This window comes from Pseudomonas sp. PS01270, assembly GCF_029959775.1.
Taxonomy (GTDB): Bacteria; Pseudomonadota; Gammaproteobacteria; order Pseudomonadales; family Pseudomonadaceae; genus Aquipseudomonas; species Aquipseudomonas atacamensis.
Genome location: NZ_JASCPT010000030.1, coordinates 1 through 48,238 on the forward strand (window position 1 = coordinate 1; position 48,238 = coordinate 48,238).

Here is a 48,238-nt window from a genome sequence, read left to right on the forward strand (position 1 = left end):
CCCACAGGTATTGTGTCGCTCACAAATTTTGCATCCGACAAAGACCCTGTGGGAGCGGGCTTGCCCGCGATGGGGCCCGTCCCGACCACCTCAAAACCTCGGTTTGACCGCCCGCCAATCCGCCTTGTACCGCTGCATCTGCCGCACATCATCCCTCTGGCGAATCCCGCACGTCAGGTACTGATCATGCAGCTTGGCCAGTTGCTCATGATCCAGCTCCAACCCCAACCCCGGAGCGCGAGTGATCTTCACGCAGCCATCGACAATCGGCAGCTTGCCGCCCTTGATCACTTCCTCGTCCGGCTCCTGCCACGGGTAGTGGGTGTCGCAGGCGTAATCCAGATTCGGCACCGCCGCCGCGACGTGCGCCATGGCCATCAGGCTGATGCCCAGGTGCGAGTTGGAATGCATCGACACGCCGAGGCCAAACACATCGCACATTTTCGCCAGCGTCTGCGTATCCCGCAGGCCACCCCAATAATGGTGGTCGGCGAGGACGATTTGCACGCTGTTCTGCGCAACGCTGCGGCGGAACTCGTCGAAATCGGTAACGACCATATTGGTCGCCAAGGGCAGACCGGTGCGCTTGTGCAGTTCAGCCATGCCATCAAGCCCCGGGGTCGGGTCTTCGTAATACTGCAGATCATCGCCGAGCAGTTCGGCCATGCGAATCGCCGTCTCCAGCGACCAGTTGCCGTTCGGATCGATGCGCAGCGGAAAACCCGGAAAGGCTTTCTTCAGTGCCTTGATGCATGCCACCTCATGCTCCGGCGGCAAGGTGCCGGCCTTGAGCTTGATGCTCTTGAATCCGTACGCTTCGATCATCCGCGCTGCCTGCGCGACGATCTGTTGCTCGCTCAGCGCCTCGCCCCAGTTGTCCGGTTTGTAGGGGGAGTCGATATGCTCGGCGTACTTGAAAAACAGGTAAGCGCTGAACGGCACTTCATCGCGGATCGCCCCGCCGAGCAGGTCCACCAGCGGCACGTTCAGGTAGCGCGCCTGCAAATCAAGAAACGCTACTTCGAATGCCGAGTAGGCATTGCTCACCGCTTTGCTGGCGTGGGAACCGGGGGCCAGTTCGGCGCCAGCGACGCTGGCGGGTTTATTCGCCGCCACGGTGGCCTGCACGATCGCGCGCAACTGATTGAGGTTGAACGGATCAAGGCCGATCAATTGGCTCTGCAATTGTTGCTGGATCGCCAGCGCCGGGGCATCGCCGTAGCTTTCGCCGAGGCCGATGTAGCCGTTGTCACTCTCGATTTCGATGATCGAGCGCAGGGCAAAAGGTTCGTGGATGCCACTGGCGTTGAGCAGTGGCGGATCGCGGAAGGCAATCGGGGTGACGCTGACACGGGTGATTTTCAAGATAACGCTCCTGACAGATCAACAATCGATTCAGTGGCTCGCAGCCGGACGAGCCGGCACCACAGCGGCGGCTTCGTCACTTGGCTTTGCCGGGGTTTTACATTTGGCGCCAGGCGCCGTGCGGGCGAAGAAGATCACCACGGCGGCGATCAGCGATGTCGCCGCCAGGCCATACAGGCCGCCCTCGATGGAGCCGGTGGTTTGTTCAAGGATGCCGAACGCGGTCGGCGCGACGAAGCCGCCAAGGTTGCCGATGGAGTTGATCAGCGCGATCACCGCCGCAGCGATACGCGCGTCCAGATAGCTTTGCGGAATCGGCCAGAACAGCGCCGACGCCGCTTTGAAACCGATGGCGGCGAAGCAGATCGCGACAAAGGCAAACACCGGCCCGCCAGTGGTCGACATGAACATCCCGATGGCGGCGATCACCAGGGTCAGCGCGACCCAGGCCTGCTGGAATTTCCACTTGCCGGCCAGCGCCGCGAAGCCGTACATGGCGACAATCGAAATAATCCACGGAATCGAATTGAGCAGCCCGACCTGGAAATCACCGAGGTTGCCCATCTTCTTGATCATGCTCGGCAACCAGAACGTCGCGCCGTAAATGGTCAGGGCAATGGAAAAATAGATGAAGCAGAACAGCGCGATCTGTCGGTCAGCCAACAGCTTGAACATCGACGGCTTGGCGACTTGTACCGCTTCACGAGCGCGCTGCTCCTCGGCAATCGCCGCGACCAGTGCGTCTCGCTCTTCCTCGCTCAGCCACTTGGCTTGGCTCGGGTGCGATTGCAGCCAGAACCAGACGAATGCGCACAACACCACCGAAGCCGCGCCTTCGATCAGAAACATCCACTGCCAACCGTGCATGCCCAATCCGCTGATATGCAACAGCGCACCGGACACCGGGCCGGAAATCACCGAGGCAATCGCTGAGCCGCTGAGAAACACCGCCATGGTTTTGCCGCGCTCGGACGCTGGCAGCCATTGGGTGAAGTAATAAATGATCCCCGGGAAAAACCCGGCCTCGGCCGCACCGAGAATAAAGCGCAGCACGTAGAAACTGGTTTCGCCCTGAACAAACGCCATGGCCATGGCCGCAGCGCCCCAGGTAAACATGATCCGCGTCAGCCAGACCCGCGCGCCGTAGCGCTGCAACAGCATGTTTGACGGCACTTCGAACAGTGCGTAACCGATAAAAAACAGTCCGGCGCCAAGTCCATAAGCTGCTGCGCCAATACCCAGATCAGTTTCCAGATGACTGCGCACGAAACCGATATTGACCCGGTCGATGTAGTTGACGATGAACATCACCACGAATAGCGGCAGTACGTGGCGTTTGACCTTGGCGGCGGCGCGGGCGAGCACCGTGATGTCCGGCGGACTCTGCAAAGTTTTCAAGGGGCGACTCCCGATCTTGTTTTTTTAGGGATGACTTGAAGCGATGAGCCGATCATGGACGTCGCGCATTGATCCCGTCTAATCTAAACAGGCATTCGATTGATACCCGGATTAGATCAATGTTCGAGCTCACCCAACTGCGCTGTTTCACCACGGTCGCCACCGAACTCAACTTTCGCCGCGCCGCCGAGCGCCTGAACATGACCCAGCCGCCACTGAGTCGGCAGATTCAGCTGCTGGAGCATCACCTTGGCGTCGAATTGTTTACCCGCAGCACCCGAAGCGTTGCGCTGACGGCGGCGGGCCGGGCGTTTTTCGTTGAGGCGCAGAATCTGCTGGAGCGCGCCCAGCAAGCAGCGATCACCGCACGCCGGTTTGCCGAGGGCGACATTGGCTCGGTGAACATCGCGTTCGTCGGCAGCGCGGTATATGAATTTCTGCCCAAGGTGATCGCCGAAGCGCGACTTAAACAGCCTCAGGTGAAAATCGATCTGGCAGAGATGAATACCTATCAGCAGCACGAGGCCTTGCGCGCCCGCCGTATCGACCTGGGCATTGCCCGCGCGCCATTGCAGGAACCGGGCTATGCCACCGAATGCCTGGTGCGCGAACCGTTTGTGCTGGCGGTGCCGAACGGGCATCGGTTGGCCAATGCAGCTGAGGTGTCAGTGGCTGATCTGGATAAACAACCGTTTCTGATGTACTCCCATGAAGCCTATCCGCCGTTCAACGAACTGTTGACCGGCACGCTGCGCTCAGCGCGGGTGGCACCCGATTACGTGCAATGGCTGGGCTCGTCGCTGACGATTCTGGCGCTGGTCAACGCTGGCATGGGTCTGGCGCTGGTACCACGTTGCGCGACCAGCGTGGTGTTCAGGAATGTGGTGTTTCGCGAGATCGATCTGGGCGAAGGGGTGCAAAGCGAACTGCATCTGATCTGGCGTGAGAACAATGACAACCCGGCGTTCGCGATGTTGCTGGAGGCGATTCGCCGGGCGGTGGTGCAGGGTTGGGGCTGAAGAAGTTTATCGTCTAGACCGTGGTTTCAGAGGCGGCGGCGCACTGGGGCCTTTGATCAAGGGCACGTCCAGCATTTTTCCGTCCGGCCCGACAAAGAGTCGCTCTAAATGCTTTGGCATGGGTTGTGGTGCTCTGGCAGTTGGCATGTTGATCCCTCTGATACTGGGCTGAACTCGACCCATTTGACTTTCGCGGAATCTATCAACAAAAACTCCGCGCCAATAGATGCAGGTTGGCCATCATCCGTGAGCCAACGCGGATATTTCATGACGAACTGACCATTGGATGATTCCCGTGGCCACTCGACCGGCCAGCCAAACACGCGCCTTTCATCGTTCAAATGCAGAGTTATGAATCGCTCATGTTGGGCGAAAGCGCAAAACCATTCACTGGGGAAAGAAGATTGTTTCGTGACGTTTCGCTTACGTAACCAGCCGTGCAATTTGTCACTCGTAGCCAGGTAACAGGCAAACAAACCCAGCATCAGCGAAAACACAAATGCCCAGAGCGTTTGCGCCCGATCATCCCAGTTTCCTAATGAAAAACCCTTCGAGCCAATCCACAAACATAGGTTGCCCACCGCCAACACCGCGCCCTGAATCACAAATGTGAATATCAGCGCCTGCACGATCTGGCCGAACGTATCCGGTCGCTTGAATGCCGTAAGTGAATAGAAGATCCAGGTCGATAGAAAACCTGGGATGAGATACTGCAACAGCGGAATGATGTCCTTGACCAGATCATCCATGATCCGAGACTCCTTTCAGTCATGCCGATCCCGTCACGGGCCGACATTCAAAGCCTAGTCAAGGATCCTGCTGCGCCTCGCGGGCAACTGTCACAGCTCATTGCGAGCGTTTGATTGGAGTCTCCATCCAATGAAAAAAGGCAGACACCGAACTTCGGTGTCTGCCTTTTTTGAGATCCGGGCGCCCGGTTACAGGCAATCACGCACCGATTGGCGCAGCGATCCGGACTTGGCCCAAGGCGGCCCTTGGTAGAGGGACACCTTGCTGCCGTCCTTGTATTTGACGATATCGAGAATCTCATCCGCCGTGATAATGCTCGGCGCGGTAATCCGGTAGCCGTTGGAAATCGACGTCTGCGAAGTCTTGGCCACGTCCTTCTGCCACAACGGTAACAAACACGCGGCATATTCCTTGGGAGGCTTGTCACTGGTCTTGCTGAGGTTTGGCTCGCCCGGCACCAGCGATGCTGGTAACGAGCAACCCGTCAACAGGGCCAGTGCCAAAGTGCCGATCCATACGCGCATGCTGTTTACCTGTTCCGAAAAAACGTGAATGTACCGTTTAACGGCGTGCACATCCATCGTGGCACCCCGCCGTTACTGGGGTTTGGACAATTTTTTACATCGGTTCAGCCGGGCGTCAGATGGCCTGGCCCCATGTGGAAAAATGCGACTACTCTTTTCTACCGAGAATGTTCTGGAGGTGATCATGCGGCTCAATGAATACGAACACGAACTTCAACGGGATTTGCAAAGCGTGGCGTCGGACCTGAGGTGGTCGGCGGTCGACCTCAAGCGCATTGCCGAACAATTGCGCAAATCAGGTAACGAGGCAGACGCCCAGACTGTGTTGCGGTCTTGCGAAATCCTGCAAAACGACGAAGAGAGATTGCAGATCTATGCCAAGGAGGTAAAAGCCCGGACCATCAGCCGAATCAAGGTGCACTGACTCCTGATCCAAACAAGAAGCCCCGGTCGAAACCGGGGCTCTTTCGTTATAACGCGTCAACTCACGTTCTGGCTTTGCACCCGCTTGGCGCGTTGCTTGTAACCAGGAAGCGCCGCCGCATAGGCCATCGCCTCCTCTCTGCTGGTGAATGACGCCAACCGGTCGCCCTGAGTGCAAACCCGCCATGGGCCGTTGTTGACGCTGAGCACGTCATAACCGTTCATGTGCAGCTTGTTCAGCATTGGAATGCTCATGAGCACCTCCATTTCGTCAACGGTGTTTTCGGTGTACGGGCTTACCTTACACCCGCTCCCCGCTGCGGTGTAAACCGGATTCGCCCTGGCACATGTCAATTCACTGGCACTTTTTGCTACGCAAATGGCTCCGAATCAAGAGGGAACCTTTAAAACCGCTGGCGGCTCGAATATTGCAGATTGATTACAGATTTATGACACGCATCAACAGGGCAATCATGAAAGTACGCGCCACCGTCATTTGCGAACAGGATCGCCATATCCTCCTGGTACGCAAATCCCGCCATCACTGGTCATTGCCCGGCGGCAAGGTCGAACCCGGGGAAACCCGTGCGGCGGCAGCCATGCGCGAGTTGCAGGAGGAAACCGGGCTCAATGCTGAGGACGTCCTGTACCTGATGGATTTTCAGGCGGGCAGTACGCGGCATCATGTGTACGAGGCTTCGGTGGTCAACCTCGACGACGTGCGCCCGCAGAACGAAATCGTCGATTGCATCTGGTACCCGCTCGATGCCGTGCACAATCTTGAAACCAATGACGCGACGAGGCGCATCGTGCAGGCCTTTCAGCGCCGTTTATGAAAATCAGCCTGCGAACGCCCGGCGACCGGCGCTGATTTCCGTGCGCAACTCACCGATGAAATTGGAAATATCGCGAATCGTCACCAGATGCTCGGGAGAAACGCCGTCAAGCAACAACTCGACACGCCCACTGCCCGGCTCATACACCTTGATCCGCAACAGACCTTGTCCGGTCGGTGTGCAATCACACTTGAACGTGGGGAAGCCTGACTCGACGATCCGGCAAATATCGGCAATGGCAAGCATGGACGGGCGCCTCGCAGGCGGAGAATCGATCCATCGAGCATAGACCCACGGTGTGTTTATTGCCCGCCGGGAATGCCAAGCCGATCACAACTCACTCATGCCATTCAATGCGCGTCGTGATCCCAGATCCAGTTCCACATTCCGGGCAGATTCACCGGCTCAGCGCTTTGCTGAACCGTACGCGCCAACGCAGCTTTTTCCAGTGCGGCCTGATTGTCGTAGAACGGCTTGTCCGCCAGTCTGACCCCGGTCGCCGCCGCGCTATCGAGCAGAATCTGCAGATATTCGCGAGTGTGGCGCGCGGTGTAGCGATTGAGGTCATGGAACGTCACCACGACCGGGATCACGCCATCCACAGTCGGCAATTGACCCACGGCGATGCGCTCGCGCACTTCCGATAACTGTCGCAGCATATTCGCCCGACGCCGAGGGCTGGCGTTGAAGCCCCAGATCTTGCCGTCGTTGGCACTCATGTCCGTGAGCAAGACATGCAAGCCGTGTTTTTGATAGGCCGCAAATGTGCGCTTGTCGTAGTTCCAGAACGGTGGGCGCAACAGCTTGGGCTGCGCCCCGGTGATAGCGGCGATGTCAGCACTGCCATCGGTCAGCGACTGCTCCAGTTCTTGCGGGTCGAGCGAGCGATGGTTGGTGTGCCAATGAGTCGCGGTGTGGAAAGCGAGAATATGCCCCTCGGCGTGTTCACGACGCATCAGGCTGCGACCGATCTCGCTGTTGCCTGCCCTGGGTGCTCGGGTCTGCACGAAAAACACGGCTTTGATGTCTGCCTGCAGCGGATTGCTTTTGAGGCTGTCGAGCACCGTCGCCGTGGGATTCCACAACCCTGAAGCGCTGGGGCCATCGTCGAACGTCAGGAGAAAACGTACGGGGGCCTGGGCCATCAGGCGCGTTTCGGTTTGCGTGGTCATGTCGATCGGCGCGGCGATGCAACCGGCCAGACCGAGCGCGATGAGCGCAACACAAAGAAATTTGCATCCGGATGTCATGTCTTGCCCTGAGGCCGAGGCCGTCGTGTTGTCGAATGGCAAAACTCCCTCGCCTTTGTCCATCCCTGCGCGGCTATCCGCGAGCGCAGGTTGGATAAGGTACACAGGGTTTGGTTCCGGTGCTGCGTTCAGTGCGTCATCGGCCGGCACATCGGCTGGTCCGACTAGACTCAAATTTCCTCAAGGAGATTTCATCCATGTGCGGAAGACTCACGCAGTACCGGGGGATTCACGATTTCGTTGCGGTGCTGAGCATCCCCGATGCGTTGATCAATCACGTCGGCGATGCGCCACTGGATCGCTACAACGCAGCGCCCACCACTGCGCTGGCGGTTCTGCATCAGCACGAACAGGCCATTCATGCCGACAATCTGCGCTGGGGCTGGCGGCCGCATTGGGCCAGGGATCGTGCCCCACCTATCAACGCTCGGGTGGAGAAAGTCGCCCACGGCGCGTTCTTCCGGGCGATCTGGCGGCAGCGGCTGATCGTGCCGGTCGACAATTGGTTTGAGTGGGTTGATAGCGGGGAAAAATCCCGACAGCCCTGGTTGATTCGTCGGGCGGATCAGGCTCCGGTCTTCTGCGCCGGTATCGGCCAGTTTTCGGCACCGGGGGTTGCGCCGAGGGAGGACGACGGGTTCGTCATCATCACCGCTGACAGCCTGGGCGGCCTGCTCGATATTCACGATCGCCGCCCAGTGGTCTTCGATTCGGCGCGAGCTCGGGAATGGCTTGATCCGGCTACGCCAGTGGAGCGCGCCGAGCAGATGCTGCTGTTTGAAGGCGAGCCCAGTGAGGCCTTCGAATGGTACAAAGTCGGCAAAGCGGTCGGCAATACGCGTAATCAGGGTGCGCAATTGATAGAACGAGTCGACTAAATAATCCGTCCATCCTTGCGTTAATCAACCAACGCCGCCACTGAGTCCCCTGCGTTACAAAAAGTGTTTCAAGCGCGATACAACACCCGTAAAACAGCCGTTTGAGCGAATCAACCGCCTGTCAGACATTTCGACAGTCATACATACATTTTCCCGCGCTGCGGATAGCATGCGCGCCGCCTTTCCGATTGGTATACCAGTTGACCATAGAGTCAAAGAAATCAGGAATCCATCAACAACTTTCAAGCCTTGCAGAGAAATAAGTGAGCGACGATTTTGCAATCAAACAGGTCAGCGGCCTGAAGTGTGTCCATCTGTCCAAGACAGAACGCCTGGAACTCGACTGTTTTATCGGCCATTACATCAAGACCCGAAACCTGCACAGCGTGCCCGATATCGAACGCACCCTGCGCAGCACCCTCGAGGGTTATCCCGGCCATCCGCCGGTGATGGTCAATGAGCTCAATGCGTGGATTGATCGAACGTTGGGGTATCGCGCGACCTACCCGGACTTCACGCAGCTGGCAGACCTCTGAAACGCGAAGAGCCCCGCTGCTGCGGGGCTCTTCGTATGGGTTGTTCAAGGTTTCAGCGGACGCTCCTGATCGCGGTCCGACAGCTCGCGGCTGTCATCGTGCTTCCAGGTTTTTTCCTGCCTCTTTTGCCGCTCGATTTCTTCTTCTGTTGGCTCATCATCTTCCGCACGCGTTTGCTCAGTTGCCATGTGCACCTCCCCTCAGAACAGTTGATGATCGTTAAAGGGTAGAACACTTTTGCGCGCCCAGATTCACCAAGGAATTTTGTCCCGCGCGGCGTACCATAGCGCCATCCACCCTTACGTCAGGAAGACGCCATGCTGTACCGAATCGCCGCCGACGGGCTGGTGCTGTTTCACTTGTGTTTCATCTTGTTCGTGCTGTTCGGCGGGCTGCTGGTGCTGCGCTGGCCACGTTTGATGTGGCTGCACTTGCCGGCGGCCGCATGGGGCGTGGCGGTCGAGGTATTGCACCTGACCTGTCCGTTGACCTACTGGGAAAACCTCATGCGCCACGCGGCCGGGCAGACCGAATACGCCGGCGGCTTCATTGAGCATTACATCTGGCCGATCATCTATCCGGCCGGTCTGACGCCGCAGATTCAACTGGCCCTCGGCAGCGTGGTGCTGGCGGTCAACCTGTTGGTGTACGCACGACTGCTGCGCTCATGGAAACTGCGCCGGGCCCGGCGCATTCCGTTTTAACGCGAGGCCGGTTTTAACGTTTCCAGCCACTGCGGATCGAAGCGTGGCTGGTCAGAATCAAGTCCCTGCGCCTGCATCCGCGCCTTGTGCTGTTCGACTTCGTCACGCAGTTGTCCGTGATCGCTGGAGTTGCCGTCCAGCTCATGCATTTGCAGCAATCCGAGGTGATAGAAACGCAACACCTTCATCGCCGTCGGATCGTTGTTCTGCACCGCCGCTGTCACCTGATGCATGACATTGGTAATGCTCATCAGATTGCGCTTGAGGCGCCAGCTGTACACCGCCGGGGCCATCCAGGTCTGATGCCAGAAACGCCCGCGCAACAGCGCCGCCGTCAGCAGAAACGCCACGAATACGCCGCCGACATTGAAACGCAGGTTATCCCCGTCGGGTTCACCGAACACTGCCACCGCAACCGACGAAAACAGCATGGCCAGCAGCAGAAACAGCACGGCGATGATGATCGTGCTGCGGCGGGTCTGCTGACGAAAGGTAGCGGGGTCCATCGGCTGAATCTCGAACATCGAAAATGACTTCCTTGAGTGGCAAAACGCGCAACGGAAAAAACTCGCCAGCGCATTATCGCATCGCACCGGGTTTTAGCTATGCTGGGGCTCCTTTTCATCTTTTCAAAGTCCAACGGGACATGGCGGTATAACGCAGATCGTGCCATCTTCATTCATGGATACACACTATTCGGATGCCATCCGCTGCGTTGTGGATGACATCGTTTTAAGGATCACTGCATGACCCAACGACACGTAATCAATGCCTCGGTCAGTCCGAAAGGCAGTCTGGAAACCCTTTCTCAACGTGAAGTCCAGCAACTGAGCGAAGCCGGATCCGGCAGCACCTATACCCTCTTCCGCCAGTGCGCCCTGGCCATCCTCAACACCGGCGCGCATGTCGACAATGCCAAGACCATCCTCGAAGCCTACAAGGACTTCGAAATCCGCATTCACCAACAGGATCGCGGTGTACGCCTGGAGCTGCTGAACGCTCCGGCTGACGCGTTCGTCGACGGCGAGATGATCGCCAGCACCCGCGAAATGCTCTTCAGCGCCCTGCGCGATATTGTCTACACCGAGAACGAACTCGACAGCCAGCGCATCGACCTGAGCAATTCCCAAGGCATCAGCGACTACGTGTTCCATCTGCTGCGCAACGCGCGCACCCTGCGCCCGGGCGTCGAGCCGAAAATCGTGGTGTGCTGGGGCGGTCACTCGATCAACACCGAAGAATACAAATACACCAAGAAAGTCGGCCACGAACTGGGCTTGCGCAGCCTCGACATCTGCACCGGTTGCGGCCCTGGCGTGATGAAAGGTCCGATGAAAGGCGCGACCATTGCCCATGCCAAACAGCGCATTCACGGCGGTCGCTACCTCGGCCTGACCGAGCCAGGCATCATCGCCGCCGAAGCGCCGAACCCGATCGTCAATGAGCTGGTGATCCTGCCGGACATCGAAAAACGTCTGGAAGCCTTCGTCCGTGTCGGCCACGGCATCATCATTTTCCCGGGCGGCGCCGGTACGGCCGAAGAGTTCCTGTACCTGCTCGGCATCCTCATGCACCCGGACAACGCAGGCCTGCCCTTCCCGGTCATCCTCACCGGGCCGAAGCATGCCGCGCCGTATCTGGAACAGCTGGATGCGTTCGTCATCGCGACCCTCGGCGAAGCAGCGAAGCAGCATTACGAGATCATCATCGATGACCCGGCCGAAGTGGCGCGGCAGATGACTCAAGGCCTGAAAGCGGTGAAGCAGTTCCGCCGCGAGCGTAACGATGCGTTCCATTTCAATTGGCTGTTGAAAATCGATGAAGGCTTCCAGCGCCCGTTCGATCCGACCCACGAAAACATGGCCAACCTGAAACTGCACCGCGACCAGCCGCCGCACGAACTGGCCGCCAACCTGCGCCGGGCGTTTTCCGGGATCGTCGCCGGTAACGTCAAGGACAAGGGCATTCGCCTGATCGAAGAGCACGGGCCGTATCAGATCCGTGGCGATGCGGCGATCATGCAGCCGCTTGATGCGCTGCTCAAGGCCTTCGTCGCTCAGCACCGGATGAAACTTCCGGGTGGCGCGGCGTATGTGCCTTGCTACCGGGTCGTCGCATAATCTCAAGCCGTCACAAAAGCCCATTGTGGGAGCTGGCTTGCCAGCGATAGCGGTCTTTCATTCAACAGAGACGTTGAATCAGATGACGCTTTTCGCGAGCAAGCTCGCTCCCACAGTATTGTGGTGTGCCGCAAATTGCATCCACAACTCAATCCCCTTGTGGGAGCGAGCCTGCTCGCGAAGAAGCCCGAAAGAACACATCAATCTTTCGGGCTATCTACCAACCGCCGAGCCAACGCTTTAGCCTGCGCAGCGACGTCCGTCACCGCCGTACTTTCCCACCACATCCCGCGCAACGGCGGCCCCATGGCGAACAACCGAGCGCTCACCTGCCCCTCGGCATCCACCACTGCGCCGTCCTTTGCGGTGATCCCCAGCGCCAGCGGCCCCGGTTGCACCAGTCCCCGCGCCAGCAATTGCTGCGGCAAGGGCCGAGCAACGCGCCGCCAGTCGTATTCAATGCCGCTGGAATTGATCAGCGCCGCACCGCTCACTGTAGATGTTTCAGTCTCACCCCGCGGACGGATGCGGATGGTCACAGCATCGCCAGCGCCGGGCTCAATCCCCTTGAACGACGCGGCGTGAATGCGCAAGCGCCCTTCCTTGTGCAGCCGTTCGATCAACTCGGCACTCAGTGGCGGCGAACGATGGTGATGACTCTCCCACCATGGCCGTACATGCCGTACGAATTGTCGACGCTGCACGTCAGTCGCCTGACTCCACAACCGCGCGATATGCGCGCGAACCGTATCCAGCGGCGCCTGCCAGTCGATGCCTTTGGCGACTGCGTCGCGACAATGTCGGCGCAATTCGCGCACCAACTCGCGTGGCGTGCGGATGCTGTGATCTGCTGCCAGAAAATCCATCCAGATCGGCGGTTGACGGCGTACGTGCGGCAGCAGGCCATGCCGGGAGAACACCTCGATCGGCCCGCGATGGCCGGCCTGCTCCAGCGACACCACGGCATCGACCATGGTCAGACCGGAGCCGATGATCAGCACGGTGGACTGCGGGTCGAGTTCGCGCATGGCCGCCACATCCCAGGGATCGAGCGCTGCGGCGTTAAGGCCACTGGATTGCGTCTGCGGCGTGCGGGCGGCGGGAAACATGCCGGTGGCCAGCACTGCCAGCGATCCACGCAGAGTCTGGCCATCGCTCAAGGTGAGCTGCACTGAACCAGCATTAACTTGAAGGTCGACGGCTTCAGCACAAATATGTTCAACGGTCGAACCTTGCAGAGCCCCCACTGCCCTGGCTTCGGCCAGACGCTGTTGCACATAGACCCCGAACAGGCCACGCGGCGGAAACAGCTCACTGACCGGCACGTCCTGCTCGGCAGATTCCGGCCAGCCGCCGCCGGCAATATGCGCGGTCAACCACTGCGTCAGATCATCAGGATTATCCGGGTCGACGCTCATCCGCGCCGCGTTGCCGTTCAGCGTATGTCCCAACTCGACTGCGCTGTAAGCCTCACCACGTCCCAGTTCAGCGCGAGGCTCGATGATGAGAATCTTTCGTTGCCCCGGCAGGCGGAGCAATTGCACTGTCAGCATCGTGCCGCTGAGGCCGCCGCCGATGATCAGGATGTCCGCAGGCTGCTCCATTCAGATCACCACATTACGCACGAACCGCGCAGCCACATCGCCATCGTTGCGGTAGGCATGCGGTTGATTGCTGGCGAACATGAAAAACTCTCCTTTATTGATGTGCTGCGCCTGATCGCCGAGCATCAGTGTCAGGCATCCTTCAAATACGTAGATCTGCTCGCTCCAGCCATCGGCGTCCGGTTGCGACGGGTAGACCTCGCCCGGTTGCAGGCACCACTCCCATTGCTCGACTTCGCGGCTCGCGGTGGCTTTGGACAGTAGCACGGCTCTGCTGCCGGGAATCGTGCCCGCCCAGGCAACCTCATTGATCCGGCTCGGATCGCGCGCATCGTGCGCCTGGATCAGATCGCTGAACGCAACGTCGAGCGCTTCGGCGACGCGATCAAGCGTGGTCAGGCTGACATTCTTTTCGCCTGCCTCGATTGCCACCAGCATCCGTCGGCTCACCCCGGATTTTTCCGCCAGTGCGGTCTGGCTCATATCCGCAGCATGGCGCAGGCGTCGAACGTTCTGGCTGACGTGTTGCAGCACGGAGGCTCGCTGAGTCAAATCTTTGTGCACTATATTGCTCACTCGGTGGGGTTGGGCAGTATACTGCGCAACGTTGGCGGCATTGTGCGGCCTCCCTTTTAATGTGCGCAAGGTCATGATGTCGCCAAACAATTCTGCGTCCCCAATCCGCTTCTCCCGCTTCAGCAAAGCCGAGTGCGTGCTGGTGCTGATTACCATGATCTGGGGCGGCACGTTTCTGATTGTGCAACATGCCATGACGGTCAGCGGCCCGATGTTTTTCGTCGGGCTGCGCTTCGCCGCAGCGGCGGCGATCGTGGCGATGTTTTCCTGGCGGCACTTGCGCGAGTTGACCTTGTTCGAAGTGAAGGCCGGGTCATTCATCGGCGTGGCGATCATGCTTGGTTATGGCCTGCAGACGGTCGGGTTGCAAAGCATTCCGAGCAGTCAGTCGGCGTTCATTACCGCGCTGTATGTACCGTTTGTGCCGCTGCTGCAATGGCTGGTACTGGGACGGCGTCCGGGGTTGATGCCAAGTATCGGCATCATGCTGGCGTTTACCGGATTGATGTTGTTGTCAGGCCCCTCGGGGGCAGCGCTGAATTTCAGTCCCGGAGAAATTGCGACATTGATCAGCGCCGTTGCGATTGCTGCTGAAATCATTTTGATCAGCACTTTCGCCGGGCAGGTGGATGTGCGGCGGGTGACGGTGGTGCAACTGGCGGTGACGGCGGTGTTGTCGTTCTTGCTGGTAGTCCCGACCGGTGAAGTGATACCGGAGTTTTCCTGGTTATTGCTGGCGACCGCTTTGGGCCTGGGCGCGGCGAGTGCGGCGATTCAGGTAGCGATGAACTGGGCACAAAAAAGTGTTTCGCCGACTCGGGCGACGTTGATCTATGCCGGTGAACCGGTGTGGGCCGGGATTGTCGGGCGGATTGCCGGGGAGCGCTTGCCAGCAATTGCGCTGGTTGGGGCCGGGTTGATTGTTGCGGCGGTGATTATCAGTGAGCTGAAGACCAAAGGAAGGTCCACCGAGGCAGAAGCTCAGTTGGAGCGGGAAACGCAGGGGTGACCGGCAATCTCTTCTGGCTGCTCGCGAAAGCACCGCACCATCGTTACCTCTGAAACAACGCCAAACACACAATTCCCAACTACTTTGTAGGATTCTGAGACATCCTCGCGTTTGGTGATCAGGGAGCTGGCACGTATGATGCTTCACAAACTTCCGCAGATTAGAAGCCTATGTCCCTGATAGTTCTACTGCTTCTGCCGTTCATTGGCAGCTGTCTGGCAGCGGTGCTGCCGCACAATGCGCGTAATGCCGAATCCCTGCTGGCGGGCCTGGTCGCTTTGATCGGTACCGTTCAGGTCGCGATGCTGTACCCGCAAATCGCCTACGGCGGCGTGATCCGCGAAGAATTCATGTGGTTGCCGAGTCTGGGGCTGAACTTCGTTCTGCGTATGGACGGCTTCGCCTGGCTGTTCTCGATGCTGGTGCTGGGCATCGGCACACTTGTCTCTTTATATGCCCGTTACTACATGTCGCCGGACGACCCGGTGCCACGCTTCTTCGCGTTTTTTCTGGCATTCATGGGCGCCATGCTTGGCCTGGTGATCTCCGGCAATCTGATTCAGATCGTGTTTTTCTGGGAACTGACCAGCCTCTTCTCGTTCCTGCTGATCGGCTACTGGCACCACCGCGCCGATGCGCGGCGCGGTGCCTATATGGCGCTGATGGTCACCGGTGCCGGCGGGTTATGCCTGCTGGCGGGGGTCATGATTCTCGGCCATGTCGTCGGCAGCTATGACCTGGACAAGGTCCTGGCCGCCGGCGATCTGATTCGCGCACATGCCCTCTACCCTGTTCTTTTGCCACTCATCCTGATCGGCGCGCTGAGCAAAAGCGCGCAATTCCCGTTTCACTTCTGGCTGCCCCACGCGATGGCGGCACCGACGCCCGTCTCGGCCTATCTGCACTCGGCGACCATGGTCAAGGCCGGGGTTTTCCTTTTGGCACGTCTGTGGCCGTCGCTGTCCGGCAGTGAGGAATGGTTCTACATCGTCAGCGGAGCGGGCGCCTGCACTCTGTTGCTTGGCGCGTACTGCGCCATGTTCCAGAACGATCTCAAAGGTTTGCTGGCCTACTCGACCATCAGCCATCTGGGTCTGATCACTTTGCTCCTGGGCCTGAACAGTTCACTGGCCGCGGTGGCGGCGGTGTTTCACATTCTCAATCACGCGACGTTCAAAGCTTCGCTGTTCATGGCCGCCGGCATCATCGACCACGAAAGCGGCACCCGTGATATCCGCAAGCTCAGCGGTCTGATCAAACTGATACCCTATACGGCAACACTGGCCATGGTCGCCAGTGCCTCAATGGCCGGCGTGCCGCTGCTCAACGGTTTCCTGTCGAAAGAGATGTTTTTCGCCGAAACCGTGTTCATCAACGCCACGGCGTGGGTCGAAACCAGTCTGCCGATCGTCGCGACCATCGCCGGCATGTTCAGCGTCGCCTACTCCCTGCGATTCACCGTCGACGTGTTCTTCGGCCCCACCGCCACTGACCTGCCACACACGCCGCACGAGCCGCCACGCTGGATGCGCGCACCCGTCGAGTTGTTGGTATTCACCTGTCTGCTGGTGGGGATTTTCCCGGCGCAGATCGTCGGGCCACTGCTCGCCGCTGCAGCGCTGCCCGTAGTTGGCGGGGAGTTGCCGGAATACAGCCTGGCCATCTGGCACGGCTTGAACGCGCCGATGATCATGAGCCTGATCGCCATGTCCGGCGGCATCATCCTCTATCTGCTGCTGCGCAAGCAGTTCAAGCTGGGCCGTTTCAAGTACCCGCCGCTGGTGGGCCGCTTCAACGGCAAGCGTTTGTTCGAGCGCAGTCTGGTCGTAATGATGCGTATCGCCCGGCGCGTCGAGCGGCGACTGGGCACCAAGCGCTTGCAGATGCAGTTGTTCCTGATGGTTTCGGCCGCCGTGCTCGCCGGTCTGATTCCGATGCTGCACAGCACGCTGACGTGGGGTGACCGGCCGAAAATCCCAGGATCCATTGTCTTCGTGACCCTGTGGCTGCTGGCGATCGCCTGTGCGCTTGGCGCCGCATGGCAGGCCAAATATCACCGTCTCGCCGCCCTGACCATGGTCAGCGTCTGTGGCCTGATGACCTGCGTGACCTTTGTCTGGTTCTCGGCGCCGGATCTGGCGCTGACACAACTGGCGGTCGAAGTGGTGACCACGGTGTTGATCCTGCTTGGCCTGCGCTGGTTGCCGCGACGCATCGAAGAAGTCTCACCACTGCCTAGCGGCCTGCGCAAGGCGCGTATTCGTCGTCTGCGCGACTTGCTGCTGTCGATTGCCGTCGGTGCGGGAATGGCGCTGTTGTCCTACGCCATGCTCACCCGGCAGACGCCGAACCATATTTCCTCTTTCTACCTCAGTCGCGCCCTGCCCGAAGGCGGCGGCAGCAACGTGGTCAACGTGATGCTAGTGGACTTCCGTGGTTTCGATACCCTCGGCGAAATCACCGTGCTGGCCGCCGTGGCGCTCACCGTGTTCGCCCTGCTGCGGCGCTTCCGCCCACCGAAGGAAAGCCTGCAATTGCCGGCCCAGCAACGCCTGCTCGCGCCCGACGTGGTCACCGATCTGGTCAATCCGCGTTCGGCCAGCGACACCGCGCTCGGCTTCATGATGGTGCCGGCGGTGCTAGTGCGCCTGCTGCTGCCTGTCGCGCTGGTGGTGTCGTTTTACCTGTTCATGCGCGGGCACAATCAGCCGGGCGGCGGTTTTGTCGCCGGGCTGGTGATGTCGGTGGCCTTCATCCTGCAATACATGGTTGCCGGCACGCAGTGGGTCGAAGCACAAATGAGCCTGCGGCCATTGCGCTGGATGGGCACCGGGCTGCTGTTCGCCACTGCCACCGGTCTCGGTGCGCTGCTCGCCGGTTATCCGTTCCTGACCACTCACACCTGGCACATCAGCGTGCCGTTGCTCGGTGATATCCATATTGCCAGTGCGCTGTTCTTCGACGTCGGCGTGTACGCCGTGGTAGTCGGGTCGACGCTGCTGATCCTCACCGCCCTCGCCCACCAATCGGTGCGCGGCCACAAGACGGCCTCGCTGCCCAAGTCCGTCGCCAGCAAAGGAGCCGTCTGATGGAAGAAGTCATCGCAATCGCCATCGGCATTCTTGCCGCGTCCGGGGTCTGGCTGATTCTGCGCCCGCGTACCTTTCAGGTCGTAATGGGCCTGTGCCTGTTGTCGTACGCGGTCAATCTTTTCATTTTCAGCATGGGCAGCCTGTTCATCGGCAAGGAACCGGTGATCAAGGACGGCGTGACCCAGGACTTGCTGCATTACACCGACCCGCTGCCCCAGGCGCTGGTACTGACGGCGATCGTCATCAGCTTCGCCATGACCGCACTGTTCCTCGTCGTATTGCTCGCCTCGCGCGGCTTGACCGGCACCGACCACGTCGACGGCCGGGAGCCTAAAGAATGATGGCGATGACTCACCTGATCGCCGCACCGATCCTGCTGCCGCTGCTGACGGCTGCGATCATGCTGATGCTTGGCGAAAAGCATCGGCCGCTGAAGGCGAAAATCAACCTGTTCTCCAGCCTCCTCGGCCTGTTCATTTCAGTGATGCTGCTGCAATGGACGCAGACCACCGGCGTACCCGGCTCCATCGGTGTATACCTGCCGGGCAACTGGCAGGCACCGTTCGGCATCGTTCTGGTGGTTGATCGCCTGTCGGCACTGATGCTGGTGCTGACCGGCATTATCGGCGTCAGCGCGTTGCTATTTGCCATGGCCCGCTGGGACGGCGCCGGCTCAAGCTTTCACGCTCTGTTCCAGATCCAGCTGATGGGCCTGTACGGCGCGTTCCTGACCGCGGATCTGTTCAACCTGTTCGTGTTCTTCGAAGTGTTGCTCGCCGCGTCCTACGGCTTATTGCTGCACGGCTCAGGCCGAGCGCGGGTGTCGTCGGGGTTGCATTACATTTCGATCAACCTGCTGGCATCGTCACTGTTTTTGATCGGCGCTGCGTTGATCTACGGGGTGACCGGCACGCTGAACATGGCCGATCTGGCGATGAAGATCCCGCTGGTGCCGGAAGCCGACCGTGGCTTGCTGCACGCTGGGGCAGGGATTCTAGCGGTAGCGTTTCTGGCCAAGGCTGGCATGTGGCCGCTGAATTTCTGGCTGGTGCCGGCCTATTCCTCAGCCAGCGCGCCGGTGGCGGCGATGTTTGCGATCATGACCAAGGTCGGCGTCTACACCCTGCTGCGCTTGTGGACCCTGTTGTTTTCCGGTCAGGCCGGCGCCTCGGCATTCTTCGGCGGCGACTGGCTCATCTACGGCGGCATGGCGACCATGGCTTGCGCAGGGCTGGCGATTCTCGCCGCGCAACGCCTGGAGCGTATGGCCAGCCTGAGCATTCTGGTGTCGGCAGGCATCCTGCTCTCGGCGATCGGCTTCGCCCAGCCGAACCTGATTGGGGCTGCGCTGTTCTATCTGGTCAGCTCGACCCTGGCGCTGAGCGCATTGTTCATGCTCGCCGAACTGATCGAGCGCTCGCGCTCGGCCAACGAAATTCCGCTGGAAGACGAAAGCGAACTGCTGCCGCGTCCACAGGAATCGCTGCAACCGCCCAAGGGCATCAACCTCGACGACGAGCAGAAAGCCGTGGTCGGCCAAGTCATCCCGTGGACCATGGCCTTTCTTGGTTTGAGCTTTATCGCCTGCGCGCTGTTGATCATCGGCATGCCACCGCTGTCCGGGTTCATCGGCAAGCTCAGCCTGATCGGGGCATTGCTCAACCCGTTGGGACTTGGCACTGCGGCGCCGCTGTCTCCCGGCGCATGGGGATTGCTGGCGCTGTTGATCCTGACCGGCCTGGCCTCCCTCATGGCCTTCTCGCGCCTCGGCATTCAGCGCTTCTGGACGCCGGAGGAGCGCCCGTCACCATTGCTGCGCAAACTCGAATGCGCGCCGATTTTTCTGCTGCTCGGGCTGAGCATTGCCCTTACGTTCAAGGCTGAACCGCTGCTGCGCTACACCCAGGCCACCGCCGATGCGCTGAACAATCCGCAGCAATATGTGTTCGCAGTTCTAGGCACTCGGGCGGTGCCGAGCCCGCAAGCCAGAGCCGACATGCTCGAGGTGCAGCCATGAATCGACTGTTCCCGGCTCCGTGGTTATCGCTGGCCCTGTGGATTCTGTGGCTGACCCTGAACCTGTCCGTCAGCCCGGGCAATCTGCTGCTCGGTGCCGCGCTGGGTTTCGCTGCGCCGCTGATGATGCGCAAATTGCGGCCGAAACGTGCGCGCATCCGCAATCCCATCGCCATCCTGCGTCTGTTCTTCCTGGTCGGCCGCGACGTGATCATGTCCAACCTGATCGTCGCCTGGGGCGTAGTCAACGCCGGACGCCGTCCGCCCAACTCATGCTTTATCAAGGTGCCTCTGGACTTGCGCGATGCCCATGGTCTGGCGGCACTGGCGATGATCTGCACCGTGGTGCCCGGTACCGTATGGTCGGAACTGGCGCTGGATCGCAGTGTGCTGTTGCTGCACGTCTGGGATCTGCACGACGAAGCGCAGTTCATCGAGCACTTCAAAAGCACTTACGAGCGACCGTTGATGGAGATTTTCGAATGAGCCCATTGCTGTCGAATGCGATTCTGCTGACGTTGTTTTTGTACTGCTTGGCAATGGCACTGACCCTGGTGCGCCTGTTCAAAGGCCCGTCAGCTCAGGATCGGGTACTGGCGCTGGATTACCTGTATATCGTCGCGATGCTGATGATGCTGACCCTGGGCATTCGTTACGCCAGTGATACCTACTTCGAAGCGGCGCTGCTGATCGCGCTGTTCGGCTTCGTCGGCTCGTTTGCCCTGGCGAAATTCCTGCTGCGTGGCGAGGTGATCGAATGAATGCCGAATTGTCTTTGTGGGTCGAGATTCCGGTGGCGGTGCTGCTGGTGCTCAGCGGCGTGTTTACCCTGCTGGGCGCAACAGGATTGCTGCGCATGAAGGATTACTTCCAGCGCATGCACCCGCCAGCGCTGGCCTCGACACTCGGTGCCTGGTGTGTGGCACTGGCGTCGATCATCTGCTTTTCGGCATTGAAATCCGCACCAGTGGTGCATGCCTGGTTGATTCCGGTCCTGTTGGCGATCACCGTGCCGGTGACCACCCTGCTGCTGGCGCGGGCGGCGTTGTTCCGCAAGCGGATGGCCGGGGATGATGTGCCGGCTGAGGTGAGCAGTCGTCAGACTGAAAGTGGTAACTGATGATCATGTGGCGCCGGTGATGGCGCCATCGCAACAGTAGAAATGCGCCCTCCCTTGTGGGAGCGAGCCTGCTTGCGAAGAGGCCAGTCGGGTCGTCGCCAATTCCGGATCAGCTCAAACCCAGGCCACTGCCAACAACCCTGCCCCCAACAGCGCACACAACGGCGAATACACCCAGGTATCCAGCCGCGCAAATCGCGAATCCTTCACTTCCTTGAAGAACCCGACCAGATTCGAATCACCGATCGCCCGAGCAAACATCAGCAACGCGATCGCGCTGATCACCCATTGCAGTGCCTTGTGCTGCACCGCCGGCACGCCCCAACCGACCCGCATACAAACCAGCGCCGCAATTATCAGCAGCGCAGCGGCGACTGCCAGCGTCAGCCAGCCTGAGGGCTTGAAGGCCGGGCGTACCGTGGCGACGAAGCCCGACACCGGCACCTGCGGCACCACCACCGCAGCCGCCCATTGCCCACCCAACGCCCAATACACATGCATCAGGCCGATTGCCGCGAACACAGTCACCAGCCATTGAGCCAACACAAAGGTCATGGTTGAAATCCTTCAAAGGGATTTGAACAAACCATCGTAGTCGGATTTTTTGGCCGTGCACGACCGGTCGGCGGTGCACTGCGTTGACCGCGTTATTTCAGATCAGCCGTCACCTTGTCGGCCACATCCTTGGGCAGCCACGCCTGCCACACATCCGGATGCGTCTTCATGAACGCGACCGCCGCCTCACGAGGCGCGGTGTGCTTGTCACTCATATCCGCCAATGCCTTGTTCAGCGGCTCGATGGGAAAATCGACCTTGCTGAAGAACTCGGCAATTTGCGGGTTCTGCTTTTGAAACGGCGTAGACACGCCAATCGACAGTTTCGATGCCAGCGAGCGGGTTGGTTTCGGATTGGGATTATCGGCGTCTGTCAGCGTCTTCCACGCCTCGGCATCGAACGGCGGCTCTTCCAGTTGCACCAGTTTGAATTTGCCAAGCAGTGGCGTCGGCGACCAGTAATAGAACAACACCGGTTTGCCGCGACGAATCGAAGAGCTGATCTCGGCATCCAGCGCAGCGCCGGAACCGCTGCGGAAGTTGGTGTAGTCGTCCTGCAAGCCATACGCCGTGAGCTTCTGCTTGTTGACCACTTCCGAGGTCCAGCCGATCGGGCTGTTGAGGAAACGCCCTTTGCCCGGGCTTTCCGGGTCCTTGAACACGTCCTTGTATTTCTTCAGATCAGTGACACTGCGCAGATCCGGCGCCAACGGTTTGATGCCTTTGGCCGGGTCGCCCTTGATCACGTATTCCGGCACCCACCAGCCTTCAGTGGCGCCCTTTACCGTATCGCCCAGACCGACGACCTTGCCCTCGGCTTCGGCCTTGACCCAGACCGGACTGCGCCCGGCCCACTCCTCGCCAATCACCTGGATGTCATTGTTGGCCAGCGCGGTCTCAAGAGTAATAGTGGTACCCGGCAAGGTATCGGTCGGCAAGCCGTATCCTTTCTCGACGATCACCCGCAGCACCTCGGTGATCAGGCTGCCGCTTTCCCAGTTCAGGTCAGCAAAGTGGATCGGCGCCTGTGCCGCCTGCAGCGATTGCGCTGACGTCAGCAAACCAAAGGTGGCCACGCTGGCGGCCAGTAACCGTCGAAATCCGTTCATGCATCACACCTCGTGCTGTTCACAGCAATGGCAGTTGGCCTGACAGAAACGCAAGCCTCTGAATGACTCAGTCAACTGACTTTAGCCGAGGTTCCTGCTTTTTCCGGGATCTACCGTGCGCGAGGTTACGTTTCAGACTTTTCCTGCAGGCTTTGCAGCTCACGTCTGACCATGCTGGCGTATGCCGCCGGTTGCAATGCGTAGAGCTGCGACGCCACCCAACTCAGCCAGGCACCTTGCAGTTCGGCCTTGCGGGCGAACAGGCGCTGCGCGTCTTCGCGTGCGCTGTCGAGATTTTGCGAATGGAAGTGCGCGCGGCTCACTCGCTGGCCTTGAAGGAAATCAGTTCACCTTTGCGCCATTTGGCAGCCTTGGCGGTGACAGCTTTCAAGGTTTTGGTCAGGCCTTCCTGCAATTGTTCATTGGCGGCGAACACCGTGACGACGCTATGACCTTCCTTGAACAGAATCGCGTGACCGTCGGCCGTACTGACAAATGCGTAGTCGCCCAAGCCGTAAACCGTGAGTTTGATGTCGCGAAAACGAATGTCCATCTTGCCGCCTTCACGGCTGGGCAGAACCGATGCAATGAAATGGTCGCCAACCTTGAGTTTGAGCCCCGGTTTGTCATCGACTACCAATGCACTTTCGGTATCGATTTCGGCGATGTAAATGCCTTCGGCGTTTTGCTCGGTGATGTAAACAAAACGTGATTGGAATTGCTTGACCAGCTTTGCACGCAAATCACCCAGCACGAACAAAGCATGCATATCGAGGTTACTGACTGCCAAAGAAACATCCCCACATTTGAAAAACCGTGCAGCGGAAAACACGCACGGCAAAAAACGGCAATGCCGATGAAAACTGCAAAATCACTCAAAAACCCGAAGCGAGCGAAGCGCTCTTGATCGCGAGGTTCGTAGACTACTGGATTGTCATTAGTGAAACCCGCTCTGAAGTCGGCAAACCTTGAAGGAAAAAGCCTCAAGTGTGACTGGAGCAAGATCTGACTACGAACTTCAGGGAAATTTCTCACGAAAAAAAGCACTTTTCCGACATATCGCTGGCGAAAAATTGCTTTAGATAAGCCCGGTCGTCAACAGGTACTGGCGATTCTAGAGCAGCGATGCTCCTTACGACTACCCGCAACGGCCGTTAAATCCCGGCCGACTGATGAAAAGGACTTCATATGTGCACTTTGACTCATTTTGCCACGTCGGCCGACGCGCGAATCAACACACCTCTGACGATGAAGGTTGCCGACCTCGACAACCCTCCGACATCTTCTAACAATCATCGAACCCCACACTTTCAAGTGGTGCCGGCGGGTATTGCGTTCTTTCACATCAAGGAGATATCCACGGGACGTGTCAGAGGTTTCCGCGGCAATCACAACGAAGCCTGCGCCCTCGCCCGCTCGCTTGAATCAAAAATCGAACTCCGCGCCAGCGCCTGCCTCTGATAAGGGGAGTGAACGAACAAGCCGCACCGGCACCGACCCAGGAGTAGATGATGGAACTGCCAACCGAGCTTAACCTGACCACCCTTTTCGAACAGCTGGGCCTGCCCTCGGATGAGGCGTCGATCAATGACTTTGTCGAAGCCCATCCGCTGGACTCTGATACCAAACTCATCGAGGCCGATTTCTGGTCGGCTCAACAGGCGCAACTACTCAAAGAGTGGCTGCGTGCGGACGGCGAAGAAGCGGTAATTGTCGATGAGCTGAACGTGCGCCTGCATCGCGGCAAATAAGGGCGATCAGTGCAGGCTGTCGCCGGGCTCGATGTTCAGTTGTTCGAGCCAGGCAGCCTTGCACTCCTCCGCTTCATCGCGACTGGCGAAGGCTGTGCCGCGTCGCTCACCGTTGAGCAAAACTACCCAGCAAACACTGCGCCCCATCGCGCGTAAGCCGGCCGGAACACCGCTGCCGATCATCACTGCCACGTCTACCCTGCACTGCATGTGCCCTCCGAAATAATTAGCTACCTAACTAAGTCGTCAGATTAATGCTTTCCGTCGAGGGGAAACAGCAACCGCCGTGCACAGATTCATTGCGTCAACGGTAATAATCTCAGCGCGGATTCTCAGGTTTATAGCCCAGACGCAACCCGCCCCAGTGTCGGCCATTGATCATGATCGGCACCGAAAGATCATGCATCAGCTCACCTGTGTCGCGCGTGTAAGTTTGCAGCAGGACAGGTTGCTGATGGCTGCCGCAACGGATGCCGGTGCGGTCAGCGAATTTGCGTTTGGTGCGGTTATTTACCGTGTCGACCTGCACATCGCCGGTCAATGGCTGGCTGAATGCCTGGTTGTGCGTCGGTACATAACCCTGCTGCGTGCAGGCAATCGCAAAAACCAGCCCTTCATGACGCGCCAATAAAGGTTCTTGAATCGCCGGCAAGACCTGATCGGTGTATCGATCAAAGCGGGTTTGAAATTTGGCTGGTTCGGTGTCAGGAATCAGCTGGTAGCTGCGATCGAACAGGTCATCCAGGCTGATCCGCCCCTGTTCAACATCCGCTTCGAAACGCGCGGCAATCTGGCTCGCACCTTCACGGGCCAAGTCATAAATGCGCTGGTGATAGTCATCCAGGCCGACCTCGGCCAAGCGCTCGCTGATAGTTTCCGCCTGCCCTTCCATCTGCACAGCGGCCTCGGCGAGGCGGCGGGTCTGCTGATCGCTGATCGCCAGATCACTACGCATTTGCTCAATCGCGCTGAACAATGCATCAAGCTGCTCGCGATTGGTTTGCGCGCCACGGGCGATCTCGCTGACCTGGGTTTCCACTCCGGCGGCAAGTCGCGCGATGTTCTCCAGATGCTGACCGGTGTGCTCGACCTGTTCGACGCCGGTGTGCAGATCGCTCGACAACTCGCGAATCTGCGCCACCACTTGCGCGGTGCGTTGCTGAATGTCAGCGACCATCTCACCGACCTCACCCGTGGCCGCCGCCGTACGCGCGGCCAGTCCGCGCACCTCGTCGGCGACCACAGCGAAACCGCGACCATGCTCACCGGCCCGGGCTGCTTCAATCGCAGCGTTCAACGCCAACAGGTTGGTCTGGCTGGCAATCGACTGGATCACCAGCGTCACCCGCTGAATGTCGTCGCTGCGCACACTCAGAGCCTCGATCAATTCGCGGCTGGCGTTGGCGCGCTGACTGAGTTGCTGCATGCGCGAAATCGAGTCGAGCAGTTCGCTGCGCCCCGCCGCGCTGCTGTGATGCGCTTGGCTGGCGGCATCCAGTGCTTCGCGGCTGAGCTGTGAAGTCGCCTGTTCGGTGGCGATCATCACCTCGGCGTTGCTGACGATCTGCGCCGCCGCGTCGAGTTGCGATTCGAGTTTGTTCGCCAGCGCCTTGACCGAGAACGCCACGCCGGCGGCTGACAGTGCGTTGTGACTGGTGGTGTAGGAAAGATCGCGGGTCAGTGCGGACAATGCGCTCGCACTATCGACCGGGACAGCAACAGGAGCGCTGCGCGAACGCAGGCGCGGCAGCCAGACAATCAGTATCGCCAGCGGCATGCCGAGGTAGAGCGACCACTCGGCCATAGCCATGCCGGCCAGCAACAGCATCAGGGCGATGCTTTGCAGGGTCGGCGCGATCCAGCGGTTTTTCGGCAAAAGCACTGGTGCAGGCAGCGCCGCAACCAGAGATCCATCTCTCGTCATCTTGATCACCCCACGTTTGTTCTCATTGTTGTGACTGCATTAAACGCCACTACAACGCCATTATCCATGGTCCGTTAGTCGTGGGGTCTGTGGCAGGTCAATGGAACGACGGGGGAAATAGCGCAGACGAGCAAAAACAAAGATCGCAGCCTCCCGCAACTCCATGTAGAAGCTGCCGAAGGCTGCGATCTCTTGCAGGCGCCCCCCTATTCAGGGGCCGCCATGGAATCAGGCCTGACGCTGGTGCTTGTCGATCTGCTCGTGACGCTCTTGAGCTTCGATGCAGTATTTGGTGGTCGGGCTGATCAGCAGGCGCTTCAGGCCGATGGCCTCGCCGCTGTCGTCGCACCAGCCAAAGCTGTCGTCCTTGATGCGCTCAAGAGCTTGTTCCAGTTGCGGCAGCATGCGCTGGTCGCGATCGATCGCGTTGACCAGCCAGGTGCGCTCTTCTTCAACCGAAGCCGCGTCCGCCGGGTCAGCCGGGGTGTCCAGGCTTTCGATGGCGATACGATTTTGCTCAATGCGCTCGTGGGTTTCGACTTTCATGTTCTGCAACAGCTCAGTGAAGAAAGCGTGTTGCTCTGCATTCATGTAGTCATCTGCCGGCATAGCCAGCAACTTGTCCTTTGTCATTGATATCTCTATAAAAAAACGTGCATTAAGGCGAATAAGGGAGCGTTTCGGCGAACCGTGTCGGCCGTCGAAAAGGCATCGTTTTATTGCAAACGCCACCCGGCACTCAATTTACGAGGGGCGGCAGTCTAAGGCCCGATCAAGACCTCAGCAACTGTAAATACAGGGAATTTGTCCGACAGGACCTGGAAACTGCTCTGACACAGGCTTCACACGGCCATCGGAGTGCGTTTATAGCAAGAAATTCAGTCCAGCGGCTGTATATAGAAGACAAACGGCTAACCATCCCGCCAGCGACAGCCGGGATTATTCTCGCAAGGTGCATCGTTTCAGCCCGGCAGAGCATACGCAGCCCTTCTATTATCAGGCCCACCGCGTGCTCAACTCGCCTGAAGGATGCTGCCCATGCCCCGCCCCGCTCTGCCGGCCACAGACGAAATTTCCTTCGCCAGCCCGCCGGTCAACGCCGAGCGCCTGCTGCAAATGATCAGCGAAGAGTATGACGCCCTGCCGCGCCAGCTCAAACGCGTGGCCAGCTACATCAGCCAGCAGAGCGAGCGAATCATGGTCGACCGCATCAGCGACATCGCCCGCGAGTGCGAAGTGCATCCGTCAGCCATTGTGCGGTTCTCGCAACGTTTCGGGTTCAGCGGCTTCAGCGAGATGCAGGCGCTGTTCCGCCAGGCCTGGACGCACAAAACCACACCAGCGCAAAACTATCAGCAACGCATCCGTAGCCTGATCGCCAACAACTCGCAGACCGCCAACAGCGGCGACCTGGCCCGCGAGTGCATCGACGCAACGCTCTCGGGCATCGAACGCTTGGGCCGCGAACTGGACGAGGTGGCGTTCGATACAGCCGTCGATCTCATCGTCAATGCCGACGACATTTATGTTGTCGGGGTCCGCCGTTCGTTCGCCGCCGCCGATTATCTGGTTTACAACTTGCAACATACGCAGAAACGCATTCATCTGGTTTCCGGCGTCGGCGGCAGCTATCGCGAGCAAATGCGCAGCGTGCGCGCCAACGACCTGGTGATCGCCATCAGTTTTGTACCCTACGCCAAGGAAACCCAACACTGCCTGCGGTTCGCACAGCAGCAAGACGCCAATGCCCTGATCATCACCGACAGCCCTCTTTCGCCACTGGCGAAACTTGCCAATAGCGTGTTGCTGGTCAATGAAGGCAGTGCGCTGGCCTTTCGTTCGCTCAGTGCAACGCTGTGTTTGTGCCAGGCGCTGTTTGTGGCAGTGGCGTATCGGCTGGGCTTGAACGTCGATGAAATTCACGAGCAGGCTGGATTCGACGACTGACAATTGCCTCTTGCTCGGCTAGGTTATGCGTTCCCACCGGTTCGACTTGAAGGAACGCGTCATGAAACTGATCGGCATGCTCGACTCCCCTTACGTGCGCCGCGTAGCAATCTCCGCCAAATGCCTGGGGATCGACCTCGAACACGAGTCGGTCTCGGTGTTCCGCCACTTCGAACGATTCCAGCAGATCAACCCGGTGGTCAAAGCGCCCACGCTGATCCTCGACGACGGCGTGGTCCTGATGGACTCGACCCTCATCCTCGATTACCTCGAAGCCAGCTCCGGCAAAAGCCTGCTGCCAAGCGATCTCAAACAACGTGCCCAGGCCCTGCGCCTGATCGGGCTCAGCCTCGCCGCCTGCGAAAAAGCCGTGCAGCTCTACTACGAACGCAACCTGCGCCCGGCCGACATTCAATATCAGCCGTGGGTCGAACGCGTCGAAGGCCAGCTCGCCGCCGCATTTACCGCGCTGGAAAAAGAACTTGAACACAGTGACTTGCCTGTCGACGGCTCCCTCGCCCAGACCGGCATCAGCCTGGCGGTTGCCTGGAGCTTCACCGAACTCGTCGTACCCGATCAGATCGACGCAGCACGCTTTGCGCGTATCGCCGAGTACACCGCCTACGCAGAAGGCACCGATGCGTTCATCAGCACACCGATGAACTGATCATGAGCTCCACCGACACCGCCGCCCCGGCGCTAAAGGAAATCTTCAACGCCGAGCGCTTGCAGCACATCGCTGACGAAATGAGCGCGGTGTACCCGGCGTTCAAGTCCAAGACGTTTCTCAAACACGCCCAGGACGGACTCGCTGAACTGTCAGTAATGCAACGCATGGCGCGTGTCAGCGAAAGCCTGCATGCCGTGTTGCCGCTGGATTACCAAGATTCCCTCGAAGTGCTTTTCGAACTCGCGCCACGGCTGAACAGCGGATTCGTCAGCATGTGCCTCCCACACTACGTCGCGAGCTACGGCGCCCACGCGTTCGACACCTCAATGGACGCGCTGAAATACTTCACCACCTTCGGCTCCTCCGAATTCGCCATCCGCTACTTTCTGCGCAGCGACCTCGAGCGCTCGCTGGAACGAATGCACGACTGGACCCGAGACGAAAACCACCACGTTCGACGCCTAGCCAGCGAAGGCAGCCGCCCTCGCCTGCCATGGTCGTTTCGCCTGGAAGCGGTGCAGGCGGATCCGCTGCTGGCCGCCGGGATACTGGATCGGTTGAAGGCGGACGAGAGCTTGTACGTGCGCAAGTCGGTGGCGAATCATTTGAATGACGTGACGAAGGTGCATCCGGAGTGGGTGCTGGACACGATTGAAGGTTGGTCGCTGGACAACAAGCATACGGCCTGGATTGCCAAGCATGCGCTGCGCAGTTTGATCAAACAGGGCGACGTGCGCGCGCTGACGGTGATTGGCGCAGGGGCGAAGGCTGAGGTTGAGTTGTTGGATGTGCAGGTCGAGCCGGCGGTGGTGAGGTTGGGGGAAGCGATTACTTTGTCGTTTACGGTGAAGTCCATGGTGGCGCACGAGCAAAGGCTGGTGATTGATTATGCGATTGAGTATGTGAAGGCAAATGGCGGGGTTTCGAGGAAGGTTTTCAAGTTGAAGACTCTGGCATTAGCGGGTTTCGGGACTGAGGTAGTGCGACGGAATCAAGTCATCAAGGATTTTACGACGCGCAAGCAGTTTGCCGGGCGACATGGGGTGCAGGTGATGGTTAATGGGGAGGTGTTGGGGAGTGCGGCGTTTGAGGTTTTGATTTGAGGCGTGATTTGTTTATTCACCAAAACAGCCGGTAGCGGATCAGTGCACTGGCAGCCGTGCATCGATATTGAGCGCGGCGGCACAGTGGACGACTAACGGCTTCAGCGCTTACCAACTTCCGTATGGAATGCCGAATTTCTCGATATAGCGCTTGGACTTTTCGCTGACGGGATAGGCGTAGCGACCACCGTTTTTCCCAAGCTCCGGCCCTAGCGGCTCAATCTCGCCTTGCGCTCGAGCAACCTTTATCGGTCGATGACATGAGTCTCTTACCCACACCTGAACAACACCGCCCGGAGCAAGTCCCAAGTAAACAGAGGCCATGAAGCGTGCTGTCCTGTCAGGTCTCTCGGGGCACCGTTGACTGGTAGAAGTCACCATTATCTGTCTGGCATTCTCTGGAATATCCACCCACGCTTGCCACGTTTTCTGTTCAACGATTGATTGCCAGCGAACATAGATACGAATGGGTAGATCGGCCCCCACCACTCTTTTACCGCTGCCCCCCACCCCTGTCCAGCCGCGAGCAGAGTCAGTACCGTCTTCAGGCTCTCCGCCCGCAGCAGTCCCTCCACCGGTTCTAAAGAAAACTCTGCCGGTTATGTCCTGCACCGAACTGTCCTCCACCCATACCTTCATGTAATCGGGCTCAGTGAAAGCCAGCTCCCACCATTTCGACTTTGGATCGCTCTTGGCTGAGAGCAGATCAGAAGACTGGCAACCCGTTATGCATACGCCAAGTAGCAGGGCGACAAATAATTTCATTACCAAAGAGTCCAGTCAGGTACGTGAGGATGCTGCACGCGAATCGCGTCTGCGGTGGGCGCATTGATATAGACGGCGCGGACTCCGCTGCCGTCTCTTCTTCCAAGAGGGTGATTCCAATTTGCGGACATATGAATGTATTTCAACCTCAGCAGGTTCTCCTCTTGCTGAGTTGTGGTGTAGTCACCTGCGACAAATCGGTCGCACAACGCCTGAAGCTCTGACGGGACCGCCAAAGCAGCCGTGGCTGGAATATCATCGAAGCGAACCCCCTTCTCTTTTGCCAAGCTATGCATCACCCGAAGATATACCCTCGACAACAACCCGCTTACGGGACGTCTGAGTTGCAGAGCTGCATAAACGCGCTTTCTACGGGGACTGAGCCGGTCCTGTTGATCCACGGGCAGGAGAAGCGCATCCGGCGTAACAATTTCCAGCAGATCTTCGGGCCACCCCCTTGAGATCCACTCATTTTTAATAACCATGGCATCGCGGTAGATCGACGTAGTAGATACATCGGTAAACTTCGAGACCTCAAGCGTTTGCATTGGACTGACGAGTACACACTCTTCAATGTCATCGCGGTAACCGCCGCCGATGTCGGAATGCACCCCTGGAAGAATGACTTCCAAGTGGTCGGCTTTAACGCGACTCAATGCAAAATTAGCGCGATATTCGTCCCGCGCCGACAGCTGAACGACGTCAGTAAAAAACCGCCGGTCGAGGTAGAGCTTGATACCCGTGGCCACAGGACTTTTAACGTTGCCAAAATTCGACCAGCCAGCAACCGACGGCACAGTGTCGAACAGCCCGATGAATCCCATGTTGATGCTGCCTTGGTACTGATCGATGAAGGTGCGACTAAAGTCGCTCGCATTGTTGCGCAATACATCTCCGAGTGGCCCTTGTTTTCCGCGGACTACTGCATTGGCAAAATGCCTCGCGGCAGCTGCGCCGCGACTAAATCCGAACGTATCGAAAGTCAGCGAGGTAATTTCACTGTTTGGATTTTCGTTAATTACATCTTCAATACGCGATTTGATCTCGCTAAATGATTGTTGGACACGACCCGCTATACCCGTGTCTCCGCGGCCCGTGCCCGCTCCGAATGTACTGTCCTCTTCTCCCGATTGAGTGCCAATCCCCTCTATGTACACCCTGCGAAACGCCCGCTTGTGCGAGCCGTCTCCTTCGGCTTTCTGAGGTGCGAAGTACAGTTCGCTCAGTTTGTAAACGTTGGTTGTTTCATTGGCATAGCTACTATCTGGATTGCGCATATAGGGCTTGCAAATGGCATCGATATCCTCAGGCGCAATCGGATGCTGAGCGCCACACAACAACCCCGCAGCAGAGTTATTCGCATTGTTGCCCGTGCCATCAAAGAACACCCCGATCCTCAACGCAATCCCGATTTTCTCAGGCTCGCGCGCGGGCTGTTTCCCATGCTTCTCATACTCCGCCCAATGCTGGGCGTGTATGTCAACGGGTTTGGCTTCTTCGTAGCGATAGTTTTTCGGCGGGTTTGGAACGTAGCCACTCAATCCTTGATTCCTTCTGATCCTTGAAGAACGGCCAGAAGGGTGACAGCCGGGAGGGAGCGGTGCAAGCCGTGGCGGTGTGCCAGCCATGGAGCGTCAGTGCGAGCAGGCTCACTCCCAAAAAGGAATGAGCCTGGCTGGGGATGACGGGTCAAATCGACCGCTGATTCACCCGCGCCATCAACTGTTCAGCACTTTCCTTGCGCTCGGAATAGCGGTCCACCAGGTGCGCCTGCTGCCCACGCAGCAGCACGGTGAACTTGACCAGTTCTTCCATCACATCCACCACACGGTCGTAGAACGGCGAAGGTTTCATCCGCCCGGCCTCGTCGAACTCCATATAGGCCTTCGGCACCGAGGATTGGTTGGGGATGGTGAACATGCGCATCCAGCGGCCGAGGACGCGTAGTTGGTTGACCACGTTGAACGACTGCGAGCCGCCGCAGACTTGCATCACCGCCAGGGTTTTGCCTTGGGTCGGGCGCACAGCGCCGAGTTCCAGCGGGATCCAGTCGATCTGCGCTTTGAACACGGCGGACATCGCGCCGTGGCGTTCCGGCGAGCACCAGACCTGGCCTTCCGACCACAACACCAGATCGCGCAATTCCTGCACCTTGGGATGGTCGACCGGGACGTCGTCGGGCAATGGCAAACCGGATGGGTTGAAGATCCGCGTTTCGGCGCCAAAGTGTTCGAGCAGGCGCGCGGCCTCCTCGACCAGCAAGCGGCTGAACGAGCGCTCGCGGGTCGAGCCGTAGAGAAGAAGGATGCGCGGTTTGTGTTCGCCGACATTCGATGGCTTAACAGCGTCGATCAGACTTGTGTCGAGGTTGGGCAGATGGTCTGACATGAAGCCTCCTTACAGCGTGCCGATGCGGTCGAGTTCGGCTTTCAGTTGCTCGCGACTGAGCGAGTGAAACGGCAGATCGAGGAAGGCCTGGCAGCGTTCACCGATGCGCATCAGAGTGGCTTGGAATGCCGCGTCGATTGCCGCTTCGTCGCCCTGCACTTCGGACGGATCTTCCAGTCCCCAATGCGTTTTCAGCGCCGGACCGAAATACACCGGACAGGTTTCGCCGGCGGCTTTGTCGCAGACAGTGATGACGATATCCGGCGGGTTGTTTGCGAAGGCATCGTTGCCTTTGCTGTGCAACCCGTCGATGGCGATGCCGTGCTTTTGCAACGTCGACAGGCTGCGCGGCAGGACCTGGCCTTTGGGAAAACTGCCGGCACTCACCGCTTGGAAACCAGCGGGAGCCAGGTGATTGAACATGGCTTCGGAAAGAATGCTGCGGCAGCTATTGGCCGTGCACATGAACAGGACTCGCATTGATGCGCTCCGTAGATAGTGGAAGATTCAGCAGCAGGCGCGTTCGCGCACGGGACGGCCATCCATGTTTTGCAGGCGCGCGGCGTTGTCCTTGAGCCAATCGGCATTGGCCTTGGATGTCAGCTGAAGGATTTCGCCAATCCATGCCGGCAGTTCCGGATTGAGGCGGTAATACACCCACTGGCCCTGACGGCGGTCGAGCAGCAAACCATTACTGCGCAGTTGCGCGAGATGACGGCTGATTTTCGGCTGGCTGTCGTCGAGCGCACACATCAACTCGCAAACGCAGAGTTCACCTTGCTCGGCGATGAGCAGGATGGCGCGGACGCGGGTTTCGTCGGCGAGGCTTTTGAAGACTTCGGTGGGGGTGATCATGGTGATCGGCTCGCCATATGCGGGAAATCGAATATACGGATATCCATATATTTATCAACCCGTGAAAGCAGCCACGGTGAATAAACGTGTGGGAGCGAGCCTGCTCGCGAAAGCGGTGTGTCAGTCAGCATCGATGTTGCTGAAAGACTGCCTTCGCGAGCAGGCTCGCTCCCACAGGGAGACGGGATGCATCTGGTTAACCGCGCAATAGGCCCTGCTCGGCCTCACACAATCCCACCACATAATCCCAGACCACCCGCAACCGCACGGATTTGTGCAGCTCCCGGCGGGTGCTGATCCAGTAGCTGCGCTCGATGCTTTCATCCGGCAACAGCGCCACCAGATCCGGGTCGGACGCGGCCATGTAACACGGCAGCACGGCGATGCCCAACCCCGAGCGCGCCGCTTCCTGTTGGGCGATGACGCTGGTGCTGTGAAACACCACGCGCGGGCTGCGGCAGAAGCTGTTGAGGAACATCAGTTCCTGACTGAACAGCAGGTCGTCAACGTAACCGATCCACGCATGTCGGCCCAGGTCTTCGCGGCTGTGCAGTGGCGGTGCGTTGTCGAGGTAGGTTTGGCTGGCGTACAGCGCGAGTCGATAGTCAGTGAGCTTGCGCGTGACCAGCATGTCGGCGGATGGCCGTTCGAGGTGGATGCTGATTTCCGCTTCGCGGTTGAGGATGCTGACGAAGCGCGGCACGGCGACCAGTTCCACTTCCAGCCCCGGATAACGCTCGAACAAGCCAATCATGCGACTGGCGAGAAACTTGATGCCAAGGCCTTCGGTGACGCCGACACGGATCTTGCCCAGCGGCGCGGTGGACTGGGTGATTTCTTCCTGCGCCAGCAGCGCGACGTTTTCCATCGCTTCGGCGTGCTTGAGCAAGGCCTCTCCCGCCGGGGTCATTTCATAGCCTTGGGCGTGCTGGACGAACAGCGCCGTGCCGAGGCTTTTCTCGATCGATTCAATATGCCGCGCCACTGTCGCATGGGTGGTGTTGAGCCGGCGCGCGGCGGTGAGCAGGCGGCCGCTGCGTTGCAGCTCGAGAAAAAAGCGCAGGTCGTTCCAGTCGAACATGGCGGGTCCTTGTCGGCTATCGTCGTTGTACGCTGTTTGAAAACGCACAGCGGCTGCGCAAAAACTAACATTCTTTTAACGAAAGCTAACAACTAGAGTGTCCGACAATAAGAACAAAAAGCGAGGTCAGGGCATGCAGACGTCCCTGGATGAATTCGACTACATCGTGGTCGGCGCCGGCCCCGCCGGTTGCTTGCTGGCCAACCGGCTCTCAGCGGATCCCCAGCAGCGGGTGTTGCTGCTCGAAGCCGGCGGACGCGACAACTACGCCTGGATTCATATTCCTGTGGGTTACCTGTTCTGCATCGGTAACCCGCGCACTGATTGGTGCTTCAAAACCGAACAACAACCCGGCCTCAATGGCCGCGCGCTGAGTTATCCGCGCGGCAAGGTGCTGGGCGGCTGTTCGTCGATCAACGGCATGATCTACATGCGCGGCCAGGCCGGCGACTATGACGGCTGGGCGGCAGCGGGCAATCCGGGCTGGGCCTGGAAAGACGTGCTGCCGCTGTTCAAACAGAGCGAAAACCACTTTGCCGGCGGCGCTGAATTTCATGGCGATCAGGGTGAATGGCGGGTCGAGCAGCAGCGCCTGTCGTGGCCGATTCTGGATGCCTTTCGCAGCGCTGCCGAGCAAAGCGGCATCGCCAGCATCAATGACTTCAACCAGGGCGACAACGAGGGCTGCGGCTACTTTCAGGTCAACCAGAAAGCCGGGGTGCGCTGGAACGCGGCCAAGGCCTTTTTGAAACCGCTGCGCAGCCGGGCGAACCTGACCGTGCTGACCGGCGTCGAGGTTGATCGTGTGTTGCTGGAGGACGGCCGCGCGGCGAAAGTCAGCGCGCAGCATGAAGGCCAGACCAGACAGTTCAAGGCGCGCAAGGAGGTTGTCTTGTGCGCCGGCTCGGTCGGCTCGCCGAGCATTCTGCAGCGCTCCGGGATCGGTCCGCGGCCGCTGCTCGAACGCTTAGGCATCGGCGTGATTCATGAGCTGCCGGGCGTCGGCGGCAACCTGCAAGATCACCTGCAACTGCGCCTGATCTACAAGCTGGAAAACGCCCGCACCCTGAACCAGATCGCCGGCAGCGTGTGGGGCAAGATGGGCATGGGCCTGCGTTATCTGTACGACCGCAGCGGGCCGCTGTCGATGGCGCCGAGTCAGTTGGGTGCATTCGCCCGCTCCGGCCCTGAGCAAACCTCGGCGAACCTGCAATATCACGTGCAACCGCTGTCGCTGGAGCGCTTTGGCGAGCCGTTGCACAGCTTCCCGGCGTTCACGGCCTCGGTGTGCGACCTGCGCCCGCAGAGCCGTGGGCGCATCGATATTCGCTCCGCCGATCCGCAAGCGGCGCCGCTGATCCAGCCCAATTACCTCAGCCATCCAGAGGATCTGCGCGTCGCCGCCGATGCAATTCGCCTGACCCGGCGCATCGTCAGCGCCCCTGCCCTGCAAGCGTTCAAACCGGTGGAATACCTGCCCGGCGACAGCTTGCAAAGCGAAGAACAATTGCATGAAGCGGCGGCGAAAATCGGCACGACGATTTTCCATCCGGTCGGCACCTGCCGCATGGGCAACGACGGTGACGCAGTGGTCGATGCGCAATTGCGCGTGCATGGCGTGCCGGGTCTGCGCGTTGCCGATGCGTCGATCATGCCAAGAATTACCTCGGGCAATACCTGTTCGCCTACGCTGATGATTGCCGAGAAGGCGGCACAACTGATTTTGTCCAGATCTGCAGATATCTCCCCTGTGGGAGCGAGCCTGCTCGCGAATGCGGTAGCTCACTCAGCCTAGGAGTTGACTGGCAAAAAGCTTTCGCGAGCAGGCGCGCTCCCACAGCAATCATCACCAGACTCAGGCATCGCGCATTACCGGACACGCAACACCAGTGGAACAACAAAAACAATCACTGTGAGGGATACCGATATGTCAGAACACGTTCAGCCGCTGGACGCTGCGGGCAGCGCCGAGACCAGCAACGCCACGCAGAAAGTCATCTTCGCTTCATCACTCGGGACGGTGTTCGAGTGGTATGACTTCTTCCTCTACGGCGCCCTCGCGGCGGTGATCAGCAAGCAGTTCTTCGCCGGGGTCAACGACACCACGGCATTCATCTTTGCGCTCATGGCGTTCGCCGCCGGCTTCATCGTTCGGCCGTTCGGTGCGCTGGTATTCGGCCGTCTGGGTGACATGATCGGACGCAAATACACCTTTCTGGCGACGATCATTCTGATGGGCGTGGCGACGTTCTGCGTCGGCCTGCTGCCGACCTACGCCAGCATCGGCATCGCCGCGCCGATCATTCTGGTGGTGCTGCGCATGCTTCAGGGCCTGGCGCTCGGTGGCGAATACGGTGGTGCGGCGACCTACGTGGCCGAGCACGCGCCCATCGGCAAACGCGGCTTCCACACCAGTTGGATTCAATCCACCGCGACCCTCGGCTTGCTGCTCTCGCTGCTGGTAGTGCTCGGTTGCCGCTACTTCACCGGCGACCAGTTTGAAGTCTGGGGCTGGCGCATTCCGTTCCTGCTGTCGATCGTCCTGCTGGGCATCTCAACCTGGATTCGCCTGAGCCTGCACGAGTCGCCGGCCTACCTGAAAATGAAGGAAGAAGGCAAAACCTCGAAGGCACCGATCCGCGAATCCTTCGGCAAATGGGAAAACCTCAAAGTCGTGCTGATCGCGCTGTTCAGCATCAACGCCGGGCAAGCGGTGACCTTCTACGCTGCGCAGTTCTATGTGCTGTTCTTCCTCACCCAGTTCCTGAAAATGGACCCGGCGGTGGCCAACAGTCTGCTGATCATCAGCGTGGTGATCGGCGCGCCGTTCTTCATCTTTTTCGGCTGGCTGTCGGACAAGGTCGGGCGTAAACCGGTGCTGATGCTCGGCCTGCTGCTGGCGACCGCGCTGTACTTCCCGATCTTCAAATCCCTGGCCCATTACGCCAACCCGGCAATCGATCAGGCCAGCCGTCAGGCGCCGATCACTGTCCTCGCCGACCCCGCCACTTGCACCTTCCAGTTCGATCCGGTGGGCAAGGCCAAATTCGATAGTCCGTGCGACAAGGTCAAAACCTTCCTGGTCAAACAAGGCCTGCCCTACTCCAGCGTTGCTGCGCCTGCGGGCAGCGCCGTGCAAGTGAGTGTCGGCGACGTGAAGCTGGATGGTTTCGATGAGGCGGCACTGCGCGGCGCGATCACCCTCGCCGGCTACCCGCAACAAGCCGATATGCAGCAGATCAACAAACCGATGATCGTCGCCCTGATCGTCGCCCTGATCATCATCTCGGCCATGTGCTACGGCCCGCTGGCCGCGTTGATGGTCGAACTGTTCCCGACGCGCATTCGCTACACCTCGATGTCGCTGCCCTATCACATCGGCAACGGCTGGTTCGGCGGATTCCTGCCCACCGTGTCGTTTGCGCTGGTGGTGTACACCGGGGATATTTTCTACGGGCTGTGGTATCCGGTGCTGATCACCGGGGTGAGCCTGGTGGTGGGGATGATCTGTCTGCGTGAGACGAAGAATATCGATCTCGATAAAAACTGAAAAAACCGCTGACAGCAATGGCGAGGGAAGCGATTCTCTCGCCATTTTTTTGCTTCAGACGTCCGGTTTGATCACTTCGAATTTCACCTGGTCCGGATAAAACGCCACGTAGTCGCGGATCGGTGCGACGGAGACCTTCGGGTTTTCGTACGTCCACACCGCGTTGGCACCCTCATGTCCGGGCACTTGCAGGCTGAAATAGTTGGCGTCGCCCTTGTACGGGCAATAGCTGGTGTGGTCGGTGCGGGCGAAGTATTTTTCGTCGATGTCTTCGCGCGGGATGTAATACACCGGCGGATAGTTGGCTTCGTTGAGGATCAGCGCGTGAGAGGACGCGGCGACCTGGATGCCGTGGAACTTCACCAGCAGGCAGCCGCTGAGTTGTTCAACGCTGATCACGGGGCTGGGGCTTTTCATGGGGTTCTCCTGAAGACGGCGAAGAGACCGGTTCAGGTATAGCTGATGGGCTCGGGTCTGGTTGAGATTGCAGCCGAACGGCGAAAATCTTTGGCAATCGTTTTATCTGTATATCCATACAGATAAAAGTTGCTCGCGCCGCAGACTCCAGCCATCCTGTGCGCTCCCACAAACCAACCAGCGATGGTAGCTATGCGGCTGTACCTCTGTGAAAAACCTTCCCAGGCCAAAGACATTGCGGCCGTGCTCGGCGCCAGGCGTCGCGGCGATGGCTGCTGGTTGGGGACGGACGTCACAGTGACCTGGTGCATTGGCCACTTGCTCGAAACCGCGCCGCCGGATGCCTACGACGCGCGCTACAAGCGCTGGGTGCTGGCCGATCTGCCGATCATTCCAGACAAATGGAAAATGACCGTCAAGCCGCGCACCGCCAGCCAGTACAAAGCGGTGAAGCGTCTGCTTGGCGAGGCCAGCGAACTGATCATTTCCACCGACGCCGACCGTGAGGGCGAGTTGATCGCCCGGGAACTGGTCGAGCACTGCCGCTATCGCGGGCCGATCCGCCGCTTGTGGCTGTCGGCGCTGGACGAGGCATCGATTCGCAAGGCTTTGGCCGCGCTGAAACCGGGAGCCGAAACATTCAGCCTGTATCACTCGGCGCTGGGCCGTTCACGGGCGGACTGGCTGATCGGCATGAACATGAGTCGACTGTTCACCTTACTGGGCCGGCAGTCGGGTTATCAGGGCGTGCTGCCTGTGGGCCGAGTGCAGACGCCCACCCTGCGACTGGTGGTCGACCGCGACCGCAGCATCGCCGATTTCGTCCCCGTACCGTTCTGGGCAATCGACGTGGATTTGCTGCACGACGGCACGACGTTTACCGCACAGTGGCGCGCACCATCAGACGTTTGTGATGATCAGGATCGCTGCCTGAATCAGGCGTTGGCGCAGCAAGCGGCAGCGGCGATCAGCAGTGCAGACAGCGCTCGGGTGATCAAGCTGAAAACCGAGCGCATGCGCGAAGTGGCGCCCCTGCCCTTCGATCTCGGCACCTTGCAGGAAGTCTGCTCGAAAAAACTTGGCCTCGGCGCGCAGGAGACCCTCGACATCGCCCAGGCCCTTTACGAAACCTACAAAGTCATCACCTATCCGCGCAGTGATTGCGGATTTCTGCCGTTGAGTCAACACGGTGAGGCGCCGTCGATCCTCACAGCGTTGCGCCAGGCCGATCCGAGCCTTGAAGCGTTGCAGGGTTTTCTCGAACCGCAGCGGCGCTCAAGGGCCTGGAATGACGCCAAGGTCAGCGCTCACCACGGCATCATCCCCACCATCGCCGCGAAGAACCTCGAACGTCTGACCGGCAAGCATCGCGCGGTGTACACGTTGATTCGCGCGCGCTACCTGGCGCAGTTCCTGCCCAATCACGAATATGATCGCACCCAGGCCGATTTCGATTGCAACGGGCAGGCGTTGCGCGCGGTGGGCAAGCAGATCATCGAAGCGGGCTGGAAGCGTGCACTGCCAGAGGCATTGGCCCCGGCCAAGGGCCGCGAAGCCCCCGCGCCGCAAACCTTGCCGACCCTTAGCCAGGGCGTCGAATGCGCTGTGGCGAAAGTGAATCTCAAGGATTTGTGGACGCAACCGCCAAAACCCTACACCGAAGGCGATCTGATCAAGGCGATGAAGAACGTCGCCAAACTGGTCGAGGATCCGCTGCTCAAACAGAAACTCAAAGACACCACCGGCATCGGCACCGAAGCCACCCGCGCGTCGATCATCCAGGGGCTGCTGGATCGCGGTTATCTAGTGAAGAACGGCAAGGCGCTGGCGGCGACACCTGCGGCGTTCAGCCTGATCGACGCAGTGCCGCGCGCGATCGCCGATCCTGGCACTACGGCGATCTGGGAACAGGCGCTGGACATGGTGCAGAGCGGCGAGATGAGTCTGGAAGAATTCGTCACCAAACAGGCTGCGTGGATGAGCAAGCAGGTCAGCCGCTGCTCAGCCCTCAGCCTGACCATCAGCGGCCCGCCGCCTGCCGGCAAAGCCGCAGCGCCGTGGAAGAAAAAGCGCAAGTCGACGGCCAGCAAAACCGCCGGTACGCGCAAACGCACGGCGCGTCCGGCGACTCGCTGAATCCCTTGAGGTTCCCTTCTCTACGCTGCTGAAACGGATCTTTTCTCATTCCAAAACAGCTTTGTCCGACAATATGTAGTGCTTGAAAATAATCACTACAAAACCGTTGACGGCATCGTTTTGCTTTTGCATGATGAAGACGTTCCCCGATCGGGAGCACTGGTAACACGCTTGAGCAAACTCGTCTGACCGCCGAGTTGTTTTTTCCGGATACACGCTGCCCACAAGGCAGATTGAAGAAGCTGACCTGGCCTGAACGTCCAGTACAAGGACGAGAAGCGCTGGCGAAAATTCTCAAGACGCCTTGTGGCCGACACTGGATTGTCGTCAAGGAGCCTCCCGGTTTTCGCTGCTTCTCCTCGTTGTGACGCTATTGCGTAGCAGTTATTCAACACGACTACATGCAACAGATGCATGACCCCGTACTTCATATGGGCGAGCGCTGACGTCCTGGTTTCGGTGCCAGGGATCAACTAACCGATGGGCTACCTGTATTAGCGAATCAACTTTGAAAGATCACCAGACTGGTCAAGGGGCATAACAATGAATCTGAACAATCAACCCACCATCGAAGAACTGGCGCGTATGTTCGCGGCGCAGAAAGACAGCCACGACAGCCATATTCTCTGGATCAGCAAGTCTGGCCAGGTACACATCGACTGCCTGTCGCCCCACGCTGGCGAAGAGGAATTCGACCGCAACCACCAGAACCTGCTGGCCCGCCTGAAGATGTACCGCCGCGGCCACGGTTATGTCGGCAAGAAGGCTGCGGCCGACAAGGACTTCATCGGCAGTGTGCTGCAGACGCTGAAACAGGCGTGGGATTCGATGCAGAATCAGAATGAAGTTCGGGTGATTGATCGGTTGTATTGAGTTGTAGGTTATTTAACTAAGGGCCTGCTTCCGATTGGGAGCAGGCCCTTTGTTGTTCTTTTGAGTTTTGCGGCGTGAGTGCCCCCGTCGCCCCTCACCCCAGCCCTCTCCCGAGGGAGAGGGAGCCGACCGAGTTGCCTCAGCTCAACCGTAGACCTGAATGACCGTGGCGATTATGAGTCAACGAAGCTCGTTCAGGTCGGAGTAACTTGACCAAACACCTCGGTCAGTCCCCTCTCCCGCTGGGAGAGGGTTAGGGTGAGGGGCTTTTCATGCCGAGCACCAGTTCCACAAACGCTAACGCCGCCGCACTGTGATAATTATTCCTGCGCCGCAACACCGCCGCTCCCCGCTGCGGCGCCTCGCCTTCGACCCGCAAGCGGCGCAATGCGCGGTCTTCGCTGGCAATCGCCTCGGGCAACATAGTCGCCAGCGGCGCATGCCGCACCACTTCCAGCAACGTACTCACCGAATTCACTTCAATCCGCACCTGCGGCGTAATCCCGTGCTCACGAAAATACTCATCCACCAATAACCGCGTAATGAAACCCGGCGCCAGCAAGGCGAAATCCATTGAAGCCAATTCCGCAGGCGTCAACACCGAAGGGCTGCCATATAGCGGATGCCCAGGCCCGACCATGATCCCCAGCGTCTCGGTAAACGCCGGTATGCATTCGATATCGGCATTGCGCACCGGCGTAAACGCGATCGCGACATCCAGCGAGTCATCCGCCAGCCCTGCCTCGATGTCGTCCATCGACAACTCGAAGATCTCCAGACGAATCCCGGGAAACCGTGCCCCGTAGTCGCGTACCAGTGGCCCGACCAGATACGCCATGAACGTCGGCGTCATCGCCAGGCGTAGCGTGCCGCGGGACAAGTCCTTCACGTCGTGCAAGGCGCGCTGCCCGGCCTCCAGCTCCACCAGCACGCGCCGCGCGCACTCGATGTAAGCCACGCCGGCATCCGTCGGCTTCACCGTGCGTGAGGTGCGATCGAACAGGCTCACGCCGAGGGTCTCTTCCAGTTGCCGGATCTGTTGCGACAGGGTCGGCTGCGACACGTGCAGCGCTTCGGCGGCGCGGGTGAAGCCACCGTGATCGGCAACGGCGAGCAAATAACGCAAATGTCGCAACAGCATGAGGACACCATCTATAGGCAGGGCTTATGCGAAGCATTGTATATCGGTCTTGGACGCTATGAATCGACCGGCGCAACATTGCTTCCACACACAGCAAGCCAACCCCTGAAAGGAGTGACACCATGCAACAGTCCCACGCCTACAACGACAACAGCCTGGCCCTGACCACCCGCGTTCTCGACGCCAAGGCGAAAAAAGATCTGTCGTGGCAGGATCTGGCCGACGGCACCGGCCTCAGCCTGGCCTACGTCACCGCCGCCCTGCTCGGCCAGCATCCGCTGCCGGAAAACGCTGCTCAAGTGGTCGGCGACAAGCTTGACCTCAGTGCCGATGACGTCGCCGCTCTGCAGATCATTCCTTTGCGTGGCAGCCTCAGCGGCGTGCCGACCGATCCGACCATCTACCGTTTTTACGAAATGATCCAGATCTACGGCACCACGCTGAAAGCGCTGGTTCATGAACAGTTCGGTGACGGCATCATCAGTGCGATCAACTTCAAACTGGACATCAAGAAAGTCGAAGACCCGGAAGGCGGCTCCCGCGCCGTGGTGACGCTCGACGGCAAGTTCCTGCCGCTGCGCCCGTTCTGATGCGCCCGGCCCGCATCCTGCGTGCGGGCCATCTCATTTCTGCCACGAGGACACGCCTATGAAAGCCCTGATCGACGGCTTCCTGAAATTCCAGAACGAAGCCTTCCCGCAACGCAGCGAGCTGTTCAAACATCTGGCCACGACTCAGCAACCCGGCACGCTGTTCATCACCTGTTCCGACAGTCGCGTGGTGCCTGAGCTGCTGACCCAGCAAGAGCCCGGCGAACTGTTCGTGATCCGTAACGCCGGCAATATCGTGCCCTCCTACAGCCCGCATCCGGGCGGGGTCTCGGCGACGGTGGAATATGCGGTGGCGGTACTGGGGGTGACCGATATCGTGATTTGCGGCCACTCCGATTGCGGCGCAATGACGGCAATTGCCCAGTGCAAATGCATGGATCACCTGCCCGCCGTCAGCGGCTGGCTGCAGCATGCCGAGTCGGCGAAGGTAATGAACGAAGCGCGCGTGCATGGCAGCGACGCGGCGAAATTGAGTTCGATGGTGCGCGAGAACGTGATCGCGCAACTGGCGAATATTCAGACCCACCCGAGTGTGCGCCTGGCCCAGGAGCAAGGGCGGCTGAATCTGCATGGCTGGGTGTATGACATCGAGACCGGTTCGATCGACGCGCTGTCGGCCGACCGCCGCACGTTTGTGCCGCTGGCCGAGCAACCTGAGACTTGCGCGATCAGCGCGCAAGCCAGCCACGCTGCCTGACTCCCCACAGTGATCGTTCCCACGCTCTGCGTGGGAATGCCTCAAGGGACGCTCTGCGTCCAGTGACGCGGAGCGTCACGGGCTGCATTCCCACGCGGAGCGTGGGAACGATCAACAGATCAGCGTTTCACCGTGAGATCAACCTGAGTCATCCGGCTACGCACGGTAAACACGCCATCCCCGGAAAGAATCGCACTGCGCGCAAACAGGCGCCCGCTCTCCCAGTTCGAAAGACCCAGCTCAGGCTTGTTCAACGCGTACTGACCATCGACCCATCGGGTGATGCCGTTGCCTACGAACGGCGCATTCACTGCGTTGTAGAAACGTTCCTGAACCGCCGCCGCCTCGCTGATCAACGACACGGTGAATTGCGGGCTGTAACGGTTGAACAGCGCAATCGCCTGATCCAGATCATCGACAATCATCAGGCTGACTTCCGGGGTTTCTTCCCATTCCCACTCGCGGCCCAGCTCCGACTCGGGCAAAGACTCGGCCAGCGCTTCGGTCTGGTAACCCTCGGCGCGATAAACCTCGACTGTTGCGTTCTGCCATTCGCTTGGCAGGCAACTTTCACTGCCCGCGACGATGTGCAATTTGCAGCCTTGGCCGCGCGCAGTACCGGCGTCTTTCAAGGCATCGAGGAACAGCGGCACCAGCTCATCGGCGCGTTCGCGCTGAATCAGGCAGACGTTCAGGGTGTTGCAGACCTTGCGGTCCAGCGAGTTGCGCACCACTGCCGCGAAGCGAGTGGCGTCGGCGTCACGGTCGGCGATCAGCCACGCGCCGCCGGTGCCGTGCAGGCTGACGGCAGTGCCGGCCTGCTGAGCAATGCTGCCCAACTGACTGACCGCACGGCCCGAGCCGCGCGCCACCGCCAGCGACAGACGCCGATCGGCGAACATCGCCCAACCGGCAGCATGATTGACACTTTCGACCAACGACACTGCGCCAACCGGCAAGCCGGCTTCGGCCAGTGCTGGATTCAGCGCGTGAGTGACGATGGCTTGCGCAGTGCCCAACGCATCGCTGCCGATGCGCAGCACAGCCGTATTACCGGTGCGCAACACCCCGGCGGCGTCGGCAAATACGTTGGGCCGGCCTTCGAAGACAAACGCGACGATGCCCAGCGGCGAGACCACTTGCTCAACCTTCCAGCCATCGTGCTCGACACTGCTGATCACTTTGCCCCGGGTCGGTGACGCATCACGCCAGGCGCGCAGCCCGGCGATCATGTCGCGGCGCATGCGTTCATCAGCGAGCAAGCGTGTGGTCGAGCGACCGCGCGCCTTCGCCCGCTCGATGTCGGCGCGGTTGGCGGCTTCGATCTGCGTCCAGCATTCAGGACTTTCCAGGCGCTGAGCAAACAGATCGAAGAACCGGCTGATGGCTTCATCGGACACCGCCGACAACGCGGTGAATGCCGCAGCCGCACGCTCGATTGCCACCGAGGCGGCCTGTTGATCGGCAACGGGGATCAGCAACAACTCGCCACTGACCTGCTCGACCAGCAAATGGTCACCGGGCTGAAACCGCGCGGCCAGCTCGGGGCTGACCACGGTGACGCGGTTACCAGCGAAAGGGATCGGCGTGCCAGCGACTAGACGTTCGAGCGCAAGAGACATGAAGCGGATTCACCATGCAGAGGGCGGCCGGAAAATGTAGCGGATTACTGGCTGAAATACACCTCCTCAAACACTAAAGAAACCTGTGGGAGCTGGCTTGCCAGCGATAGCGGTGGTTCAGGCAAATTTATAGTGACTGACAGGGCCTCATCGCTGGCAAGCCAGCTCCCACAGGGTCATGTGGTGTTCAGGTGGGTCAGAACACCGACCAGCCAATCCGCGAGCTCAGCAGTTCCAGCGCCGCCATCCCCGCCAGCGAGTTGCCGGCGGTATTCAACTCCGGCGACCACACGCACACGCTGAACTGCCCCGGCACCACCGCAACGATGCCGCCGCCGACCCCGCTCTTGCCCGGCAGGCCGACGCGATAAGCGAAGTTGCCCGCCTCGTCATACAGACCGCTGGTGGCCATGATCGAGTTGACCTGTTGGGTCTGGCGGCGCGTCAGGATCTGCTCGCCGCTGTGCTTGCAGAACCCGTCATTGGCCAGAAAGCAGAACGCCCGGGCCAGATCGATGCAATTCATCCGCAGTGCGCAGTGGCTGAAATAGCTGCGCAGCACCGCTTCGACATCGTTGTGGAAATTGCCGAACGACTGCATCAGATAGGCCATCGCCGCATTGCGCGCGCGGTGCTGGTATTCGGAGTCGGCGACCTTGCCGTCGATCATGATTTGCGGATTGCCGGACAGACGCCGGACGAAGTCGCGCATCGACAATGTCGGCGCAGCGAATCGCGACTGGTTGATGTCGCAGATCACCAGCGCCCCAGCATTGATGAACGGATTGCGCGGGCGGCCGCGCTCGAATTCCAGTTGTACCAGCGAGTTGAACGGCTGGCCCGACGGCTCGTGGCCAAGCCGTTCCCAGATCGCTTCCCCGGAGTGATCGATGGCCTGCACCAGGCTGAATACCTTGGAAATACTCTGCACCGAGAACGGCGTTTCAGCGTCGCCGGCGCAATACATTTCGCCGTCGTTACTGTACACGGCGATGCCCAACTGGTTGGCCGGCACCGTGCCGAGGGCGGGAATATAGTCAGCAACTTTGCCCTGCCCGATCAGGGGCCGGACGGCGTCAAGGATCTCGTTCAACAGCGCTTGCATGCCGGGTTCCGAAAGTCTCGCCCCATGGGATCGCGGGGACACTGGGGCTAGACGCTGCGCCCGCCGGTCGCATCACACCGGCAAGCATCAGGCAGAATGTTCTAGGCTGAAGCGGACCATTCAGACACAGGAGAGCACCATGCACCTCGAAGGCTCCTGCCATTGCGGCGAAGTCACGTTCAGCCTCGACAGCGCCCATCCTTATCCTTATCAACGCTGCTATTGCTCGATCTGCCGCAAGACCCAGGGCGGTGGCGGTTATGCGATCAACCTTGGCGGCGACGCGACCACTCTCAAGGTTCGCGGACGCAAAAACATCAGCATCTATCACGCGAAGATGAAAGCTGAAAGCGATAAACGCGCCCATCGCAGCAGCGCCGAACGCCACTTCTGTGCGCTGTGCGGCAGCGGCCTGTGGCTGTTCAGCCCGGAGTGGCCAGAGCTGATTCATCCATTCGCCTCGGCGATCGATACGCCGCTGCCGGTGCCGCCGGAACACACGCACCTGATGCTTGGCTCGAAAGCGCCCTGGGTTGAAGTCGAGGCGAAGCCGAATGATCAGCAGTTCGATGAATATCCCGAAGAATCGATCGCCCAGTGGCATGAGCGACTCGGCGTGACTCGCTGAACACCGCGCCCTTCGCGAGCAGGCTCGCTCCCACATTTGGATTGCGATACCCTGTGGGAGCGAGCCGGCTCGCGAAGGGGCCGGGGCCGG

Annotated in this window: 54 protein-coding genes; 26 read left to right on the top strand and 28 right to left on the bottom strand. The window is 59.5% G+C overall.

Translation table 11 applies throughout. The annotated features are described in order from the left end of the window. Positions 1 to 90: 90 nt before the first annotated feature. Together QMX86_RS11520 and QMX86_RS11525 are read right to left on the bottom strand one after the other, a co-directional pair. Positions 91 to 1,365 (bottom strand): glucarate dehydratase family protein, encoded by a 1,275-nt coding sequence (locus tag QMX86_RS11520; protein ID WP_282384461.1) that lies wholly within the window; start codon positions 1,363 to 1,365, stop codon positions 91 to 93. 30 nt (positions 1,366 to 1,395) lie between these two features. Beyond that, positions 1,396 to 2,763, bottom strand: a complete 1,368-nt coding sequence (locus QMX86_RS11525) for an MFS transporter (RefSeq protein WP_282384460.1) — start codon at positions 2,761 to 2,763, stop codon at positions 1,396 to 1,398. A gap of 119 nt (positions 2,764 to 2,882) precedes the next feature. Here QMX86_RS11525 and QMX86_RS11530 point away from each other — a divergent pair, with 119 nt between their 5' ends. Next, complete coding sequence (locus tag QMX86_RS11530; RefSeq protein WP_073471160.1) at positions 2,883 to 3,782, top strand: LysR family transcriptional regulator; 900 nt, start codon at positions 2,883 to 2,885, stop codon at positions 3,780 to 3,782. 104 nt (positions 3,783 to 3,886) lie between these two features. Here QMX86_RS11530 and QMX86_RS11535 read toward each other — a convergent pair whose 3' ends face one another. Beyond that, positions 3,887 to 4,531: a DUF6338 family protein gene (locus QMX86_RS11535; protein ID WP_122703971.1), complete on the bottom strand. Its 645-nt coding sequence runs from the start codon at positions 4,529 to 4,531 to the stop codon at positions 3,887 to 3,889. 189 nt (positions 4,532 to 4,720) lie between these two features. Further along, on the bottom strand, positions 4,721 to 5,056 hold the full coding sequence (locus QMX86_RS11540; protein ID WP_024013232.1) for a hypothetical protein: 336 nt from the start codon (positions 5,054 to 5,056) through the stop codon (positions 4,721 to 4,723). A gap of 184 nt (positions 5,057 to 5,240) precedes the next feature. Here QMX86_RS11540 and QMX86_RS11545 point away from each other — a divergent pair, with 184 nt between their 5' ends. After that, positions 5,241 to 5,480: a hypothetical protein gene (locus QMX86_RS11545; RefSeq protein WP_051600740.1), complete on the top strand. Its 240-nt coding sequence runs from the start codon at positions 5,241 to 5,243 to the stop codon at positions 5,478 to 5,480. Between the two features lie 56 nt (positions 5,481 to 5,536). Here QMX86_RS11545 and QMX86_RS11550 read toward each other — a convergent pair whose 3' ends face one another. Beyond that, entirely contained in the window at positions 5,537 to 5,734 is a 198-nt protein-coding gene (locus tag QMX86_RS11550) for a hypothetical protein (protein ID WP_024013234.1), read from the bottom strand. Positions 5,735 to 5,952: 218 nt separating this feature from the next. Between QMX86_RS11550 and QMX86_RS11555 the strand changes: the two genes are divergently transcribed. Then, positions 5,953 to 6,315: an NUDIX hydrolase gene (locus QMX86_RS11555; RefSeq protein ID WP_282384459.1), complete on the top strand. Its 363-nt coding sequence runs from the start codon at positions 5,953 to 5,955 to the stop codon at positions 6,313 to 6,315. Between the two features lie 3 nt (positions 6,316 to 6,318). On the opposite strand, the gene QMX86_RS11560 is transcribed toward QMX86_RS11555, so the two are convergent. Continuing rightward, on the bottom strand, positions 6,319 to 6,561 hold the full coding sequence (locus tag QMX86_RS11560; protein ID WP_016775073.1) for a DUF1652 domain-containing protein: 243 nt from the start codon (positions 6,559 to 6,561) through the stop codon (positions 6,319 to 6,321). Between the two features lie 104 nt (positions 6,562 to 6,665). Further along, the gene (locus QMX86_RS11565; protein ID WP_282384458.1) at positions 6,666 to 7,565 is read right to left on the bottom strand and encodes a polysaccharide deacetylase family protein; all 900 of its coding nucleotides are present in this window, start codon (positions 7,563 to 7,565) and stop codon (positions 6,666 to 6,668) included. A gap of 197 nt (positions 7,566 to 7,762) precedes the next feature. On the opposite strand from QMX86_RS11565, the gene QMX86_RS11570 reads away from it, so the two are divergent. Continuing rightward, entirely contained in the window at positions 7,763 to 8,443 is a 681-nt protein-coding gene (locus tag QMX86_RS11570) for an SOS response-associated peptidase family protein (protein WP_282384457.1), read from the top strand. 263 nt (positions 8,444 to 8,706) lie between these two features. Then, on the top strand, positions 8,707 to 8,979 hold the full coding sequence (locus tag QMX86_RS11575) for a hypothetical protein (protein ID WP_016775076.1): 273 nt from the start codon (positions 8,707 to 8,709) through the stop codon (positions 8,977 to 8,979). A 44-nt stretch (positions 8,980 to 9,023) separates the two neighbouring features. Here the strand turns inward: QMX86_RS11575 and QMX86_RS11580 are convergent, their stop codons facing one another. Further along, positions 9,024 to 9,167 carry a hypothetical protein gene (locus QMX86_RS11580; RefSeq protein WP_024013238.1) on the bottom strand — a complete coding sequence of 48 codons (144 nt, stop codon included), beginning with the start codon at positions 9,165 to 9,167 and terminating at the stop codon, positions 9,024 to 9,026. Between the two features lie 129 nt (positions 9,168 to 9,296). Between QMX86_RS11580 and QMX86_RS11585 the strand changes: the two genes are divergently transcribed. Beyond that, a complete protein-coding gene (locus tag QMX86_RS11585; RefSeq protein WP_041480792.1) occupies positions 9,297 to 9,683 on the top strand; it encodes a DUF2784 domain-containing protein in 387 nt (128 codons plus the stop codon). Here QMX86_RS11585 and QMX86_RS11590 read toward each other — a convergent pair. Next, entirely contained in the window at positions 9,680 to 10,207 is a 528-nt protein-coding gene (locus QMX86_RS11590; protein WP_038860192.1) for a DUF3087 domain-containing protein, read from the bottom strand. The two genes, QMX86_RS11585 and QMX86_RS11590, sit on opposite strands and share 4 nt — an antisense overlap. A gap of 222 nt (positions 10,208 to 10,429) precedes the next feature. Between QMX86_RS11590 and ppnN the strand changes: the two genes are divergently transcribed. Then, a complete protein-coding gene (gene ppnN, locus QMX86_RS11595; RefSeq protein WP_073471165.1) occupies positions 10,430 to 11,803 on the top strand; it encodes a nucleotide 5'-monophosphate nucleosidase PpnN in 1,374 nt (457 codons plus the stop codon). A gap of 200 nt (positions 11,804 to 12,003) precedes the next feature. Here ppnN and QMX86_RS11600 read toward each other — a convergent pair whose 3' ends face one another. Together QMX86_RS11600 and QMX86_RS11605 are read right to left on the bottom strand one after the other, a co-directional pair. Next, complete coding sequence (locus tag QMX86_RS11600) at positions 12,004 to 13,407, bottom strand: FAD/NAD(P)-binding protein (protein ID WP_282384456.1); 1,404 nt, start codon at positions 13,405 to 13,407, stop codon at positions 12,004 to 12,006. Next, positions 13,408 to 13,971: an XRE family transcriptional regulator gene (locus tag QMX86_RS11605; protein ID WP_024013243.1), complete on the bottom strand. Its 564-nt coding sequence runs from the start codon at positions 13,969 to 13,971 to the stop codon at positions 13,408 to 13,410. 85 nt (positions 13,972 to 14,056) lie between these two features. Here QMX86_RS11605 and QMX86_RS11610 point away from each other — a divergent pair, with 85 nt between their 5' ends. The 7 genes from QMX86_RS11610 (at position 14,057) to QMX86_RS11640 (ending at position 21,220) form a co-directional block, all read left to right on the top strand. Beyond that, positions 14,057 to 14,992 (top strand): DMT family transporter, encoded by a 936-nt coding sequence (locus QMX86_RS11610; RefSeq protein ID WP_273527334.1) that lies wholly within the window; start codon positions 14,057 to 14,059, stop codon positions 14,990 to 14,992. Positions 14,993 to 15,162: 170 nt separating this feature from the next. After that, the gene (locus QMX86_RS11615; protein ID WP_282384455.1) at positions 15,163 to 18,081 is read left to right on the top strand and encodes a monovalent cation/H+ antiporter subunit A; all 2,919 of its coding nucleotides are present in this window, start codon (positions 15,163 to 15,165) and stop codon (positions 18,079 to 18,081) included. Further along, positions 18,081 to 18,425 (top strand): Na+/H+ antiporter subunit C, encoded by a 345-nt coding sequence (locus tag QMX86_RS11620; protein ID WP_016775082.1) that lies wholly within the window; start codon positions 18,081 to 18,083, stop codon positions 18,423 to 18,425. Before QMX86_RS11615 ends, QMX86_RS11620 begins: the two co-directional genes overlap by 1 nt. Continuing rightward, the gene (locus tag QMX86_RS11625) at positions 18,422 to 20,101 is read left to right on the top strand and encodes a monovalent cation/H+ antiporter subunit D (protein WP_151551252.1); all 1,680 of its coding nucleotides are present in this window, start codon (positions 18,422 to 18,424) and stop codon (positions 20,099 to 20,101) included. Before QMX86_RS11620 ends, QMX86_RS11625 begins: the two co-directional genes overlap by 4 nt. After that, the gene (locus QMX86_RS11630) at positions 20,098 to 20,586 is read left to right on the top strand and encodes a Na+/H+ antiporter subunit E (RefSeq protein ID WP_071172756.1); all 489 of its coding nucleotides are present in this window, start codon (positions 20,098 to 20,100) and stop codon (positions 20,584 to 20,586) included. Before QMX86_RS11625 ends, QMX86_RS11630 begins: the two co-directional genes overlap by 4 nt. Further along, entirely contained in the window at positions 20,583 to 20,861 is a 279-nt protein-coding gene (locus tag QMX86_RS11635) for a K+/H+ antiporter subunit F (protein ID WP_071172757.1), read from the top strand. The genes QMX86_RS11630 and QMX86_RS11635 overlap by 4 nt, the downstream gene beginning before the upstream one ends. Further along, positions 20,858 to 21,220 carry a Na+/H+ antiporter subunit G gene (locus tag QMX86_RS11640; RefSeq protein WP_071172758.1) on the top strand — a complete coding sequence of 121 codons (363 nt, stop codon included), beginning with the start codon at positions 20,858 to 20,860 and terminating at the stop codon, positions 21,218 to 21,220. Before QMX86_RS11635 ends, QMX86_RS11640 begins: the two co-directional genes overlap by 4 nt. A 114-nt stretch (positions 21,221 to 21,334) precedes the next feature. Here the strand turns inward: QMX86_RS11640 and QMX86_RS11645 are convergent, their stop codons facing one another. The 4 genes from QMX86_RS11645 to QMX86_RS11660 form a co-directional block, all read right to left on the bottom strand. Continuing rightward, a complete protein-coding gene (locus tag QMX86_RS11645; protein WP_071172759.1) occupies positions 21,335 to 21,775 on the bottom strand; it encodes a DUF3995 domain-containing protein in 441 nt (146 codons plus the stop codon). 92 nt (positions 21,776 to 21,867) lie between these two features. Beyond that, on the bottom strand, positions 21,868 to 22,884 hold the full coding sequence (locus QMX86_RS11650) for an ABC transporter substrate-binding protein (protein ID WP_024013250.1): 1,017 nt from the start codon (positions 22,882 to 22,884) through the stop codon (positions 21,868 to 21,870). Positions 22,885 to 23,009: 125 nt separating this feature from the next. After that, complete coding sequence (locus QMX86_RS11655; protein ID WP_016775089.1) at positions 23,010 to 23,207, bottom strand: hypothetical protein; 198 nt, start codon at positions 23,205 to 23,207, stop codon at positions 23,010 to 23,012. After that, on the bottom strand, positions 23,204 to 23,653 hold the full coding sequence (locus tag QMX86_RS11660) for a hypothetical protein (protein WP_024013252.1): 450 nt from the start codon (positions 23,651 to 23,653) through the stop codon (positions 23,204 to 23,206). The genes QMX86_RS11655 and QMX86_RS11660 overlap by 4 nt, the downstream gene beginning before the upstream one ends. Positions 23,654 to 24,132: 479 nt before the next feature. On the opposite strand from QMX86_RS11660, the gene QMX86_RS11665 reads away from it, so the two are divergent. Continuing rightward, entirely contained in the window at positions 24,133 to 24,345 is a 213-nt protein-coding gene (locus tag QMX86_RS11665) for a hypothetical protein (RefSeq protein WP_241149633.1), read from the top strand. Between the two features lie 50 nt (positions 24,346 to 24,395). Beyond that, entirely contained in the window at positions 24,396 to 24,635 is a 240-nt protein-coding gene (locus tag QMX86_RS11670) for a DUF2789 family protein (protein ID WP_041480818.1), read from the top strand. 6 nt (positions 24,636 to 24,641) lie between these two features. Here the strand turns inward: QMX86_RS11670 and QMX86_RS11675 are convergent, their stop codons facing one another. The 3 genes from QMX86_RS11675 to QMX86_RS11685 form a co-directional block, all read right to left on the bottom strand. Further along, positions 24,642 to 24,845 (bottom strand): hypothetical protein, encoded by a 204-nt coding sequence (locus QMX86_RS11675; protein WP_016775093.1) that lies wholly within the window; start codon positions 24,843 to 24,845, stop codon positions 24,642 to 24,644. 109 nt (positions 24,846 to 24,954) lie between these two features. Continuing rightward, positions 24,955 to 26,559 (bottom strand): methyl-accepting chemotaxis protein, encoded by a 1,605-nt coding sequence (locus QMX86_RS11680; RefSeq protein ID WP_282384454.1) that lies wholly within the window; start codon positions 26,557 to 26,559, stop codon positions 24,955 to 24,957. Positions 26,560 to 26,787: 228 nt separating this feature from the next. Beyond that, complete coding sequence (locus QMX86_RS11685; protein WP_016775095.1) at positions 26,788 to 27,192, bottom strand: TraR/DksA family transcriptional regulator; 405 nt, start codon at positions 27,190 to 27,192, stop codon at positions 26,788 to 26,790. Positions 27,193 to 27,597: 405 nt separating this feature from the next. On the opposite strand from QMX86_RS11685, the gene QMX86_RS11690 reads away from it, so the two are divergent. The 3 genes from QMX86_RS11690 (at position 27,598) to QMX86_RS11700 (ending at position 30,279) form a co-directional block, all read left to right on the top strand. After that, positions 27,598 to 28,506, top strand: coding sequence for a MurR/RpiR family transcriptional regulator (locus QMX86_RS11690; protein WP_073471170.1), 909 nt, complete (start codon positions 27,598 to 27,600; stop codon positions 28,504 to 28,506). A gap of 61 nt (positions 28,507 to 28,567) precedes the next feature. After that, entirely contained in the window at positions 28,568 to 29,173 is a 606-nt protein-coding gene (locus QMX86_RS11695) for a glutathione S-transferase (protein ID WP_073471171.1), read from the top strand. A gap of 2 nt (positions 29,174 to 29,175) precedes the next feature. Then, on the top strand, positions 29,176 to 30,279 hold the full coding sequence (locus QMX86_RS11700) for a DNA alkylation repair protein (RefSeq protein WP_282384453.1): 1,104 nt from the start codon (positions 29,176 to 29,178) through the stop codon (positions 30,277 to 30,279). Positions 30,280 to 30,387: 108 nt separating this feature from the next. On the opposite strand, the gene QMX86_RS11705 is transcribed toward QMX86_RS11700, so the two are convergent. The 6 genes from QMX86_RS11705 to QMX86_RS11730 form a co-directional block, all read right to left on the bottom strand. After that, a complete protein-coding gene (locus QMX86_RS11705) occupies positions 30,388 to 31,044 on the bottom strand; it encodes a DUF2931 family protein (protein WP_071172764.1) in 657 nt (218 codons plus the stop codon). Beyond that, positions 31,044 to 32,585: a DUF2235 domain-containing protein gene (locus QMX86_RS11710; RefSeq protein ID WP_282384452.1), complete on the bottom strand. Its 1,542-nt coding sequence runs from the start codon at positions 32,583 to 32,585 to the stop codon at positions 31,044 to 31,046. Before QMX86_RS11710 ends, QMX86_RS11705 begins: the two co-directional genes overlap by 1 nt. 148 nt (positions 32,586 to 32,733) lie before the next feature. Beyond that, on the bottom strand, positions 32,734 to 33,432 hold the full coding sequence (gene arsH / locus QMX86_RS11715) for an arsenical resistance protein ArsH (RefSeq protein WP_073471175.1): 699 nt from the start codon (positions 33,430 to 33,432) through the stop codon (positions 32,734 to 32,736). Between the two features lie 9 nt (positions 33,433 to 33,441). Then, positions 33,442 to 33,912, bottom strand: coding sequence for an arsenate reductase ArsC (locus tag QMX86_RS11720; RefSeq protein WP_073471176.1), 471 nt, complete (start codon positions 33,910 to 33,912; stop codon positions 33,442 to 33,444). A gap of 27 nt (positions 33,913 to 33,939) precedes the next feature. Further along, a complete protein-coding gene (locus QMX86_RS11725; RefSeq protein WP_016775103.1) occupies positions 33,940 to 34,287 on the bottom strand; it encodes a metalloregulator ArsR/SmtB family transcription factor in 348 nt (115 codons plus the stop codon). Positions 34,288 to 34,483: 196 nt separating this feature from the next. Next, complete coding sequence (locus QMX86_RS11730) at positions 34,484 to 35,368, bottom strand: LysR family transcriptional regulator (RefSeq protein ID WP_016775104.1); 885 nt, start codon at positions 35,366 to 35,368, stop codon at positions 34,484 to 34,486. Positions 35,369 to 35,501: 133 nt separating this feature from the next. On the opposite strand from QMX86_RS11730, the gene QMX86_RS11735 reads away from it, so the two are divergent. Both QMX86_RS11735 and QMX86_RS11740 read left to right on the top strand, forming a co-directional pair. Next, entirely contained in the window at positions 35,502 to 37,163 is a 1,662-nt protein-coding gene (locus QMX86_RS11735) for a GMC family oxidoreductase N-terminal domain-containing protein (RefSeq protein WP_282386352.1), read from the top strand. Between the two features lie 132 nt (positions 37,164 to 37,295). Next, entirely contained in the window at positions 37,296 to 38,918 is a 1,623-nt protein-coding gene (locus tag QMX86_RS11740) for an MFS transporter (RefSeq protein ID WP_024013261.1), read from the top strand. Positions 38,919 to 38,972: 54 nt separating this feature from the next. Here the strand turns inward: QMX86_RS11740 and QMX86_RS11745 are convergent, their stop codons facing one another. After that, positions 38,973 to 39,335: a DUF427 domain-containing protein gene (locus tag QMX86_RS11745; RefSeq protein ID WP_071172769.1), complete on the bottom strand. Its 363-nt coding sequence runs from the start codon at positions 39,333 to 39,335 to the stop codon at positions 38,973 to 38,975. A gap of 192 nt (positions 39,336 to 39,527) precedes the next feature. Between QMX86_RS11745 and QMX86_RS11750 the strand changes: the two genes are divergently transcribed. Together QMX86_RS11750 and QMX86_RS11755 are read left to right on the top strand one after the other, a co-directional pair. Beyond that, positions 39,528 to 41,471: a DNA topoisomerase III gene (locus QMX86_RS11750; RefSeq protein WP_282386356.1), complete on the top strand. Its 1,944-nt coding sequence runs from the start codon at positions 39,528 to 39,530 to the stop codon at positions 41,469 to 41,471. Positions 41,472 to 42,014: 543 nt separating this feature from the next. Further along, positions 42,015 to 42,344 (top strand): hypothetical protein, encoded by a 330-nt coding sequence (locus QMX86_RS11755; RefSeq protein WP_041480831.1) that lies wholly within the window; start codon positions 42,015 to 42,017, stop codon positions 42,342 to 42,344. Between the two features lie 253 nt (positions 42,345 to 42,597). Here QMX86_RS11755 and cynR read toward each other — a convergent pair whose 3' ends face one another. After that, positions 42,598 to 43,485 carry a transcriptional regulator CynR gene (gene cynR / locus QMX86_RS11760; RefSeq protein WP_282386358.1) on the bottom strand — a complete coding sequence of 296 codons (888 nt, stop codon included), beginning with the start codon at positions 43,483 to 43,485 and terminating at the stop codon, positions 42,598 to 42,600. A 122-nt stretch (positions 43,486 to 43,607) separates the two neighbouring features. On the opposite strand from cynR, the gene cynS reads away from it, so the two are divergent. Further along, positions 43,608 to 44,075: a cyanase gene (cynS, locus tag QMX86_RS11765; protein ID WP_041480833.1), complete on the top strand. Its 468-nt coding sequence runs from the start codon at positions 43,608 to 43,610 to the stop codon at positions 44,073 to 44,075. Between the two features lie 58 nt (positions 44,076 to 44,133). Next, a complete protein-coding gene (locus QMX86_RS11770) occupies positions 44,134 to 44,793 on the top strand; it encodes a carbonic anhydrase (RefSeq protein WP_073471183.1) in 660 nt (219 codons plus the stop codon). Positions 44,794 to 44,912: 119 nt separating this feature from the next. On the opposite strand, the gene QMX86_RS11775 is transcribed toward QMX86_RS11770, so the two are convergent. Next, positions 44,913 to 46,415 (bottom strand): aldehyde dehydrogenase family protein, encoded by a 1,503-nt coding sequence (locus QMX86_RS11775; protein WP_282386361.1) that lies wholly within the window; start codon positions 46,413 to 46,415, stop codon positions 44,913 to 44,915. Positions 46,416 to 46,611: 196 nt separating this feature from the next. Beyond that, positions 46,612 to 47,520, bottom strand: a complete 909-nt coding sequence (gene glsB, locus QMX86_RS11780; protein WP_073471184.1) for a glutaminase B — start codon at positions 47,518 to 47,520, stop codon at positions 46,612 to 46,614. Between the two features lie 139 nt (positions 47,521 to 47,659). On the opposite strand from glsB, the gene QMX86_RS11785 reads away from it, so the two are divergent. Further along, the gene (locus QMX86_RS11785) at positions 47,660 to 48,148 is read left to right on the top strand and encodes a GFA family protein (protein ID WP_282386363.1); all 489 of its coding nucleotides are present in this window, start codon (positions 47,660 to 47,662) and stop codon (positions 48,146 to 48,148) included. Positions 48,149 to 48,238: the final 90 nt, after the last annotated feature.

Excerpts from the sequence above, each read along its gene's own strand:
- QMX86_RS11530 (WP_073471160.1), top strand. The coding sequence starts at position 2,883 with ATGTTCGAGCTCACCCAACTGCGCTGTTTCACCACGGTCGCCACCGAA.
- QMX86_RS11535 (WP_122703971.1), bottom strand. The coding sequence starts at position 4,531 with ATGGATGATCTGGTCAAGGACATCATTCCGCTGTTGCAGTATCTCATC.
- QMX86_RS11540 (WP_024013232.1), bottom strand. The coding sequence starts at position 5,056 with ATGCGCGTATGGATCGGCACTTTGGCACTGGCCCTGTTGACGGGTTGC.
- QMX86_RS11545 (WP_051600740.1), top strand. The coding sequence starts at position 5,241 with ATGCGGCTCAATGAATACGAACACGAACTTCAACGGGATTTGCAAAGC.
- QMX86_RS11550 (WP_024013234.1), bottom strand. The coding sequence starts at position 5,734 with ATGAGCATTCCAATGCTGAACAAGCTGCACATGAACGGTTATGACGTG.
- QMX86_RS11555 (WP_282384459.1), top strand. The coding sequence starts at position 5,953 with ATGAAAGTACGCGCCACCGTCATTTGCGAACAGGATCGCCATATCCTC.
- QMX86_RS11560 (WP_016775073.1), bottom strand. The coding sequence starts at position 6,561 with ATGCTTGCCATTGCCGATATTTGCCGGATCGTCGAGTCAGGCTTCCCC.
- QMX86_RS11565 (WP_282384458.1), bottom strand. The coding sequence starts at position 7,565 with ATGACATCCGGATGCAAATTTCTTTGTGTTGCGCTCATCGCGCTCGGT.
- QMX86_RS11570 (WP_282384457.1), top strand. The coding sequence starts at position 7,763 with ATGTGCGGAAGACTCACGCAGTACCGGGGGATTCACGATTTCGTTGCG.
- QMX86_RS11580 (WP_024013238.1), bottom strand. The coding sequence starts at position 9,167 with ATGGCAACTGAGCAAACGCGTGCGGAAGATGATGAGCCAACAGAAGAA.
- QMX86_RS11585 (WP_041480792.1), top strand. The coding sequence starts at position 9,297 with ATGCTGTACCGAATCGCCGCCGACGGGCTGGTGCTGTTTCACTTGTGT.
- QMX86_RS11590 (WP_038860192.1), bottom strand. The coding sequence starts at position 10,207 with ATGTTCGAGATTCAGCCGATGGACCCCGCTACCTTTCGTCAGCAGACC.
- ppnN (WP_073471165.1), top strand. The coding sequence starts at position 10,430 with ATGACCCAACGACACGTAATCAATGCCTCGGTCAGTCCGAAAGGCAGT.
- QMX86_RS11600 (WP_282384456.1), bottom strand. The coding sequence starts at position 13,407 with ATGGAGCAGCCTGCGGACATCCTGATCATCGGCGGCGGCCTCAGCGGC.
- QMX86_RS11610 (WP_273527334.1), top strand. The coding sequence starts at position 14,057 with ATGATGTCGCCAAACAATTCTGCGTCCCCAATCCGCTTCTCCCGCTTC.
- QMX86_RS11615 (WP_282384455.1), top strand. The coding sequence starts at position 15,163 with ATGTCCCTGATAGTTCTACTGCTTCTGCCGTTCATTGGCAGCTGTCTG.
- QMX86_RS11620 (WP_016775082.1), top strand. The coding sequence starts at position 18,081 with ATGGAAGAAGTCATCGCAATCGCCATCGGCATTCTTGCCGCGTCCGGG.
- QMX86_RS11625 (WP_151551252.1), top strand. The coding sequence starts at position 18,422 with ATGATGGCGATGACTCACCTGATCGCCGCACCGATCCTGCTGCCGCTG.
- QMX86_RS11630 (WP_071172756.1), top strand. The coding sequence starts at position 20,098 with ATGAATCGACTGTTCCCGGCTCCGTGGTTATCGCTGGCCCTGTGGATT.
- QMX86_RS11635 (WP_071172757.1), top strand. The coding sequence starts at position 20,583 with ATGAGCCCATTGCTGTCGAATGCGATTCTGCTGACGTTGTTTTTGTAC.
- QMX86_RS11640 (WP_071172758.1), top strand. The coding sequence starts at position 20,858 with ATGAATGCCGAATTGTCTTTGTGGGTCGAGATTCCGGTGGCGGTGCTG.
- QMX86_RS11645 (WP_071172759.1), bottom strand. The coding sequence starts at position 21,775 with ATGACCTTTGTGTTGGCTCAATGGCTGGTGACTGTGTTCGCGGCAATC.
- QMX86_RS11650 (WP_024013250.1), bottom strand. The coding sequence starts at position 22,884 with ATGAACGGATTTCGACGGTTACTGGCCGCCAGCGTGGCCACCTTTGGT.
- QMX86_RS11660 (WP_024013252.1), bottom strand. The coding sequence starts at position 23,653 with ATGCATGCTTTGTTCGTGCTGGGTGATTTGCGTGCAAAGCTGGTCAAG.
- QMX86_RS11665 (WP_241149633.1), top strand. The coding sequence starts at position 24,133 with ATGAAGGTTGCCGACCTCGACAACCCTCCGACATCTTCTAACAATCAT.
- QMX86_RS11670 (WP_041480818.1), top strand. The coding sequence starts at position 24,396 with ATGGAACTGCCAACCGAGCTTAACCTGACCACCCTTTTCGAACAGCTG.
- QMX86_RS11675 (WP_016775093.1), bottom strand. The coding sequence starts at position 24,845 with ATGCAGTGCAGGGTAGACGTGGCAGTGATGATCGGCAGCGGTGTTCCG.
- QMX86_RS11680 (WP_282384454.1), bottom strand. The coding sequence starts at position 26,559 with ATGACGAGAGATGGATCTCTGGTTGCGGCGCTGCCTGCACCAGTGCTT.
- QMX86_RS11685 (WP_016775095.1), bottom strand. The coding sequence starts at position 27,192 with ATGACAAAGGACAAGTTGCTGGCTATGCCGGCAGATGACTACATGAAT.
- QMX86_RS11690 (WP_073471170.1), top strand. The coding sequence starts at position 27,598 with ATGCCCCGCCCCGCTCTGCCGGCCACAGACGAAATTTCCTTCGCCAGC.
- QMX86_RS11695 (WP_073471171.1), top strand. The coding sequence starts at position 28,568 with ATGAAACTGATCGGCATGCTCGACTCCCCTTACGTGCGCCGCGTAGCA.
- QMX86_RS11700 (WP_282384453.1), top strand. The coding sequence starts at position 29,176 with ATGAGCTCCACCGACACCGCCGCCCCGGCGCTAAAGGAAATCTTCAAC.
- QMX86_RS11705 (WP_071172764.1), bottom strand. The coding sequence starts at position 31,044 with ATGAAATTATTTGTCGCCCTGCTACTTGGCGTATGCATAACGGGTTGC.
- arsH (WP_073471175.1), bottom strand. The coding sequence starts at position 33,432 with ATGTCAGACCATCTGCCCAACCTCGACACAAGTCTGATCGACGCTGTT.
- QMX86_RS11720 (WP_073471176.1), bottom strand. The coding sequence starts at position 33,912 with ATGCGAGTCCTGTTCATGTGCACGGCCAATAGCTGCCGCAGCATTCTT.
- QMX86_RS11725 (WP_016775103.1), bottom strand. The coding sequence starts at position 34,287 with ATGATCACCCCCACCGAAGTCTTCAAAAGCCTCGCCGACGAAACCCGC.
- QMX86_RS11730 (WP_016775104.1), bottom strand. The coding sequence starts at position 35,368 with ATGTTCGACTGGAACGACCTGCGCTTTTTTCTCGAGCTGCAACGCAGC.
- QMX86_RS11735 (WP_282386352.1), top strand. The coding sequence starts at position 35,502 with ATGCAGACGTCCCTGGATGAATTCGACTACATCGTGGTCGGCGCCGGC.
- QMX86_RS11740 (WP_024013261.1), top strand. The coding sequence starts at position 37,296 with ATGTCAGAACACGTTCAGCCGCTGGACGCTGCGGGCAGCGCCGAGACC.
- QMX86_RS11745 (WP_071172769.1), bottom strand. The coding sequence starts at position 39,335 with ATGAAAAGCCCCAGCCCCGTGATCAGCGTTGAACAACTCAGCGGCTGC.
- QMX86_RS11750 (WP_282386356.1), top strand. The coding sequence starts at position 39,528 with ATGCGGCTGTACCTCTGTGAAAAACCTTCCCAGGCCAAAGACATTGCG.
- QMX86_RS11755 (WP_041480831.1), top strand. The coding sequence starts at position 42,015 with ATGAATCTGAACAATCAACCCACCATCGAAGAACTGGCGCGTATGTTC.
- cynR (WP_282386358.1), bottom strand. The coding sequence starts at position 43,485 with ATGCTGTTGCGACATTTGCGTTATTTGCTCGCCGTTGCCGATCACGGT.
- cynS (WP_041480833.1), top strand. The coding sequence starts at position 43,608 with ATGCAACAGTCCCACGCCTACAACGACAACAGCCTGGCCCTGACCACC.
- QMX86_RS11770 (WP_073471183.1), top strand. The coding sequence starts at position 44,134 with ATGAAAGCCCTGATCGACGGCTTCCTGAAATTCCAGAACGAAGCCTTC.
- QMX86_RS11775 (WP_282386361.1), bottom strand. The coding sequence starts at position 46,415 with ATGTCTCTTGCGCTCGAACGTCTAGTCGCTGGCACGCCGATCCCTTTC.
- glsB (WP_073471184.1), bottom strand. The coding sequence starts at position 47,520 with ATGCAAGCGCTGTTGAACGAGATCCTTGACGCCGTCCGGCCCCTGATC.
- QMX86_RS11785 (WP_282386363.1), top strand. The coding sequence starts at position 47,660 with ATGCACCTCGAAGGCTCCTGCCATTGCGGCGAAGTCACGTTCAGCCTC.